Here is a 57,671-nt window from a genome sequence, read left to right as displayed (position 1 = left end):
ATAATGCGACCGCCTTTTTCGCGTACGCTGTTTAGTAAAGCAGCGGTTCCTTCACTCACTTGATAAAACTCTGAGTGCATATCGTGCTCTTCTAAGTCGTCAACGCTGACTGGACGGAATGTACCCAATCCAACATGAAGCGTTAAAAATGCAATATGCACACCTTTTGTTTTTAACTGTTCTAGCATCTCTTTTGTAAAGTGAAGACCTGCTGTTGGTGCTGCTGCGGAGCCTTGTTCGCGAGCAAAAACCGTTTGATAGCGCTCTTGATCATCCAAGCGTTCTTTAATATAAGGCGGTAGCGGCATTTCTCCTAACTGTTCAAGCACCTCATAAAAGATACCCTCATAGTGGAATTCTAACAAACGTCCGCCTTGATCACTCGTTTTTTTACATACAGCTGTCAGACGTCCGTCCCCAAACGAAATAACCGTGCCTTCTTTTACTCGTTTAGCCGGTTTTACCAGCGTCTCCCACGTATCGCCCTGTGTTTGTTTTAAAAGCAATACTTCAATATTAGCACCTGTATCTTCTTTTGTCCCAAATAATCGTGCAGGAAGAACACGCGTGTCGTTTAACACTAAACAATCTCCTTCTTGCACATAATCAAGAAGATCATGAAACATATGATGCTTCACACTTCCTATTTCTTTGTTTAACACCATGAGTCTTGACGCATCTCGCTGTTCAAGCGGTGTTTGCGCAATCAATTCTTCTGGTAAATGAAAATCAAATAAATCTACTTTCAAAATGTTCACCTGTTTCTACTTAATTATTTAAATCTGCCAATTACATAAAAAATAAGTGATAACACAATGCTTACTAAAACACATGTCACAATTGGAAAATAAAAGGTTGTATTTCCTTTTTTAATGAAAATATCACCAGGAAGCTTGCCAACGAACTGCCATAACAGTCCAATTACTACTAAAATGCTCCCTAAAACAATAAGCATTTTAGGCATCTCATTCACTGATCAGGCACCTCCAGCTGAAAATGATCATAAACCAAAGGAGTCACAATTCGTCCTCGCGGCGTTCGCTGCAAAAAGCCAATTTGCAATAGGTACGGCTCGTATACGTCTTCAATTGTGTGAGACTCTTCACCAATAGTAGCTGATATTGTGTCTAACCCTACAGGTCCGCCTCTAAATTTTTCGATAATCCCTCTTAATAATTTATGGTCAATATGATCAAGACCTAAACGGTCCACCTGCAACATTTCTAATGCTTCGGTAGCAAGGCTTTCAGTTATGGCTCCGTCTCCTTTGACCTGGGCAAAATCTCTTACTCTTCGAAGCAAGCGATTCGCAATACGCGGTGTTCCCCTAGCGCGCCTAGCCATCTCAAATGTAGCTTTCTGATCAATCTCTACATCTAATATAGCTGCTGTTCTTTCTACTATCGAAGCAAGATCTTCTTCTTGATAATATTCTAAACGGCTTAAAACGCCGAAGCGATCACGCAAAGGAGAAGATAAAAGCCCTGCTCTTGTCGTTGCACCTACTAGCGTAAACGGAGGCAAATCCAGACGGACGGAACGTGCACTCGGTCCTTTTCCAATCACAATATCCAAACAGAAATCTTCCATTGCTGGGTATAGTACTTCTTCAACCGATCGATTTAATCGATGAATTTCATCAATAAAAAGCACATCTCCAGGCTCTAAGCTGGTTAAAACTGCGGCTAAGTCGCCTGGACGCTCAATGGCTGGCCCTGAGGTCGTTCGGATTTGTACGCCCATTTCATTAGCGATAATAGTAGCAAGAGTTGTTTTACCCAGTCCTGGAGGACCATATAAGAGCACGTGATCTAACGTTTCGCTTCGCATTTTGGCAGCTTTAATAAAAATGTCAAGATGGGATTTTACTTTATGCTGACCGATATATTGCTGTAAGGTTTGCGGCCGCAAACTTTGCTCGATGATTTCTTCTTCACCAAGAACATCTCCCGTTACAATACGATCGTCCATTGTACTCCTCCCTTACTTATTGTTTCAATAATCGTTTTAGCGCTTCTTTAATATATTGATCCGTTGTCATCGTTTCCTTCATTAAAGCCGGAACAATTTTTTTGATTTCTCTTTCTGCATAACCTAATACTTTAAGTGCTTCAATCGCTTCATCAAGTGCTTCTGAACTTTGGGATTTGACTTCTTGTGCGTCCAAATCTGCAAATAAAGAAGGAACGGCATCTGGTACAATATCATGCAGCTTTCCTTTTAAGTCTAGAATCATCTGTCGAGCTGTTTTTTTACCTACTCCCGGAAACTTAACTAAAAACTTCTCGTCTTCCTCCTCTATGGCTTGGACAACCTGCGCTGGATTGCCTGAAGCTAAAATAGCTAAACCACCTTTTGGGCCGATTCCTGACACGCTAATTAACTTCATAAATAAATCCTTTTGTTCTCTCGAAGCAAACCCGTAAAGTGCAATTACGTCTTCTCTTACGTATTGGTAAGTGTAAATTGTCTTTGGTTGTTCATCAATTGAAAACACATATGGATTCGGCGTAAAAACTTGATAGCCTATTCCGGTGTTTTCAATTACTACATACTCAGGATTTATATATGTAACAGGGCCTTTGATATAATCAAACAATAAGCTCTCTCCTTAATCACGTACGCGCGGGCAGTGACCTTCAACCTTACCTACGAAGAATCCTGCCCGCATCGTTCTCTATTTTCCTTTGAAGTTGCTGTTTAAAAAGACGTTCAAGACAACGTGTGCCTCTTTTCATCTTTGTCTATCTATTTTTAAAATAGCTGTAAAAGATAGAACCGCCCACTTTTATTAGTGAATGACCTTTTAAGGTATATACAATATTAGACTGCTGAATACCATTTTAACATATCGTCAAAAGCAAATAGAAGCAATTTAGAATGTTGCATTCAATAATTATTTTACCATACTAAAAAACGGCTGCTTGATGGAAAGCGGCCGCTGCTGAAGCTGATAAATTTTATAGAAGTTAATGAGGGAAAGGTATTCATCTTTTGATTGAACGCGAATACCTTTCTTTAATTGTTCATGCTGATAGCTTTCAAGCCTTTGGATATCAATTTGAAAAAACGATTGGATAATGTGCTGTGATGAAGCTGGTTTGCCCTCAAATGCTGAAAGGATACCGTTAACAGAAAGCCCTACGTAGCCGTTCTCTTTTAAAATAGGTGAAATATCATCTATACTTGTTCTAAAAACTAACTCTTGATCCGTTTCTTTAAGCAGTCGCCAATTTTTATATTTTTTCATTAATTGTTTTTTAGTCATAGAAGGACTTTTAATCATCTCTTGACTTACGACTCCATCTACATATACACGCTCAAGAAATAATGTCATCGGCTCCCTCTCATTCGCATCTGCACGGTACGGCATTATACAAAGCACAATACTTACTAGCATTAAAAAAGCTGCTTGATGAATGACTTTCTTCACTCACCTTCACCTCACACGTTAATCATATTCTTTTTAGGATGATCTAAAAAGGTTTTGTAAAAATCTACACTAATAGTTTGACCTACTTATTTTCTTTTATCCTCTTATTTTATTAAGCAGATCCCTTTCAAAACGCTATGTGAAGAAAACATGGAGTATTTGTTACATTTACATACTGTTTGTAAAATTTCCTCTTGAACGTTTTAATTAAATTTTTGCCGGGTATGTACATAGTGGAAGTAATTGTAAGGACTTCTATTATCTATTTTCATAAAAAAGGGAGCTGAAGCAATGAAAATGAATAAACGTGTAGTCGGAACTTTTTTTTCAGAGAAAGAAGCTTTGGATGTTATCCACAATTTAAAACGTCAAGGTTATCGAGAAACAGATATTATGGTTATTTCCAACAGTAAAAGCAATACATTTCAAATAAGTCACGATACCAATGTAATTATTGAAGCTGGTTCACCTGCTGTAAGTTCATTAGCTGGTGTCATGATGGACAACTTTTTTACCATGATGACAGGCGGCATGGGGCTCAAACAAGGAAACGGCTTGAAATCAAAATTAATCCGCATGGGCATACCGGATATCTCAGCCGTCCAGTGCGAAACGGATGTAGCTGCTGGTAAAATACTAATTTTAATAGATGCCGTAAGCTCTGAACAAACGCCAGCCTACGGAACCTACACAGAACACAACGAGCATAGAGCTGTCCAACTACGTGAAGAAAAATTAGATGTCTTAAAAGAACGCGTCCAAGTCGGTGAAGTAAAACTTCACAAAAAAGTAATAGAGGAAGAAAGAACTGTACACGTTCCTGTTACGAGAGAAGAGTTTTACATTGAACGCCGCCCTGTAATTGACGGAGACTATAACGCTGGGCCACTTACAGAAGATGAAATTATTCGTGTTCCAATCATGGAAGAACGAGTAGAAGTAACCAAAAGACCAGTTATTGTTGAAGAAGTAATTATAGGAAAGAAACTTATTCAAGAAACAAAGGAATGGACTGAAACGATTAAGAAAGAAGAAGCAAGCGTAGAACCGGATGGACTTGCGAATCCTGAAGTATATGAGAATATGATGAACTATACAGATCATACTTACGCTCAAGTTTCTGCAGCTCTAGCAAGCGACGTGGAAGCAGAATACGAAAATAGTCAGATAACTAACAACGAGAAGCCAAACACACAAGCTAACAAGACAAGCTCTTCTGCACAAAGTGTAAAAAATACTAAAAGTGTCGCTACGGCACCAGCAGATACAAAAAAAAGAGAAGGTCGCCTCAAACAAAATGAAACTAACGCCCAAAAGGAAGAAGCGGAATCCAAAACAACAAGCAAATCTGCTTCTAACAAGAAAAATTAATAGTTACATGTTCGAGGAATAGCTGCCTGGCTTCAAACGGCAGCTTTTTTATATGCATTCTCATAAAAAAACAGCCGTCCTTCGCAGACAGCTGCTTCTTCATTTAACGATGTTTATGATTGACATTCTCATCAACTGATTCAAACAGACCATTAAAATTAGTTTGAATCGTATTTCGATCTTTTCCATTTCGAATATCATCATCAAGAGAACGAGCATTCATAAATACATCATGATCTACTTTTACTTGAACATTATAGTCCTTCGCCATAGGCTTTACTTTATCAAGCACGTTTTGTTTTAAACGGCCGTTATTTATGTCTTTGGCAGGATCTACAGCAACTAATAGCTGATCTCCACGGACAACGGCGCGGCTGTTTTCTACACCTTTAACACTGGCTGCTCGATCAGCCACTTTTTCTGTAAAATCTCGTGGATAATCTTCACCATAATACATATTAGCAATGCCATTTGTACGTTCATTTGTATTATTGATGTTTCCATAAGGGTTTGTAGGATTGTCAAAACGTCCATCGCTTACGTTTAACGGATAGTTAGGCGTACCATTCCCATCTAAAACTTCAGTCATTGGACCTTCCGGATTATCTATGCGATGTTCATTTGCTTTTTCATTTGTATGATAACCAACAGGCTGTGTCGTATCTGTATAGCGCTGTTCCATACCTTGGTCTTTGTTATTGCAAGCGCCAAGTCCCATCATACATGCAAAAGCTAAAGAAGTTGCTACATACCTATTCAACATAATCGCCCCCTAATTTAAGCTCTATTTACTCTGAGCTTACTATTAGGATGAAAAGACGAGCCGTTTATTATTCGATGAAGTGTTTATAAACTCTTTACATGTCATGTAGGTTTTGTAAGTGCTGGTAAATCACTCGATAAAAACGTGTACGCTGTGACCATTCTTCAACTGATTGCTGCATTAAACTTTGGCGTTTTGCCCATGATAAAGAAGAGGCGTTTATATTCCAGTTTCTCATCAGCATTGATGGAAACAGCAAGGAAGCAAGAAAAAAACGCTGCTTGCTTAATTCTTTTATTTTCGGGTGTTGAAGTAATTCTTTCATCGACCACTGTACATAAGGTAAAAAGCGCTGGACGAGCTGAATATAGTCATAAAGAGCAGGAGCTTTAGCCGATAAATCAAAATCAATCATGACAATACCCAAATGGTTCGTTTTTAAGAAGTTGTGTGAAGCAACATCACCATGAATAATGGAGTAGTTTAACCGACTGTCCCTAAAACGCTCCATTAAAACTAAAGCTCTTTCTCCCCAAGTCACAATGTCTTCATACACATGAAATTGATTAAATTCTCTAAATATGGGCGATGCTTCTTGAAAAGAGGAAAGCCGCTTTTTCCACTTTAAAATAAGATCATACTTAGGAAGCTTTGTATACACGGCCATTTTCTTTTTCTGAACATCTCTATGATAGCGGGTCAATGCTTGTAATACTGCTTCCCGATCCTGAAAACTTTCATATGTTATCTCTTTTACTTGCTTAACAAAAGGCAACATCGCCCAATACAAATGACGGTCCTTTATATAAAGTTCACCTTCTGGGTAAGTTTCGAAGTTAACTGCATACTCTTGCTGAATCTGAGATAAAAAATGATAGACATGTTCAATTTTACTTTTGTCTCTGTATGCTTTTATTACCTTTTTTCCTTTATTCGTATCCGCTATGATGACATGAGGCTTTTTCATACGATACGTCTCAACTTGAATACCCTTTTTTTTCAAATAGAGAAAGAGACGATTTAAATTAAAATCGTCTCGTGTATAATAATCAATCCTCATCTTCGTCATACTCATCATACTCTGGAATACTAAATGCATTTGGGTCAAACGCAGGATACGACGGTACGCCAATCATGCCGTATGGGGCTGGATAGAGTGCCCTTGGATCTTGAAAGCCATAAGGTACCGGCTGTTGATACTGTGGATACGGCTGCTGTGTGGCATAATCATATGGTCTTGGTTCTCCGCAGCCGCAGTCTCCTTGCTGCTGTGGGGCATATTGCTGCCCATAGTTATAAGACGCGTTTTCAAAACCATCGGAAGAACTTTCATAATGTCCACCTGCCATGGTTCCCTGCACTTGTGGATACATCGGCGCTTGGTGATAGGCTGGATAAACTGGCTGCTGGTATCCCCATGGAGGCGGACAAGGTGAACATTGTACCGGTCCATAGCAGCTGTGTGGCATCATTGGATACATCGGCATCGGGGACATATGAGCACCCATTGCATGTTCTTCAAACGATTCGTTTTCATGACCGTGATGATACATTGGAGCCTGTTGATACATTGGCATTGGATACGGCTGCGGTGCATACATTGGCGGAGGACACGGCATGTAATTAAATCCGTAGCCCGGCATCACAGGCGATATTGGCATGATTGGGTAACATGGCATTTGCGGAGGCATTTCTATACTCTCCATCTCAGGACTTTCTGGCGATTCGTGCTTTGGCAGTTCTTTTGGTGCTTCTTTTTTTGGAGCCTGCATCGCCATATTAACTGTGTAATAGTTGTTAATATCAATCTCAGGTGCAATTGGTTTTAATTTAGGAAGTTTTGGCGCAACGGGCATTTCTTTTTTCGGCTGCACAATAGGTGCTTCTTTTTTGGGCTGTGCGACCGGCGCTTCTTTCTTTGGCTGCGCAATCGGCGCCTCCTTTTTTGGTTGAGCAATCGGTGCTTCTTTCTTTGGCTGTGCAATTGGTGCTTCTTTTATAGGTTGCATAAACGGAGTTTGAGCAGGCTGATTAGCTGACTTTTGCTCATCTGAACTCTCGTCAATTTCCGTTACTGGATAAGCTTTAGTGGATTGGTCACTATAAGGGTGTTGAACCTTAGGCATTTCTTTTATACCAGGTGAAGGAGCTCCTTCTTTTTGAACAGGCACTCCGCTTGTCGGCACTTTAATTTTCATTCCAGGCATGATCATGTCTGGATTGCTTAATTGAGAATTCGCTTTTTTTAACTCATCAAAATTAACCCCATACTTTTCAGCGATTTTCCAAAGGGTATCCCCTTTTTGAACGATATGGATTTTCAACGTCATTCCCCTCCCGAGTAGAGTCTCTGCCATCTATATGTGCAAAATCAAAGTAAGTTCTGTTTGTTCATCACAAGATATGCCTTGAACCATTTTTTTATTCATTTTGCCCACAGTTTGGTTCAAGTTTTTATGATAAAGAAAAAAAGACTTATCAACACAAACAATATGTCAATAAGTCTTCTTTTAGACCTTCTCTTTTTAATTGTCTTAAAAATCTTTATGCTCGTTCTAGCATATTCGTTAGCGCTTTGATAGCACCTTCTGCTGTATGCCCATCTACCTTTATTTGATTCACTTCGATTCCTTCTTCAATGCTTTCTAAAGCCCATAGCAAGTGAGGTAAATCAATTCGGTTCATCGTCAAACAAGGACACATGTAAGGATTAAGCGAAACAATTTCTTTATCTGGATGGCTTTTAATAATCCGCTTTACTAAGTTCATCTCCGTACCGATGGCCCATTTGGATCCTGAAGGAGCTTTTTCAATTGTATCAATAATATATTTTGTAGAACCAGCATAATCTGATTTTTGCACCACTTCATATGAACACTCGGGATGAACAATAATATTCATCTCAGGCTGCTTCTCACGTAAATAATCAATATTTTTAACCGTAAAATTTTCGTGCACAGAACAGTGACCTTTCCACAGAATTACCTTGATGTTGTTAATGTTCCCTTCATATTCAAGCATTCCTTCAATAGGATTCCAAATGGCCATTTCATCTAGCCCAACACCTAAATCATGAGCTGTATTTCTGCCCAAGTGCTGATCCGGCAAAAAGAGAATGCGCTCTTTTTTAGAAAATGCCCACTCCACCATATTCTTAGCATTTGAAGATGTTACTGTTGCACCGTCGTGCTCGCCGACAAAAGATTTAATTGCAGCTGTAGAATTCACATACGTAAGTGGAATAATCGTATCTCCGAAAAGCTCCTGTAAGACAGGCCAGGCTTTTTCTGTTTGCTGAATAGTGGCCATATCAGCCATTGAACAGCCAGCTCGCATATCAGGTAAAATGACTTTTTGATTTTCATCTGTTAAAATATCAGCTGTTTCTGCCATGAAGTGAACGCCGCAAAACACAATATGCTCAGCTTCTCTATTTTCGGCTGCTATTTGAGCCAGCTGTAAGGAGTCTCCTACCGCATCTGCAAATTCATACACTTCGTCTTTTTGATAGTGGTGACCGAGCAGAAACAATTTGCTTCCAAGCTTTTTCTTAATTTCTATTACTCTTCTCTTCATTTCATTTTCTGTGAGCTCCGTATATTTAGCGGGTAGCGTTTGCTGCTGAAGCGTTTGTAATAAGCTCATAATTTTCTGTTCCCCTTTCTGTTAGTAAGTCCAAGCTGATATCGATGGATCCTGCTGAATGCGTTAAAGCTCCAAGTGAAATATAGTCCACTCCGCTGTCTCTAAAAGAATGGAGCGTGTCAAGTGTAATCCCACCGGATGCTTCTGTGATAATATGAGCGGGAACCAGTGGTATCCAATCTTTAATGACTTCTGGAGAACAGTTATCAAACATAATGACATCTGCTCCTGCCTCTATTGCTTCTAGCAATTGACTTTTGCTTTCAATTTCTACTTCCACCTTAACCATATGTCCAACCTGCTGCCTTACTTTCACAACAGCTTCTAAGATAGATCCTGCATGGGCAATATGATTATCCTTTAACATGACGCCGTCATACAACCCAAAACGATGATTATAACCTCCTCCAGCACGAACAGCGTACTTCTCTAACATTCGCATACCAGGCGTTGTTTTTCGCGTATCACATATGCGCGTATGTGAGCTGTTAAGCAGCTCTACTGCTTTATGCGTCATCGTCGCAATGCCACTCATTCTTTGAAGTAAGTTTAAAATCACCCGTTCACCGGTCAAAATAGATCGAACAGATCCTGAAACTGTAGCTATTTTATCTCCAGACTTAAGGACATCTCCGTCTTTTTTCTCGAAATCTACTTTCACATTAGGATCTATTAAATAAAATCCTTCTTTAATTAATTCCACTCCTGCGATAATACCTGTTTGCTTTGCTGTAAACACAGCTTTTCCCTGATCATACGGAGAAAAAATAGCTTCACAGGTTATATCTCCATCTCCAATGTCTTCTATAAAAAAAGACTGCAATACTTTTTGTAATTTTAATGTGTTCATTGTGCTACCTTCACCTTTCTTTCTAGGTTTCCCTGCTTATAAAGCCAATGATTGTTTTGTTGAAATAGACGATTGCTGAATAATTCGCTTATTCTCCCATTCTTGCTTTTCGTGCGGAAAGTCACTTCGATAATGACCTCCTCTACTTTCTTTTCTCGCAAGAGAGGACTTAGCAATAAGCTGACCTGCAGTTAGCATATTGCAGATGGTTGCAGCTTTCCGAGAATATATAATTTCTTGGTCAAGAGATATTCCATCCAGATAATTTGTGAATTCATGCACAATGGTAGCCAATTCGTTTTCATGACGAATTATTCCTACACAATTCATCATTTTATGCTGAATTTCTCTTGTGGCAGGTAGTATTTTAGGCATGTCTTTATAGACGTAACGAACAAGGTTATAACGAGATGTAGTTCTCGCTTTATGTAAAATATGTCGCCCCGTCCGTTTTCCAAATACAAGACACTCTAACAATGAGTTGCTTGCTAGACGATTTGCTCCATGAACGCCTGTAGAAGAAACTTCCCCTACCGCATATAATCCTTCAACACTTGTTTGTCCATAAGCATCTATTTCAATTCCACCCATTAAAAAATGTGCACCAGGAGTAACAGGTATTCGCTTTTTGTCCAGTTGAATTTTATACTTTTTACACAATGCCGTAATAGTAGGAAACTTTTGTTCAAACTGAGACACTTTTTCAATATTTAAAAATACGGCGCTTCCTTTTTTGATTTCGTTAAAAATCGTTCTTGCTACAACATCTCTTGGTGCTAAATCCTTAAAGAGATGAACGCCTTCCATTATGCGTTCATTCCGATCATTTACCAGTACTCCACCTTCACCTCGAACCGCTTCAGATACGAGACCTCTTGCTTCCTTTTGGTGCAAAAGGGTCGGATGAAACTGAACAAATTCTAAGTCGGCTAATTTTGCTCCAGCTCTGTATGCAAGCACTAACCCATCTCCAGTCGCAAGCGGCTGGTTAGATGTATGCTTATACAAAGCACCGATTCCGCCGGTGGCAATAATCGTTTGGTCAGCATCATATATAGTAATTTTGTTATTTTTATCTTGTCCAATAGCACCTCGGCAAGTTCCTTCTACAGTCACTAAATGCTGAATCATTTCGTCTTCAATCACTGTAATATATGGCAGTACTTCTTTTTTCAAAAAAGCGAACAGCGCTTGTCCTGTTGCATCCCCACCGGCATGCAAAATACGATTCATACGATGGGCTCCTTCTTTTCCAAAATGCAGCGTACCATCTGGGTTTTTATCAAACTTCATTCCTTTGTGAATCAATTCATTTACCACCGCCGCACCTTCTTCCACTAAGGTGCGTACCGCTTGCTCATTGCAATGCTTATTGCCCGCAGCCAACGTATCATAAAGATGTTCGCTCCAGTGATCGCTACTTCCGATAGCAGCTGCTACTCCCCCTTGAGCAAGAACTGAGTTATTGGAGTTAATTTTTCCTTTCGTTACCATCACGACTCTTTGATGACGACACAGTTCATAAGCTGCAGAAAACGCTGCTAATCCGCTTCCAATAATTAAAACATCCGCCTTAAACATTTTACACCTCTTTATTTACATGTGTCTTGACACCTATATTTACATATTATTTAATGAAAGACAAGAAGTTTTTTATCGGAGGGACAAAATGATTTATTTGGACTATGCAGCAACAACGCCAATGAGACAAGAAGCGATTGAGGTATATACTGAAGCGGCGAAAAACTATTACGGAAATTCCAGCAGTCTTCACACACTTGGAACACAAGCAGAAGATCTGCTTACGCTATGCAGAAAAAAATTAAGCTTGTTAATAAATTGTCGAGAGAATGATCTTTTTTTTACAAGCGGAGGGACCGAAGCTAATTACTTAGCTATTCATTCTCTTTTAAAAGGAAAAACTGATGAAAGAAAACATTTAGTTACAACGAAGCTTGAACATTCTTCTGTGCTTCATACATTGCAGCAGCTTGAAAAAGAAGGTTTTTCGTTATCTTACGTACCCATAGATCAAAATGGAGTTGTATCTGTAGATGATTTAAAACAAACTATTCGATCCGATACTGCCCTAGTAGCCATTCAGCATATCAACCATGAGCTCGGTACGATTCAACCTATTGAGGATATTGGCCATTTTTTATCAGAAAAAAAAATTCTCTTTCACTGTGATTGCGTTCAATCTTTCGGCAAGCTTCCTATTGACGTTAAAAAACTGAAAGCTGATAGCATCTCAGTCTCTAGTCATAAAATTTACGGACCAAAAGGTGTAGGAATGGTATACATGAATTCAAGTTCTTCTTGGAAGCCTATTTACCATAAAGCTACTCATGAAAAAGGATTTCGTCCTGGAACCGTTAATACCGCCGGCATTGCTGCTTTTACTACGGCAGCTGAATGCGCATATGCAGAAATGCAGACAGCTCAAAGTCATTACGAGCGTTTAAAATCGTACTTACTAGAAAAGCTAAAGCCTCTTTCTCCTTTTATTAAAGTAGAAGGCCTTACGAACTCTCATTTTCCTGGAATTATCGGCCTGACATTTTCAAACATACAGGGTCAATATGTTATGTTACAATGTAATCGTCACGGAATTGCTATATCCACAGGAAGTGCCTGCCATGTAAATCAGCAGGAACCATTAGCTTCTTTGCTTGCGATTGGCAAATCGACTGCGGATGCCCAGAATTTTGTACGTATTTCATTCAGTCAACATTCAACATTTACGCATATTGATCGACTTATATCCGTTTTTCATTTATTACAGCAAGAATTTATGACAGTGTAAAAGGAGGGGTTAAAGATGCCAGGAACTCAAAAGAAAATTCTTGGAGAAGAAAGAAGAGAACTTATTCTCGAATGGTTGAAAACAGAGAATAAACCAATGACAGGCAGTGACCTTTCTAAACGAACGAATGTTAGCCGCCAAGTCATTGTACAAGATATTTCGCTGCTTAAAGCTAAAAACGAGCCCATTATCGCAACAAGCCAAGGATATATTTATATTCAAAATCCATCTCAAGCTACCGTTCATCAGCGAATTATTGCCTGTCAGCATACGCCAGAAGATGCTGAAAAGGAACTTCTCCTACTTGTTGACCACGGCGTTCTCGTGAAAGATGTAACCGTTGAACACCCTGTGTATGGTGAATTAACGGCTTCCGTTATGATTCAAACCCGAAAAGAAGTAGAAACGTTCATTGAAAAAATTCAAGAGACAAACGCAACTTATTTATCTCAGCTAACAGATGGGATTCACCTTCATACGATTGAAGCAGATACAATTGAAAAACTGAATGCTGCCTGTTTAGCTCTTGAAGCGGAAGGATACTTAGTTTCAAATGAATAAAAAGTTGTTATAACAAAAAAATCCCGCTTTAAAGCGGGATTTCTGTTTCAAGTAGTGTATGCGGATAGCTTCCTAAAAGTACTACGCTACAGCCTAGTGCCTCAAGTTCAGCCATAGCCCCAGGTATTAATACTTCATCCATTTTTTGTTCAATATCAACGATAAAGAAATAGTTTCCAAGCCCTGTTTTCATAGGACGGGATTCAATTTTAGACAGATTCAGCTTGCGCCAAGAGAAAGCCGAAAGCACTTGATGAAGCGCTCCTGCCTGATCAGATGGAAGTGTAATCATTAACGTTGTCTTGCACCCATTTCCAGCTAAAAATGGTACCTCTTGCGCCCCATCTTTATGCAAAATAACAAATCTTGTTGTATTATGATCATAATCATGAATGTTCGGGCGGGCAATATGTAATCCATATTCATGTGCTGCTAATCCATTAGCAATGGCCCCAATATTAAGCTCAGGGTGTTCACTTACATACTTAGCTGCAAACGCTGTTGATGTCATCTCTTCAACTGAAGTTAACGTACATTCTCCGTGTAAAAATTTATGACACTGCGCAATTGCATGAGGGTGAGAATAAATCGTTTCAGTGTTTTTCCACTGTTCTGCACGAGATGGATGAACCATCAAATGCTGACGAATTGGAAGGACAATTTCTCCAACAACCGGCAGCCTACGTTCATGAATAAGATAATCAAGTGTTAAATTTACAGATCCTTCAAGTGCATTTTCTAACGGTACAATTCCATACTCAATTTCTCCGTTATCCACTGCATCAATGCATGCTGGAATTGTTTTGTACGGAATATGGTCGTGCTGTTTAAATACGCCTTGGACGGCTACATGTGTAAATGTTGCCTTTGGTCCTAAATATCCTACTTTCCCCACAATCATGCCTCTCCTTATCTATATCTGTTTACCATTATGCCCCTGAACCAAGCACGTCCACTTTATCTACAAACTCTAAGCTTTTTAGTCTTCGCAGCATTTCATTTAATTCAACATTCATGCTTGCTGTATCTAATGAAAGTGTTACGTTGGCACGCCCTTGTAAAGGAATGGTTTGGTGAATCGTTAAGACATTGCATCCGGATGATGCAACCGTACTCAATAAATGTGATAAAGTTCCTGATCGATCTTCAATATGAAAAAATAGTGAGATAATGCGCTGTTTGACAACCGTTTGAAATGGAAAGACCGTGTCGCGGTACTTATAAAAAGCACTGCGACTCAAATCTACGGCTTGTACAGCATCTGCTACCGACTCAGCTTTTCCCCGCTCAATTAACAGCTTCGCATCCAATGTTTTTTTCATCGCTTCTGGTAATACATCTTCGCGAACTAAATAAAATTGCTTATCGCTCTTATGCAAGTAAAGCCCCTCCCCTTATCCTATGAACAACAATTAGTCAATAAATTCAAATTCATATTCAAACAGCTTTACAATATCGCCATCTTTTGCTCCGCGTTCACGAAGGGCTTCATCGACGCCCATGCCGCGAAGCTGGCGCGCAAATCGACGAACTGATTCTTCACGTGAGAAGTCAGTCATCTTGAATAATTTTTCAATTTTTTCCCCGCTTAATACGTATGAACCATCGCTATCACGCGTAATAACAAATTCCACTTCTTTTTTCTCATGTTTGTAAAGTACGCGGTGCATAGATAGGTCTTCCTCTTCTTGCAGTGGAAACTCCGGCGTAGTTTCTACAAGATCAGCGACTGTAAATAACAGTTCACGGATTCCATCACGTGTTGCTGCAGAAATTGGAAAGACTTTTACTTCGTCTCCTACTTTTTCTTTGAATACAGCTAAATTCTCTTCAGCTTGCGGGATGTCCATTTTATTTGCTACTACTACTTGCGGACGTTCTGTTAAACGCATATTATACTGACGCAGCTCTTCATTAATGGTTAAGTAATCTTCATATGGATCACGGCCTTCTAAACCTGACATATCGATTACATGGACAATAACGCGGGTACGTTCAATGTGACGTAAAAATTGATGACCTAATCCTACGCCTTCATGTGCACCTTCGATTAACCCCGGTAAATCTGCCATAACAAAACTGCGATTGTCTTCTGTTTCAACTACTCCTAAATTCGGATTAATTGTTGTAAAATGATATTCAGCAATTTTTGGCTTTGCAGCAGACGTTACGGATAATAACGTTGACTTTCCAACACTTGGAAAACCAACTAATCCTACATCGGCTAATACTTTTAATTCAAGAATTACATTTCTCTCTTTACCTGGCTCTCCATTTTCTGAAAGCTCCGGTGCTGGATTTGCAGGCGTAGCAAAACGCGTATTCCCACGCCCTCCGCGTCCACCTTTGGCAATTACTGCGCGCTGGCCGTGTTCAACTAAATCAGCAATCGTTTCATTCGTATCTTCATCTAACACAACGGTACCTGGTGGAACTTTTACAATCATCGGCTCAGCGTTACGTCCGTGCTGTCCCTTTGACATTCCATGCTCACCGCGGCTTGCTTTAAAGTGACGCTTATAGCGGAAATCCATCAGCGTACGTAATCCTTCTTCTACTTCAAAGATGACATCTGCACCGTGACCACCGTCACCACCTGCAGGTCCTCCTTTTGGTACATACTTTTCGCGACGGAAGGCAACCATTCCATTTCCTCCGTCGCCACCTTTTACATATACCTTGACCTGATCTACAAACATTTCTTTTCCACTCCGTTCTATATCTTAGCTTTTGCAATTGCAAAAGCGCTGTTAACTTATTGTGAGCATAAGGCTAAATTCATCTTCAGACATATGCTGTTCAACCAATGCAACTCCTTGAGCGCACTCATAACATTGTAGCTTGTTTTGCAGCTTCTGTATATCTGTTAGTATTCCACTAAAATCAAAAAAGAAACGAATTCCCTGTTCTTCGATGCATACTGAAATACTTAAATAGTTTTCTGCATGATAATCAACATACTGTTCGAGTGCTTCTGTCAAATAGCAACACCAATTGTATACGAATTCATCGTAATGTGATAAATCCTTCAATTCTCCAAGCACTTCCACATCTAAGCGAACAGCATGGTTATTCCAATGATAGGTCATAACAAAGCCCGCAAACAGTCGCATATTGATGTTTGTTAGCTTGGATTCATGTTTGGATTCATTCACAATTTCTTCAATGATTTCATTCGCTCGATCAAGCCGATTCAACGCTAGATTGCCTTTGATTAATTGCAGCTTATTTAACCAATCATGTCGCGCGTATCTTAATACCTCTACGACATCCCATTCTTTTTCCATCTTAGCACTCCTAACTTTGACTCGAGCATAAGTATTTCACAATGCTGACAAACATCTCGTATCAATCTTCTTAGATATGTTCGATTATAACAAATTCCAATGGGTAATAGGTGAAATATTCTACAAAAAGAAAACTCTAACCTACTTGGGTTAGAGTTTTCTTTTTGTATCTTATGCTTCTTGAGCAACAGGGTATACAGATACTTTTTTACGGTCACGACCGAAACGTTCAAATTTAACGATACCGTCGATTTGAGCGAATAAAGTATCATCTCCACCACGACCTACGTTTGCACCTGGGTAAATTTTAGTACCGCGTTGACGGTATAAAATTGAACCACCAGTTACGAATTGGCCATCAGCACGTTTAGCACCAAGACGTTTCGAGATTGAATCACGACCGTTTTTAGTACTACCTACTCCTTTTTTAGAAGCGAAGAATTGAAGGTCTAATCTTACTAACATGACATCCACCTCCTGTTTAGTTGTCGTTAATTTTTATATAGTTACTGTAATCTAATTCGATCGTTTTCAGTGACACAACCATGCCTTCTAATAGCAATTGAATCTGTTCCAATGTGAACGAATCCACATCTTTTGGAATCTCACAACGGAGATACCCACCATCTCCACCTTGCTCTAAGTGCGGTTCAACCCCACTTATTGAAAAGATAGCATTAATTGTCCCAAATGAAACTGCAGATGCCCCCGCACAAACAAGATCTTTTCCGTGTTCGGAAAAGTCAGCATGTCCACTCATCGTGAACCCGTCAACTTTCTTATTTGCATCACGGGAAATCGTCACCTTAATCATTTGTTATAATTACGCGTTGATAGCGTCGATTACAACTTTTGTGTAAGGTTGACGGTGACCTTGCTTACGACGATAGTTTTTCTTTGCTTTGTATTTAAATACAGTGATCTTTTTAGCGCGACCTTGTTTTTCAACTTTAGCCGTAACTGTTGCACCTTCTACGAAAGGAACACCAACTTTCACGCTGTCGCCACCTACAAATAATACTTTGTCAAAAGTAACTGTTTCGCCTTGTTCACCAGCAAGTTTTTCAACGTAGATTGCTTGACCAGCCTCTACTTTAATTTGCTTACCACCAGTTTCAATAATTGCGTACATTCTCTGCACCTCCTCTAAAAACTAAGACTCGCCATCACAGGTGTTCAAGTGAACTTAAAACCTGTTCTGAGCGGTTGTAGCACGGGTGCTACAAACCAACATATTAAATCTTACTACAAATCAAAGGTTAGTGTCAATTGGAATTCATGTTTTCTTCTAAAATTTTATACAGAAGTAGCGACCCTTTTTTGAATCTGCTCATTTGATCCTAATTGACGCAAAACAAATGTGTTTCTATAATCATCGCTTCGCGTAAAATAGACGGTTTTTTTAACCATTTTCTCTAAAGCTTTGAGAAATCCTTGAGCTTTCATTTCATTTATAACATCGCTTCGCGTCTCAATCCAAATAGCCTCTTCTTCCGCGTCGCGATGTTCCCAAATTACACGTTCAATTTGAAAAGCAATCGTTTTGGAATCAATCATTTTACCGGTTCCTTCACATACTTCACAAGGCATAGTTAATGTTGATCCAATGCTATTGCGCACTTTCTTTCGCGTTAACTGCATTATGCCGAGCTCCGTAAAGCCGACTACATTCGTCCGCACTTCATCTTGTTCACATAGCTTTTTCATGTACCTTTCTACTTCTGTTCGATCTTCTTTATGAGGCATATTAATAAAATCGATTAAGATCATGCCACCTAAGTGACGTAATTGCATTTGTTTGGATAATTCATGCGCAGCTTCCATATTTGTTTGAAGCATTGTCTTTCGAATGTTATCTTTTCCTGAAAACTTTCCCGTGTTCACGTCCACGACCGTCATCGCTTCCGTTTCATCAATAACGATATAGCCTCCGCTTTTCAGCCACACGGTTCGCTTTAAAAGCTTCTCTATTTGCCGTTCCACATCATAAAAGGAGAAAATATTTTCATTTCCTTTATAGTACTCTATTGACGATTTAGGATAGGTAGTTTGAAGATGCTGATATATGTCGAAGTCATCTACTACGATCTCATCAATTTCTTGTTGAAGTGCAGCTTGCACTCTTGTTTCAAGAAAATCTTGTCCTTTGCTGACTAGGGCAGGAGCCTTCATTCCCTGTGTCTGTCGGTCAAGACGCTCATATTTTTTCTGTAGCTCTTTTATTTTATGTTGAATCGCAGCTTCTGTTTTTTCTTCAATCGCTGTTCGAAATAAAAAACCTTCCATTCCTTGTTTTAACCGCTCACCAAGCTGTTTCCACTGTTTGCGTTTTGGCTCGGCTATTTTTTTGGATACAGCGACATAGTTTCCGTGAGGTAAATATACAAGCTCATCAGAGGAAAACTCAATAATCCCCGTCAGCTTCGGCCCTTTTGTCCCAATACCTTCTTTTACAACTTGAACCAACACTTTTTCTCCTTCACGAATAAAAGCAGACATCGGCTGCTGATCTTTGTTAAGGTTTGCTGACTGCTGATAGGATACAAGTTCATTTCGATGAATGAATCCATTCATTGATAAACCGATATCGATAAAGGCCGCTTGCATATGCGGCAGTACTTTTACTACTTTACCCCAATATATATCACCAATAATTTGATTCTGGCTTTGTTCTTCTAAATATATTTTTTCTAGTGCTTTATCGTTTATCACGGCTACACGTTTTGAAGAAGTAGCCGCGTTAATGATACATGCCTTCACATACATTGCCTCACTTTAATCTAAATTCACAGGAAAAAGTTCGGTCAGTGCAACCGAACCTTTTTCATTCTATTCTATGTTACTAAAAATCAGTAAACTGTTACAAGTTCATCTAGTGGGCTATTCGTTCTTTTCTCTACAAAGTAAGCATATAAAAGTTCATTTTCATCAATTTGTACATGTTCGCCTGTTTGAGACGTAGCAATAATCATATGTTTACAACCCCTTTGGAATTTTTGCAGAACTTGATGGAGTGTCTCACTGGTTGATACACTTAGCGTTTTTAAAGCACCAATTGGACGTTCTTTTCCATGATACCTCTCTAGTAAAAAGCGCATGTAGACAAATTGCCTGCTCTTCCACTCCAAATATCCGGATATGATTAAAAATGAAATAACAATCCATAAGTGCAGCTGAAAAGGATACATAACGACGGCATAGATAATGCCGATAGCTAAAAAAGACGCTGATAGCCGCAGGGCAAGCTTATGAGCTTCTAAAAATGGTAAAGAACGACTGCAAATTAAAAAAAGCAGCTTTCCTCCATCCAATGGCCAAATGGGCAAGAGATTAAACAATAAAATGACCATGCATTGAAACATAAATTGCTCATACGTTTCCAAAGACAGCACATTTGTTTTCATTAATAAAAAGGCTGCTCCAAACATCCAGAGATGCTGAAGAGGTCCACTTATTGTCACGATTAATTCTTCTCGAAATGGACGGTTCCCATGTTCGTCTACTTCTGCTACCCCTCCAAAAGGTAAGAGCATAATTCTGCGAATCCGCCAAGAAAAACACTGAGCCGCTACGGCGTGGCCCAGCTCATGAATAATTACAATAATAAATAACAGAAAAAGCTGCTTTACCGTAGCCGTTAAAATACCAATTACGAAAATCCCCCAAAACAGTGGATGAATGTGAATTTTCATCAATAGCGAAAAAGCACTATTCAAATTGAATCACCTGACTAGGATCCACAAACTTATCGCCTTTTTTAATAGCAAAATAGAACGTTCCAGCATCTCCTTTTTTACTATTTTCCACAATTCCTACTTCTTTGCCTTTATTTACAAAATCATACATACTAACATTAATTTTTTTGAGCTGTCCATACCAAGTTTCAGTTCCATCAGCATGTTGAATAATAACGGTATTCCCCGTATCATCACGTTTTCCTACGTACCTTACAATACCTTCACTCATTGCTTCTACAACAGAATCCACTCCTGTTTGAACCGTCACGCCTTGCTTGCTTTGAGAAAATGTTTCTGTTACTTTCCCTGAAGCTGGAGTAGCATATTCTCCGTTTACACTCTGCTCCGTTTTGCTAGATTCTTTATTCGGTAGTAGCGTTAACGGCTTCCCAAACTTATCTTCATACCAGGAGGACACAGCTGCAAACTGAAATTCTTTATCCATTGTTTGTTGAACCACTACTCTGGCCTGTTCAAAAGTAGGAGATGCGTTCTTGAACATAATTCCTACAATTAACACTAAGCAGGCTGAAGCTAAAATTTTAAATAAAAAGCGTTCTTTTCGAAATAAAGGGTGATATTCCTTTGCTGATGGTGTGTATTCAACCGCAGAATAATCCATCGATCCATATTTTTCTTCTTCACTCATTAAGGACGTATGAAGAGGTTCTTGAGGAAGACGCTTCGTCGTATTTAATTGTTTTCGCTTACGCTCAGCAATTCGTTTCCGGATTTCATCAGCACGTCGATTCATGATTCATCATTCTCCTTGTTCTTATCGTATAATCAACTATATGACTTGTCCGTGGAGCTTATGACAGCTTGACTCTATAAAACCACACAAATAAAAAAAGCTTCCTTTATCGGAAGCTTTTTAAGAACGAACACCAAAGAATCGTTTAATACGTGCAAACATTCCCTTATCTTCTTCATCTAACGATTGAAGAGGAACCGTTTCACCTAGAATACGTCTTGCAATATTACGATATGCAATTGATGCTTTGCTTGATGGGTCCATGACAATTGGCTCACCGTTGTTAGAAGCACGGATAACATTTTCATCGTCAGCAACGATACCAATTAAATCAACAGCCAGAAGCTGAGAAATTTCTTCCACGTCCAGCATGTCTCCATTTTTCATCATATGACTGCGGATTCGGTTAATAACTAGTTTTGGAGACTCGATATCCTCTTGCTCCAATAATCCAATAATTCGGTCAGCATCACGAACAGCTGAAACTTCCGGTGTTGTCACAACGAGTGCCTTATCAGCGCCAGCTACAGCATTCTTATAGCCTTGTTCAATACCAGCTGGGCAATCAATAACCACATAGTCATAGTCTTGCTTTAACTGAAGAACTAACTCTCGCATTTGTTCTGGTTGAACAGCTGTTTTGTCACTCGTTTGAGCAGCAGGAAGTAAGTACAAACATTCAAAACGCTTGTCCTTAATCAAGGCTTTTTGCGGTTGGCATCGACCTTCTACCACGTCTACAAGATCATAAATAATACGATTTTCAAGCCCCATTACAACATCCAAGTTGCGTAAGCCGATATCAGTGTCTACTAGACACACGCGCTTTCCAGCTAATGCTAGAGCAGTACCTAAATTGGCTGATGTCGTTGTTTTTCCAACTCCACCTTTACCAGACGTAACAACAATAGCCTCTCCCACTGTCAAATTCTCCTTTCTACCCTGGTCAAATTCGGTCTTAGATGCGGTAAAGTTTGCACGCGATCTATCACCATTTGATCATTATCATCTAAGTATGCACATTCCATTATATTCTCTTCCTTCTCGTTGCGCTCTTCTTCTGATCGGGTAATAATATCAGCAATGCGCAGCTGTGAAGGTTTCATTAACGATGCAGCAATAACGGCGTTTTTATTGCCGCGGTATCCTGCATGAGCAATCCCTTTTAAAGCACCTAATACAAATAGATTTCCTCCAGCTACAACTGTTCCTCCGGGATTTACGTCCCCGACTAGAAGCAAATCGCCTTCTACATGGAGAACCTGTCCTGAACGAACCACCTTTGTAACAGATACTAATTCACTTTCTTCTCTTACTCGGACTGCATCTTGCTTTAAAATAACGTTACTATCAATTTGTTTAACTACTAAATACTGATTTTCTTCTATGAGCGCCTTCAATTCGGTTTCCTGCTCTGTAGTTAAATAACGATTTCCGATTTTGACATACACTGTGACGATCTGATCGGCATCGCCATGCTTATTTGTCAAAAGCTTCGTCTTAAGTTCCGTCAAAAGCTCTGCAAATGAACATGTATCATTGAGATGCAACGTTAATCCATCTTTTGTTCCTTTAATTGTCACATTTTGTTGCTTTTGTTTATTCAAGACGCTCACCTCAACGAATATATAATTTCGACAGAGACTTACTCAATTCCTTTTTTTCGTTTCTTCAATCAGCATTTTTATCCTATCATGAACGGGAAACGCAGCATATTTTCAGATCAGCGTTCATCGATAAATTTAGCGAAATATTGAAAACATCTTTGAAGCGGAAATGCAAAAATAAGTGCAAATATGGCATTTAAAATGATGGTTGCGTAAAATCGCTCTTGCAAGAAGCGACCAATGGTCATATCGGATATATTAATAATGCTATTAATTCCATATACGTAAAACTCAATAATGGCTACGGCTAATAGCGACATGCAGATTACGATAAGCGTGTTTTGCTGAAAAATCTTCATTAGTTTTGATACGATATAGCATACTGCCGGCAGTCCAAGCGCGTATACTCCTAAGACATCCGTAAAGGCAATATCATACATGAATCCAAGGATTACCCCATATAGCATCGCTTGCTTTGGGTGATAATACACTGACATAAAAGCCAGGACTACTACCACAAAGTGAGGTGATAGAATCCAGTCTCGCCATGGTGATGCCATGGCGACAAAATTAACAAAGATACTTTCAAGCATAAAAACGACAAGCACGAGAATAGGAAGGACAAACCGCTTCATCAGTTAGCCTCCTCCGCCCCTAAATCAGCTTCAGCAGCGGGCGCACTTCTTTTAGCTACAACTACGTTATCTAAGTCATACAAATCAGCAGCAGGCTTGATATAGGCTTTTTTCGTTAACCCATATTCATCAGGCTCAATTTTTGTGATAACGCCAATTGGAAGATTGCTAGGGAAAATGCCGTCTTCTTGGCCTAGACCAGACGTTACTACCTTTTGCTTTTCTTTAATATCAGCATCAAATGGAATACGACGCATAACAAGCGCCTGTTCTTTATCATCATAGCCTTCAATTAAACCAAACACTTCTTTTTTAGCCTGAATTTTAGCAGAGACACGGTTTGTACGATCTGATGAACTAATTAACTGCACAGTAGATGTAAACTTAGATGCATGCTTCACTTTACCAATCAGTCCTTCAGGAGTCATAACAGCCATATTTTCCTGCACATTATGAACCGTCCCTTTATCAATGGCAATTACCTCATGCCAACGGTCCGGATTACGAGCAATAACTGTTGCTTCGATTGGGTTATATTGACTTAAATTCGTTTTTTTGTCGAGCTGTGTTCTTAATTTTTTATTTTCTTGCTGCAAAGCGTTGGCTTTCGTTTCTAGTTGCATGCGTTCGTCTAAACGAGCTTTTAATACCTCGTTTTCTTCGTATGTACGCTTTAAGTCACCTACATTCTGAAAGAAACCCGCTACAAATTGTGCGGGTTCATTAAAGGTAGCCTGAACAAGACCAACCGTATCTTTGACAAACTGTTCAGGCCACGTTACATTTTTACGACCATTTAACGAAAAACCAATCAATGCCACTAATACAATAATACTGACCAATAAAATAACTAAACGTTTATTTAAGAAAAATTGTGGCACGATCTACACCTCTTAATATTTAGCGATATGAATCGCTTGTACGATTTTTAAATAAATCAATGTGTTCTAACGCTTTACCAGTTCCAATTGCAACACAGTCAAGCGGATCTTCCGCGATGACAACCGGCATATTTGTTTCTTCACTAATAACTTTATCTAAATTACGTAGCAATGCGCCACCGCCTGTTAGCACAATACCGCGATCCATAATATCTGCCGCAAGTTCAGGTGGTGTTTTTTCTAATGTGCTTTTTACTGAATCTACAATAGAAGCCACTGTATCTTTTAGCGCTTCTGCAATTTCTTCTGCTGAAATTTCGATTGTTTTCGGTAGACCTGTTAGTAAGTCACGTCCGCGAATTTCCATGTTTTCAATACCTTCTGGAATTCCGGCAGAACCGACTTCCACTTTTAATGCTTCTGACGTACGCTCACCAATCATTAAATTGTAATTCTTGCGAATATATTGAATAATCGCTTCATCCATCTCGTCACCAGCGATACGGATTGACTGACATGTTACGATTCCGCCTAAAGAAATAATCGCAACCTCTGTTGTTCCTCCGCCAATATCTACTACCATGCTTCCCGTTGGCTCCCAAACCGGTAGATTGGCGCCAATTGCTGCCGCAAACGGCTCTTCAATTGTATACGCATCACGTGCGCCAGCCTGACGAGTCGCATCAATAACGGCACGTTTCTCAACAGCTGTAATGCCAGAAGGTACACAAACCATTACATATGGCTTACCAGCAAACAAACTTTTTGTTTTTTGAGCTTGATTGATGTAATATTTCATCATCGTCGCAGTTGTTTCGTAATCTGCAATAACTCCATCTTTCATTGGACGAAGGGCTACTACGTTCCCTGGTGTACGACCAATCATATTTTTTGCATCGTTACCTACTGCAACGATTTGTTTTGTATCAGTTTGCAAAGCCACAACAGACGGCTCACGCACAACAATTCCTTTTCCTTTTACATAAACGAGCGTATTTGCAGTACCCAAATCTATTCCAAGGTCTCTAGTACCGATTCCAAACATGTGTCTCTTCCTTTCTCTTACCAAAATGCAAAGGTAAAAATTCCATAATTCAATTTCTTCATTTCATAAGTAACATTTTTTATTTTCTATACTTTTTTCATAGATGTCAACGCCAAATATTGTATGATAAAAAGTCATACTTTGTCTATTAATAACGAATGATTGTAAAGAACTTGTCATTTAAAATCATGACTACTATTATAACCCAACGCTTTTAAAAAGCATAGCCTTACATGTATCCTTTTTCTTTTAAACTAATATATTTTCGGTCTCCGATAATTAAATGATCTAACAATTCAATTCCTATGATAAATCCGCACTCTTTTAAGCGCTTCGTTACCTCTATATCTTCTCTGCTTGGAGTAGGGTCGCCCGATGGATGATTATGAATACAAATAAGGGATGCAGCTGAACGGCGAAAGGCTTCTTTAAATACTTCTCTTGGATGGACAATAGATGAATTGAGACTTCCGATAAAAATGGTTTGCTTGTGGAGAACTTGATTTTTCGTGTTGAGGTATAAACAGACGAAATGCTCTTGAGAAAGCACGCGCATTTCTTCCATCACATAATTTGCTCCGTCCTCAGGGCCATGAATGGTATATCGTTGAGTAGATTTCCTCTGTACAATCCTCTTTCCTATTTCAATAGCCGCTATAATTTGAATCGCTTTTGCAGGTCCGATACCTTTGATATTCATCATTTCATCAAGCGATGCATGCTGCAAAAGTTGAAGACCTTCAAAATGTGTTAATATGCGGTTAGACAGCTGAAGAACAGATTCATCTTTGGTTCCAGTGCGCAGCAAAATAGCAATAAGCTCGTGGTTAGAAAGACTAGAAGCACCCAATGATACAAGGCGCTCACGAGGTCTTTCATCTTGAGGAAAGTCTTTAATTAACAATGATTGATTCAATTTCGTCACTCCTTTTTAGTAGACGAAACCGTATTGTTTTAGCTCACGTATTGTGCGGGAAAGCGGCAAGCCCACCACGGAGAAATAGTCTCCTTCAATTTTTTTAACTAGCGCAGCACCGAGACCTTGAATTCCATAAGAACCTGCCTTATCCATAGGCTCTCCTGACTCTACGTACTGTACGATTTCATCTTGTTCAAGCGGCCAAAATTCCACATCTGTTTGTTCATAAAATGCATGAACTTTTGCCTGTGCTACCAATGCTACTCCAGTTAATACTTGATGTTTCTGACCTGACAGCATAGTAAGTGTTTCAATCGCTTCTTGTTTTGTTTTTGGCTTTCCTAAAATACGATTGCCATATACAACAACTGTATCGGCACCTAGGACCATATCCTCTTTATGATGCGAAGCGACGTCCACTGCTTTTTGCCTAGCTAAATCCATTACTACCTCGGACGGAGTGTACGATGGATTGATGATTTCTTCAATTGTACTAACGTGAACGGTAAAGGGAATGTGAAGCTGTTGAAGTAATTCTTTTCGACGAGGAGAGCCTGAGGCCAAAATTAATGTTTGTTTCATACATCTCACCTTTGCATTTTGATTTAAAAAAGAAGGACACACCGTTATTTTAGCAATTCCATCTCCAAATGACAATAAACAAGTGAGGCAGTATTACACTACCTCACCTGTTAAGACGTTACAAGGCTTTCATACTGCTGAAGAGCTTTCAACACGTATCGCTGAGCAAGCCAAGCATCTTTACTGCTTTCATTGTTTTCATATGAAGAAAGAGAAGCCGCAGCTTTTTGAAGGCTGCTCACCATGCTTTTAATGTCGTCATTTGACGCTTCTTTCTGAACTTTTGTCAGTTCTTTTTTCAAAGACTTGATATCGGCTACTCGCTGTCCTTTGATCGCTTTAGCAGATTGATCTAAGAGGTTAGCCACAAACGGCTGAGCTGTTGTAATAACCGTTTGGTCTTTTTTCCCTAATTGGCTAGTAGGCTTAATTTCATAAGACTTTACATATACATCTTTACCTTGTTGTTTGTAGGTGTTACTAAGTGCCTTCGCTTTTTCTTCTCCAGTAGCAGCGCCAACTACAAGAGAGTAGGTTTTAGGTGAAAAGATCTCGCCTGCTTCGTTCTCTTCTTTCCATTTATCCATCGCTTTATTTGCAGCAGCTTTTGATGAAAAAGCTCCTGCTTGTACAATGTAAAAGGAAAAAGGCTCTAAAGTAGAAGCTGCAGCTGACGTACTCTTGGATACCTGTTCGCTTTGCTTTTCGGTTTTACCAACACTTTCATTGGTAGAAGCTGTTTGAGCAGCTTTCTCTTCTTTCGTTTGCTCGCCCGTTTGTACTTTACTTACGGGCTGTTCGCTTCCTGTCATCATTTTCACACCCACCATACCGATGCCGCTGCCTATCCCGACTGCTAGCAGTACAATTACAGCCGTTCGTTTGATTACACCGCTGTTTACCGTTTTAATCGAAACATTTTTAGGACGTAATCGGGGCTTTTTCTTTTTTTCATTTCTTACATCTTCAATAAACACCACTTTATTTTCTTCTACATGAGAATCTTTGGATGCCGGTTCAGGAAGAATCCACGTAAATTCGTCTTTTTCTGGCGTTTTCCCTTCCTTCTCATCCTTAGATTGACCGTTGATTTTAATTGAAATTTTTCGTTCCTGCTTGTCCACTCCACCACCGCCTTTAATTAACGTAGTCTTAGTACCGGTTGCAAGCTGAGGTAAACCGACATAAAACATACACTTTTTTCCATGCTATCATAGAAGAAAAAAAAATAACAAGACATTTGTCGTCTTGTTACAAAAGGTTTTCGCTATTTAGTTACAGAAATTTTAAATTTGTCGAAGACTTAGCGCTCAATAAAAATAGTTGCTAACATACCAATCTATCAATTCGTTTCCATGAAAATAAGCAACGATTGTCCCTATAAAAATAAAAGGAACGAAAGGAATTGGTACACCTACTTTTGCCTTTCTCATTAATAAAGCTCCTATACTAACGGTTCCGCCTATTAATATAGCTAAAAAAAGCGATAACAAGACGAGCTTTACTCCAAGTACAATTCCAATTAGACCACACAATTTAATATCTCCTTCTCCAAGCCCTCCTCTGCTGAGAAATGCAATTAGAAAAAGAAGGAAAAAAGCTATTCCTCCTCCCATTAAGGAGTCACTCCACGAAGTTAATGGAATAAAAAGACGCTCAAGAAGAAAGATAGGCAAAAAGAAAAGCAGCACCTTATTTGGTACAATCATATAGGCTATATCAGAGACGACTATAATTGTTAAGAAAGAAACAAATGTTAATATGACAATCAGTTCTAACGTCATATTTAATCTAAAAAAAGCATATACAAATAAACTTCCTGTCGAAAATTCTATGAATGGGTAGATGAAGGAGATTTTTTTGCGACACATACTGCATTTTCCTGCATTTTTAATGTAGGAGATAACGGGAATTAATTGTGATGGAGAAAGAACGTATAAACAATGTGGACAATGAGATTTTGGAGATAGAATAGATTTTTGCTGAGGAATTCTAAAACCTGCTACGTTATAAAATGAGCCTAGAGTAATGCCTGAGATAAATAAATAGAGATAAATCAAACTCATGCTATTTCTTCCATCGCAAGCGTGCAGCCTGCTAACTGCAGATTTTCTTTTGAGTGAAATGATGTATCTTTTTCTCTGAAATAACTGCCAATAAACGGAATAAGAAAAGCTGCTAGAAGTCCTATTACGATAATTAGTACGATTAATTGCATTAGAGAAATCCCTTTATTACCCGTTGATAATTTATCCATTCAAACATCTCTCCTTTATTAATTAGTATCAAATAGTTACTTTCTTAATAAACTGAATTAAAATACCCATAAAAGTCATATTCTGTATGCCTCCTCCCTCCAAACACACTTTTTATAGGTAATAAGGATTATAACACTAAAAAAATAAAAACAACATTATAAAAAACGTCTGCAAAAGCAGACGTCTTTTAATAGTAAGGAGCCATAAATAAGTAGACAATTACACCTGTAAGACTTACATAAAGCCAGATTGGCATTGTCCATCGCACAATTTTTTTATGCTTTTCAACTTGCATCGTCCAACCCCAAACAAGTGCAAACAGTGCCAGCGGAACAATAATCGCCGCTAAGAAACTATGTGTGATTAAAATAAAGAAGTAAATGGGGCGAACAATTCCTTCTCCACCGAACGTAGCAGTTTCTGTGGAAATGTAATGGAACGTTAGATATGAAACTAAAAAGAGCAGTGTGGATGTGAATGCTGCTAAAATAAAACCTTTATGAGCATTAATATTTTTTCTGAAAATTGAAATCAACGCTGCAACTAAAAAAATAAACGTAAAACTATTCAAAATAGCATTTAACCGTGGAAAGATAGTCAAATCAAAACTTACTTTTCCTTGATAGCCAATATTCGAAAAGAATAGCAGTAAAATAATAACATTTGCTATCACTGAAAAGGTAAGAATAATACCGGTAAAGTTTTTATTACTTTTCGATACAATTTTTTCATTATTCTTACTCATGTTAACAATCTCCTTATTTAGTGATGTACATGTTTATTATATATCACTTACCTAGGGGGTGAAAGTGACAATACTTTGAACTTAGTGCCTGCTTATTATCCGTATCTCTTCCTTACGTTATGTTAAAAGCAGCAAGGTTTCACTTGCTGCTTTTGCTCACTTCAGAAGAAAAGCCCGTACTTCCGATATAAAATACAGAGACCCTGTAATTACTACCATGTCTTGTTCGCCTGTCGCCTTTTTCTGTACATAAGCAATTGCTTTTTTCCAATCCTCGTTCATGTGCTTATCATGATGGGTACTCATTTTATAAAGCTCTTGAGCCGCGCGAGCACGAGGAAAATCAAACGATGTGAATGTGATACTAGCGGCGATTGTTTCAAGCTCTTGGACCATTCGATCAGCGCTTTTATCGTTTAAGCAACTGAAGACTAAATGAATGTTTCGACCTTCATAATGAAGACGTAAAGTAGATAACAAGCTATCAATGCCCTCTGCATTATGAGCGCCATCAATAATCGTTAAAGGATGCTCTTTCATCATCTCAAAGCGACCGTTCCACTTTGTACGGTGAATCCCTTTTTTAATTTGCTCATTAGAGATAGACAGCTTTTTCTTTTCCTTTAAATAACAAACGGCCATTATAGCCAAAGCTGCATTTTTAACTTGATGATAGCCCAGCATGTTTAACCGTAAGTGTTCGAATATGTCATACGGCGTTTTTAACGTAAAGCTTTCTCCATTTGCTAAAGGCTCATAGTTTTTAATTTCAAATTCTTTTCCTAAAATAAATAACGAAGCCTGCTTCGACTTTGCTTCTTCTGCAATGACTTCAAGCGCCTTTACTTGCTCTGCACCAGTGATAATCGGGACTTCTGTTTTAATAATACCCGCTTTTTCTGCTGCAATTTCTTCCACTGTATCACCTAGTATCGCCATATGATCAAATCCAATGTTTGTGATAATACTCACCATAGGATTCACCACGTTTGTTGAATCATATCGTCCTCCAAGACCTGTTTCAAAGACAACATAGTCAACTGAAGTATGATAGCCGAAATAAAGAAAAGCCATAGTTGTAATCACTTCAAATTCCGTTGCTGATCCTAAGCTTGTATGTTCTAGCCGCTCCACCACTGGCTTTACTTCTTGAACAAGAGCGATCATTGCTTCATTTGAAATAGGCTGTCCATTCACGCTAATCCGCTCATTAAACGTTTCGATATAAGGTGAAGTAAACGTTCCAACTTTATATCCTGCTTCTTCTAACATATTTCGCAAATAAGAAACGGTAGAACCTTTGCCATTCGTCCCAGCAACATGAATAGCATCAATATTTTGCTGCGGATAGTCAAGCTGTTCTAACATCCATTCCATTCGTTCTAATCCCGGCTTGATTCCAAAGCGAAGTCTGTTGTGAATCCAATCAAGCGCTTCTTCATATGTCGTTATCATCTTTTATTCACCTTTCTTTTTCATCGCTATTATTATGTAAAGAAAAAGCGTCGCTATACAAGCCACGCTTTTTCTGTTAATTCAGTAACCCATTAATTATCCGCGTAATTCAGCAATACGAGACTGAACTGCTTCACGTTTTTCAACGTAATCTTGCTCTTTTGCACGCTCTTCTTCTACTACTTTAGCAGGCGCTTTTGCAATAAAGCCTTGGTTGTTTAATTTCTTTTGTACACGTTCTACCTCTTTGTTTAACTTGTCATATTCTTTTTCTAAACGCGCGATTTCTTCTTCAATATTAATTAAGCCTTCAAGAGGTAAAATTATTTCTGCGCCTGTTACAACAGCAGTCATCGCTTTTTCATCTAATGAAACATCTGTTGAAATTACAAGCTCACTTGGATTACAGAAACGCTCTACATACGCACGGTTTTTCTCAAGCTGACCTTGAATATTTTCATCTTTAGCTTTGATAAATAATTTTACTTGTTTGCTCATCGGCGTGTTCACTTCAGCACGAATGTTACGAACAGCGCGAATAATATCTACAAGTAAACGCATATCGTTGGCAGCTTCTTTATCAGAAAGCTCACTGCGTACTTCCGGCCATTTAGCTACCGTAATCGATTCGCCTTCATGCGGCAAGCTTTGCCAAATTTCCTCGGTAATAAACGGCATGAACGGATGTAAAAGTCGCATTGTGTTATCAAGTACATAAGCTAAAATTGAACGAGTTGTCTTTTTAGCTGCTTCATCTTCTCCGTAAAGAGGAAGTTTAGCCATTTCGATGTACCAATCGCAGAAATCATCCCAAATAAAGTTGTAGAGAATGCGTCCAACTTCACCGAATTCATACTTATCAGCTAATTTTGTTACATGCTCAATCGTCTCATTTAAACGCGTTAAAATCCATTTGTCAGCCACAGATTTTTCACCTGATAAATCAAGCTCTTCAAATGTGATGCCCTCCATGTTCATTAATGCAAAACGAGAAGCATTCCAAATTTTATTTGCAAAGTTCCACGTCGCTTCTACTTTTTCAAAGCTGAAGCGTAAATCTTGTCCCGGTGAGCTTCCTGTAGATAAAAAGTAGCGAAGAGAATCCGCACCGTATTTCTCAATTACTTCCATTGGATCTACACCGTTACCAAGCGATTTGCTCATTTTACGACCTTCAGCATCTCGTACAAGACCGTGAATTAGTACATCGTCAAACGGACGTTTACCCGTAAATTCAAGACCTTGGAAAATCATACGAGATACCCAGAAGAAAATAATGTCGTAGCCCGTTACAAGCACGTTTGTTGGATAGTAGCGTTTGAAATCAGCTGCATCCACATCCGGCCAGCCCATCGTTGAGAACGGCCATAGTGCTGAACTGAACCATGTGTCTAATACATCTGAATCTTGTTCCCAATTTTCAATATCTGCTGGAGCTTCACGATCTACGTATACTTCTCCAGTTTCTTTATGATACCAAGCTGGAATGCGGTGTCCCCACCAAAGCTGACGTGAGATACACCAGTCGCGAATGTTCTCCATCCAATGTAAATATGTCTTTTCAAAACGGTCAGGTACAAAGTTTACTTTTTCTTCTTGTTTTTGAAGATCTACTGCTTTATCCGCTAACGGCTGCATTTTTACAAACCATTGAGTTGATAAATAAGGTTCGACAACAGCACCGCTTCGTTCACTGTGACCTACTGAATGCAGGTGGTCTTCAATGTTAAACAATACACCGTCTTCTTGAAGATCTTTAACAATTTGCTTACGACAAGCAAAACGATCCATACCTTCGTACTTACCTGCTTTGTCATTCATTGTACCGTCTTGGTTCATGACTAAAATACGCTCTAAATTATGACGGTTTCCAATTTCAAAATCGTTCGGGTCATGAGCAGGCGTAATTTTCACCGCACCAGAACCGAATTCCATATCTACATAATCATCGCCGACGATTGGGATTTCACGACCTACAATCGGAAGGACAACCTTTTTGCCGATTAAGTGCTTATAGCGGTCATCTTCAGGATGAACAGCTACGGCTGTATCTCCTAGCATTGTTTCAGGACGAGTTGTTGCAATTTCGATATGTCCAGAACCATCTGCCAACGGATAGCGCATATGGTAAAACGCACCTTGTACATCTTTGTAAATAACCTCGATGTCTGAAAGAGCTGTTTTTGTAGCTGGATCCCAGTTAATAATATATTCTCCGCGATAGATTAACCCTTTTTTGTAAAGCGTTACGAATACTTCACGTACTGCTTTAGAAAGACCTTCATCAAGCGTGAAGCGCTCGCGTGAATAGTCTAAGCCAAGTCCTAACTTCGACCACTGCTGGCGAATAAAGCTTGCATATTCTTCTTTCCATTTCCACGTTTCAGCTACAAAGTTTTCGCGGCCTAGATCGTAGCGGCTTTTCCCTTCGCTGCGAAGCTTTTCTTCTACTTTTGCCTGCGTTGCAATCCCTGCATGGTCCATACCAGGAAGCCATAGAACATCATAGCCTTGCATGCGCTTCATACGCGTTAAAATGTCTTGTAACGTTGTATCCCAAGCGTGACCTAAATGCAGCTTGCCCGTTACGTTTGGGGGTGGAATTACAATTGTGTATGGCTCTTTTTCAGGATCGTTTGTTGCTTCAAAAAACTTCCCGTCTAACCAATACTGATAACGATTTTCTTCAACGGCTTTTGGATCATACTTCGTTGGAAGAGTCACTTCTTTTTCAGACATAATGTATACCTCCATAATATAAAGTTTCAGTCTTTAGAAACGGTGTAAATCTTTTATAAACATAAAAAAACTCCTTTCCTAATAAAAGGACGAAAGGAGTTGATTTCGCGGTACCACCTTTTTTTATAGACGTATCCCGTTTGATAAGTCTATACACTTCATTTCATAACGGTTGATTAACCGGCTTTTTCTACTGAGCAATGCAGCTGTTCAAAAAAGCTACTCATAGGCGACATTCCGAGTGCACATTCTTAAGAAATCTCACAGCAACTGATTTCTCTCTCTGAAAGACGAACATCCCGTACTCTTCCTATTCACTGTATTTATGTATGAATTTCTCTTAATTATACTATATGAAAAAATGTTGAATCGTCAATAATCTTCTCCACTTTTTTACGATTATATTCATAATTTTTTTGTTCTGCTTTTTATTTTTTCATCCACTCGCTAAATTTGGAAATAAAATGAAGAGTCCGCTCAAAAAAATGGCACCATTTTTTTCTTTTTTCATATACTTACTTTAACCTGGGAATGTGGATTGAAAGGGGCATGTACAAATGAAGAGACGAATAAATGTAAATTCGTATCAGCTGCAGCGGTGGCTCAAAACAGTAGGAGCGGCTTGTGGACAGTTTATTGTTCCTTTAACAATTTTTCAAGGTATACGTACACTATTTTTCCCTACAACCTTTGATGTACTGTTGTTGGCACTTCTTGCTATCCTAGCGGTTGCTTTATATTCCGACTGGATTTAAAAACCCAAGCGCTATTCGTTCGCTTGGGCTTGTGCAGCTGCTTCCGCTGCCATTTTTTTTTGCTGATCTACTTCAAATATTTTAATATTCAGCTGTTCAATATTTTTCGTCAGCCAGTATGCTCGAATAAATGACTGCATATGTTCAAGCTCCGTTTTGCTCTCTTTATGATGCCTATATTGAACGATACACTGATACAAAGGTTCTGGAAACGCTAAATAGCTGTGCAAAAGCAGCCTTTCCTCTTCTCTGAGAGCAAAATGTTTTTCATACGTGCTAAACCACTCATAGCTGTCATAGGTAGTTACTGGGTATGTGCGAAGAGTACGGAAATAAAATGAGACCAAATCATAAATAGGTGAAGCATCTTTTGCATGTTCAAAATTAATAAAAAAACCGTTGCCTCGTTCGTCATAGATAAAATGTTTAGCCGATAGCTTTCCATGAGAAGTAACCAACCGGATCTTTTCTTTTTCCTCCATTTCATCGTTCCACTGATCGAGCTTTCCGAATCCAAATTCAAGCGCTCTAGTCATCTCATAATAAAATGTACAGTAATGCAATTCAAACGGGGACATATAGACTTTCTTCTCGCATTCTACTACGTATTGCTTCAGCTCTTCCTGACGTTTTTCCCACGTTTCTTTCATCGATGTGTAATGATTTTCTATATCTTCTTTTTTTACTTCTACTTCCTGCGCCGAAGCTCCGTGAAGCTTAGCAAGCTCTTGAAACAATTTATGATATCGAATATCACGCTCTTCGGTTGGGTTATTTGGGAGCCATGGCATTAAGTAATACGAACCGCTTTCATCCGAAACAATGGGCTGAGAACGTTTCGTTTGATAAATAGGGACAAAGCCCATCCATCCTTTTTGATACACGTTCTGCAGCTTTTGAATGAAGTTCTGATTTCGCTCTTGATGATTCGGCATTTCTTTAAGCGCAAATACGCCGGTTTTCGTATAGACTTTTTTTACTTTTCCGTAGTCTTCGATAAAGTCCACATCTAAGTCATATTCTTTTAACAATAGTCTGTAGTCTGCTACTGTCCGCTGCATCTATATTCTCCTTTCTCATAAAAAATAAAGAAAACAGTTAAGACATTATATGCGTCAAAACTGTCTTCTTTCCGATTTTAACGAACGGGAATATTTAAGATACTCCCTTCTTCCAACTCATATTCATCTTCTAAATTATTCACTCGTAAAATATTTTGTACATTCGTATTGTAGCGGTCGGCTATCTTATCAAGCGAGTCTCCGTCTTGAACAATGCAAAGCTTCCACGTTGAAAAAGCTTCTTCTTCCCTAGAAAAGAGTTTTGTTAAATAAAGGGCGTTTTCATTCCGGCCGCTTTCATTTTCTTCTTTACGAAATTCAACAATAATTTTTTCCTCTTCTTGCTCAGCTTCTTCTTCTTGAACTTCATCATACGTACTCAATTCACTAGCTTGCGATTCTTCTAAGCTTTCTTGCTCTTGACGAAGCTGAAACAGCTCAATTACGTTATCTTCTCTTTCTTCCTCTATTTGCGCTTCTTTTTTCACTTCCACTTCAAATGGTTCATATACTTCATCTTCATATTCAACAACCGGCTCAGCACGAGCTTCTTTCTTAAATACAGATGAAAAATAATTAGGCGGCTCCTCTGAATGATTTTCTTCAATAGCCTCTGCCTCTAGAAGTGCGGGAGCTTCACGATAGCTTAAGTCAAACTCCTCTTCCTCTTCTTCTCGTTCTTCTTCTCGTTCTTCTTCTCGTTCTTCTTGAGCAAATTTTTCAGTATATACTTCCTCAGTATCGTCTACTTCTTCATAGGATACAATATGCTGTTCTTCCGCAAACTCTTCCTCTTCTTCTCGTTCCTCATGCTGTTCTCCGTACAATCCTGTGATGGACAAGTCAGCCATTAGCTGCAGCTGATTTGTATCAGGCAATTCATAATCAAATAAATCGATAGATACATATACATCTTCAATACTTTGAATACGATTTTTAGGAATGGTAATATCAACAGGAAATTGATGTGATAATTCGGCAGTTCCGTCTTCGCGGACAGAGATAGATTGCACTTGATTCTCATTTGTATATTCGCGTAACGAGTGCTCTCCCTCGTACGTTTCGTATTCACCTGTTAATTGTAATGCTCCTCGAATAGACACATATTGGTCATATTCTTGAATAGATACTTGCGGCTCTAAGGAGATAGACAAAAGTTGTGAGACTTCCTGTCCTTTTTGAAACCATACTGATTCTTCTACGGAAAAACGCAGACATGATAAATTATCCTGCGACAAATTGTTCTCCCCCTTCCAACACCCGCCAGGTAATAGCGTGGTCATTAAAGATGTATGAACAAATAAATTAAAATATGTCTTTAAAACTAAAAAAGCTTACGGAATCCTCCGTAAGCTTTTTTATAAAAGTTAATCTTATTTAGCTGTTTATCCCCGCAATTTTGAAAAAGCTTTTTCAGCTGCAGCAATTGTATGTTCAATGTCTGCATCTGTATGAGAAGTTGACAAAAACATTCCTTCAAATTGAGAAGGAGGTAAAAACACGCCTTCATTAGCCATTTCACGATAGTAAGCGGCAAAATAATCTAAGTTGGATGTTTTCGCTGTTTCGTAATTTATTACTTGTTCATTTGTAAAGAAGAAGCCGATCATTGAACCAGCTCGGTTTACCGTAAGCGGCACATCATATTTTTCAGCTGCTGCCATCAATCCTTCTTCTAATCGATCTGCTTTACGAATGAACTCGTCATAAGATTGAGGCGTCAGCTGCGTTAACGTCTCGTATCCAGCTGTCATCGCAAGCGGATTACCTGATAATGTACCTGCTTGATAAATTGGACCGCTTGGTGCAACTCGATCCATAATTTCAGCTTTACCACCGTAAGCACCTACCGGTAAACCACCACCAATTACTTTTCCTAAGCAAGTTAAGTCAGGTGTAATGTTGTAATAGCCTTGTGCACAATTGTAAGCTACGCGGAACCCTGTCATTACTTCATCAAAAATAAGGAGTGAGCCATATTCTGTTGTGATATCACGAAGTCCTTGTAAGAAACCTGGCTGAGGCGGTACCACGCCCATATTTCCTGCTACCGGTTCAACGATTACTCCCGCAATGTCATCTCCGAATTCTTTAAAAGCATATTGTACGCTTTCTAAATCGTTGTACGGCACTGCAATCGTGTTTTTAGCGATTCCTTCAGGCACTCCCGGACTGTCAGGTAAGCCCAGCGTTGCTACGCCTGAGCCAGCTTTAATGAGAAGAGAGTCACCGTGTCCATGATAGCAGCCTTCAAATTTTAAAATTTTGTTTCGGCCCGTATAACCACGTGCTAGACGCAGGGCGCTCATCGTTGCTTCCGTACCTGAACTCACCATACGAACGATTTCAATTGAAGGCACGCGCTCAATCACAACCTTAGCAAGCTCATTTTCAATTAACGTTGGTGCACCAAAGCTTGTACCGGATTCCGTTACTTTTTTTACTGCTTCCACTACTTGATCATTGGAATGTCCGTGAATTAAAGGTCCCCATGATAAGACGTAGTCAATATATTTATTGCCGTCAATATCATAAATCGTAGCGCCTTTTCCTCGTTCCATAAAGATAGGATCCATATCTACTGATTTAAATGCACGAACAGGACTGTTTACTCCACCCGGCATTAATTGCTGTGCTTCCAAAAAAGCTGCTTTTGACTTTTCATAACTTCTCATGTGTGAGCCTCCTTAATTACTTATCTGATAACCAGCGTGCTGCGTCTTTAGCATGATACGTTACAATTAAATCCGCTCCTGCACGCTTCATACTAATTAATTTTTCAAGAACAATCTCTTTTTCATTTACCCAGCCGTTTTGAGCTGCCGCTTTAATCATCGAATATTCACCGCTCACATTATAAGCCACTACCGGTAAATTAAACGTGTTTTTCACATCGCGCATAATATCTAAATAAGATAGAGCTGGTTTTACAATTAAGAAATCTGCTCCTTCTTCTACATCAGATTCTGCTTCTCGAAGTGCTTCTAAGCGATTGGCTGGGTCCATTTGATATGTTTTACGGTCTCCAAATTGAGGAGAAGAATGCGCTGCATCGCGGAATGGTCCGTAAAAAGCAGATGCATATTTAACAGCATAAGACATCACAGGCACATCTTCAAATCCGGCTTCGTCTAGACCGTGGCGAATAGCTGCCACAAAACCGTCCATCATGTTTGAAGGCGCAATAATATCCGCTCCTGCTTTAGCTTGACTAACCGCTGTACGAGCTAATAAGTCAAGGCTAGGATCGTTTAAAATTTTTCCGTCTTCAATCACACCACAGTGGCCATGATCTGTGTATTGACACAAACACGTATCTGCAATAACAACAAAGTCTGGAAAATTTTCTTTAATTTGACGAATACCCTTTTGGACAATTCCATGGTCATGGTACGCCTGTGAGCCAACCGCATCTTTTTCAGCGGGAACACCAAATACCATAGCTGATTTGATTCCTAAATCGACTAACTCTTGGATTTCATCATTCAAGTAGTCTAAAGAAATTTGATCCACACCCGGCATTGATTTTACAGCATTTCTTTTTTGTTCACCTTCTACAATAAAAATAGGATATATAAAGTCTTCAGGATGTAAATGTGTTTCACGTACAAGCGCACGCATATTTACAGAATTACGAAGACGACGATGACGTGTAAATTGTAAATCTTTCATGTTAAAATCCTCCTTTATTATTCAAAACAACTAACCAACATATCTATCATACCATTTATTGTGTACGTGTTAGGAACAAGATGCTTAATCCCATATTCGTTCGCTGTTTGACTTGTAATAGGACCAATACAAACAACTTTGGTTTTATTTATAAGTTCAAGCCAATTTGGAAGGCCTTTAACGGACTCCACAAAAAATCTTACCGTAGAAGAACTGGTAAAAGTAATGGCATCAATTCCTGTTTCTAAATGTTGCTTAACCAACCGTTCAGAATCTTGATTTCGAATGGTCCGATATACGATTAAATCAGTTATATCATACTCTTTTAACCCATCTTTTAAAACAGAGCGAGCTAATTGTCCCCGTACAAGGAGAACTCGCTCGTGATTTGAAACATTTGCTTTTAACGACTCAAGAAGTGATTCTGCAACGTATTCTTTCGGAACAAGCTGCACATTAACATCGTATTTTTCTAGCATTTTTGCGGTTTTTTCTCCAACCGCAGCCACTTTTAATCGTTTTAAAGCACTTAAACTAATATTTAACTCTTTTAGCCATTCGACGAAAAAAGAAATGCCGTTTTGACTTGTAAAAACAACCCAATCAAACGAATCAATCGACAGCAGGACGTCTTCCACTTCTTGTTCATTGCTAGAACGTGCGAACGTGAGGACTGGTAAGCTTAAAGGTATACCTCCGAGCTTTTTAATCTGTACTGCAAATGAATGAGCCTGCTTCGCTTCTCTTGTAATCAAAACTTTTTTCAAAAAAAGAGGAGCCTCATGACTCATTACTTGTCCAGCTCCTCTTTTACACGATCAATTAAAAGCTTAGCTCCTTGAGAGGTTAAGCGCTCAGCTGCTTCTGAACCGATAGCAATGGGATCTTTTCCCGTAATTTGCTCTTTGTAAATCGTTTTGCCATCAGGAGAAGCGACTAGCGATGTTAGCTCAATGTTTCCACCGTCCAATATACGTCCATATCCCGCAATCGGCACTTGGCACCCGCCTTCCATCTCTTTTAAAAATACGCGTTCAGCTCTAACAGCAAGAGCCGTTTCATCATGATTTAGAGTTTGAAGAAGCGATAATAATTCATGGTCATTTTCTCGGCACTCAATAGCTAAAGCCCCTTGTCCTACAGCAGGAACGCTTATTTCCGGCTCTAAGTACTGAGTAACCGTGTCTTTCGACCAGCCCATACGAGATAACCCTGCAGCTGCCAAGATAATCGCATCGTAATCTTCATTTTTTAATTTCTCTAAACGCGTGTCGATATTTCCTCGAATCCATTTAATTTCAATATCCGAACGCATAGATAGAAGCTGTGCGCCTCGGCGCAAGCTACTTGTCCCAATCACAGCGCCGCTTGGTAGCTCCTCAAATCGCTCACCATTTTTTGAAATAAGCGCATCACGATGATCTTCTCGTAAAGGAATACACCCAATCGTTAATCCTTCTGGTAAAACAGCCGGCATATCTTTCATACTATGAACGGCCATATCAATTTCTTCATCTAACATCGCTTGTTCAATTTCTTTTACAAATAGACCTTTACCGCCTACTTTAGACAGCGTTACATTTAAAATTTGATCACCTTTTGTAACCATTTCTTTAATTTCAAATTCAAAAGGAAGACCTTGTTTTTTTAACTGTTCAATGACCCACTTGGTTTGTGTTAACGCAAGTTTGCTTCGACGAGAGCCGACAATAATTTTTCGCATGTTGTCCTCCTAATTACGAACCCCAAAAGTGAAAATTCGATAAACTGCCAAATAAAAAGAAGTTAATAAGTAAAACTAAGAACAACCCGATATTCCACATCGCGATTGCCTTTCCTTGAATACCTCTACGCAGTCTAGCATACAAATACGCGCTGTATGCAACAAACATTAAAAACGAACCTAACACTTTTGTATCGTACCAATGAAAATCTACATATCTAATATAAGCCCATATGATTCCTAAAATTAACGAAAGCAATAACAGAGGTACACCAATTAAAATTAATACATAGGACATGTAATCTAGCTTTGTTAAATCTTCAATTCTTAGCAAGCGCTTGCCCCATTTCTTCTTTTTCAATAAATTATATTGAACAAGATATAGAGCGGAAAATACAAAAGAGACTGAAAAAGCCCCGTAAGATAAAATAGCCATGGTAATATGAATGATTAATAATTCTGACACAAGACGCTCCGATTGGACAGCAGTGTATGTTTCAAGTGGAGCAAACGTATGAATAGCCATAATTAAAAACCCAATCACATTTGTAAAAAACACCATAAAATCCACGCGGAATAGGCGATTAATCACAAGTGAAAGAGTAATTAACACCCACGCGTAAAAATACAGCCCTTCGGAAACGGTAAGAATAGGAAACCTTCCTGTCTCAAACATTCGTAAAATTAAAAAGGCTGTTTGCAAAATCCACACAATAGAAAGTAACCAGAAGGCTATTGAGTTGGCCTTCCGGTTATTTTGTACAAAATCAATAAAATATAATAAAACGCTAGCCGCGTATAAAATCACAATCAATTCATAGATTCTGGTTAATTCCATATCAACCATTATTCAATCCTCACTTAAGACTGATAAGCTACTGAATGAGACGTAATCGCTGTATGAAGCTGCTCTTCTTTTTCTTTTTGCAAAGCAACTTCTTGTTCAATGTTAAAAATCTTCATGAACAGCTCTAAAGACTCTTCAGCATGTTTCTCTCCAGCCAATTCTTTCGCGTGTAAAATTGGATCGCGAAGAAGTTGATTAATTATACTTTTTGTATGTTTATTTAAAACTTTGCGCTCACGCTCAGATAAATTCGGAAGCTTGCGATCAATGCTTTTCATCGTTTCAGCTTGAATGGTAAGTGCTTTTTGACGAAGTGCAGAAATAACAGGCACAACGCCTAATGTACCAAGCCAAGACTTAAAAGTAACAATTTCAGCTTCAAGCATAATTTCAATTTCATCCGCAGCTTTTTGACGCTCTTGCAAGTTGGATTCTACAATCCCGTTTAAATCATCGATATCGTATAAAAAGACTGTCTCTAGCTCGTCTAATTCTGGGTCTAAATCACGCGGAACGGCGATGTCCACCATAAACAATGGGCGACCTTTACGCGTACGCTCAGCTTCACTCATCATTTCTTTCGTTACTACATAGTCATTAGCTCCTGTTGAACTAATTAAGATATCAGCTTCGCTTAAAGCCTGTTGAAGATCAGCAAATGGTTTGGCTTCTCCAGAAAAACGGTTTGCTAACTCCTGTGCCTTTTCAAATGTTCGATTCACTACGGTTACTTTTTTAGCTCCGCTGCCATATAAATTTTGCACGGCAAGCTGACCCATTTTTCCAGCACCAAGAATCAATACGTGTTTGGATGATAAGTCTCCAAAAATCTTTTTAGCAAGCTCTACAGCTGCATAGCTGACAGAAACTGCATTCGCACCAATTTCTGTTTCATGATGAGCTTTTTTAGCTAATGTCACAGCTTGTTTAAACAGCTGATTAAAAACCGTTCCAATTGTTTCTTCTTCTTGAGCAAGCAAAAAGCTTGAACGCACTTGTCCAAGAATTTGTGTTTCACCGATCACCATTGAATCCAATCCGCATGCTACTCGGTATAAATGTTCGATGGCTCCATCATTTTCATAGATGGTTAAATAAGGCGAAAACTCTTCTTTATCTATTCCGAACCATTCAGCTAAAAATGCTTTTACATAATAACGGCCCGTGTGTAATTGATCAACAACAGCATAAATTTCCGTACGATTGCATGTTGAAACAATGATGTTCTCCAAAATACTTTTTTGGCCGCTTAACGTTTTCATGGCAGACGCTAGTTCTTGCTCATTAAAACTAAGCTTTTCTCTTATTTCAACAGGGGCTGTTCGAAAGTTTAAGCCGACTGCTATAATATGCATTTGTACATACCCCCTATAATTGAAATGTGCTTATTTATCCGAATTTGACGGGCAGTAACCCCTAAATTCCCAGAGAGCTACAGTGAGATAACTGCCCGTAAAATCCGGCGTTTTTCCTTCTACGATTAGTAAAAATCGGCGAACATCACACAGGTGTAAGCTTCGCCTTATCTCTAACTATTATAACATGTTCTATAAGTCATTCGAAAAAAAAATGTGAACAGTCTTTGAAAACATGTGTTAAGATATTAACTGTTATTCCGTAATAAATTGTATCAAAAAAGCAGCGTTTTATCACGTTTTCTGTTTTGAAACACCTGGAGGTTACTATGAAAAAGCAATCAATGTTTTTTGGTGTCTTACTAGTTGGATTTGGAATCTTTTTTTTACTGAATGAACTACATATGAGCATTGCAGCAAAAATATACACGTGGCCTGTACTGTTAGTTTTAATAGGAGCAGCACTGTTCACTGAGTCTGCTTTATCTCAAGATCATTCAAACTTGCTTGCAAGCTACATATTAATCACTTTAGGTATTCATTTCTATGTAAGTGAACAAATTCCCTTTTGGCCTACAAATATTAGCATGGTCGTTTTTATGGTGGCCATTAGCTTTTTACTCAGTGCTAGAAAAGCCAAATCAGGCTTTTTTCAAGGCGGCATCCTTTTAATTATTGCCATTTTAATGATGTTTTCAGACCGTCTTAAACTATTTTTGCCAAAAGTTGAAGATGGCGTAAATTATTTAACAACCTTCTGGCCTATTTTATTGTTACTAGTTGGGCTATATTTATTATTTTTCAAACGAAAGTAATCTATGTAAACAAGTAAAAAAAAATGGAACGTTTGACTCACTTCCTATTAAAGTGGTGATAAACGTTCCATTTTTTATGCTTCTATTACTACTTTGTTTAGTGAGTCATACGATACTGCAAAGATTTCCACGCTTTATCTTTTCCTTCACCCGTTTCAGATGAGAAATGAATTAATTCATCATTTGGATCTAAATCCAGCGTTTCTCTTACTACTTTTAAATGCTTTTGCCATTTCCCTTTAGGAATTTTATCAGCTTTCGTCGCAATGACCATAACGGGAATGTCGTAGTGCTTCAAAAACTCGTACATCATAACGTCATCCTTTGAAGGTGCATGGCGCAAATCAACGATCATTAACACAGCTTTAAGCTGCTCACGATTTGTTAAATACGTTTCAATCATTTTCCCCCATGCTTCACGCTCTTTTTTAGATACTTTTGCAAATCCGTAGCCAGGTACGTCTACAAAGTGAAGGATTTCATTAATTAAAAAGAAGTTAAGCGTTTGAGTTTTTCCAGGCTTAGACGACGTGCGCGCTAAGCTTTTGCGATTGAGCATCTTATTAATAAAAGATGATTTTCCTACATTCGAACGGCCTGCTAACGCAAATTCTGGCAGGTTTTCTTTAGGATATTGTTCAGGGCGTACGGCACTGATAACAATATCAGCTTGAGTTACTTTCATTTTACCTCTCCTACTAGCGCATGTTCCAATACTTGGTCCACATGTGACACAAGAACGATGTCTAATTCCTCTTGTACACTGTCGGGAATATCTTCAATATCACGTTCATTATCATGAGGGATTAATATTTTGGTTAATCCGGCACGATGTGCACTAAGCGACTTTTCTTTTAAACCACCGATTGGTAATACGCGACCTCTTAGTGTAATTTCTCCTGTCATTCCAACTTCTCTACGCACTGGTTTACCCGTCAGTGCTGATACTAGAGCAGTGGCAATGGTAATCCCAGCAGAAGGTCCATCCTTTGGTACAGCTCCTTCTGGAACATGGATATGGATATCATGTTTTTCATAAAACTTTTCATCAATTCCTAGTTTCTCTGCATTTGAACGCACGTAGCTAAATGCTGCCTGAGCTGATTCTTTCATCACGTCTCCAAGCTTTCCGGTTAGCACTAGTCTTCCTTTACCAGGGGATAAGCTTACTTCAATTGCTAGCGTGTCTCCCCCCACAGTTGTGTAGGCAAGACCTGTAGCAACACCGACTTGATCTTCCGTCTCAGCCTGTCCGTAGCGGAACCTAGGCTTACCAAGGAATTCTTCAAGTGTTTTTGCTGTCACTACCACGCGTTTTTTCTCACCAGAGACTACGATACGAGCTGCCTTTCGGCAAATTGAAGCAATTTCGCGTTCAAGGTTACGAACGCCGGCTTCTCTCGTATATAAACGAATGATTGCCGTTAGCGCATCGTCGCGAATTTGCAAATTGCCCTTTTGCAATCCATGATTCTCTAACTGGCGCAGCAATAGGTGACGCTTCGCGATTTCAAGCTTTTCCAGCTCTGTATAACCAGCAATTTGAATAATTTCCATTCGATCGCGAAGCGGTCCCGGAATGGTAGCTAAGTTATTAGCCGTAGCCACGAACATCACTTTTGATAGATCATACGTTTCTTCTATATAGTGATCACTGAAATTATGGTTTTGTTCAGGGTCCAATACTTCTAACAAAGCAGAAGACGGGTCTCCTCGGAAATCATTTGACATTTTATCGATTTCATCAAGTAAAAATACCGGATTAATTGTTCCTGCTTTTTTCATCCCTTGAATAATACGGCCAGGCATAGCTCCCACGTACGTGCGACGATGGCCGCGAATTTCCGACTCATCTCTCACGCCTCCTAGAGATACTCGTACAAAATGACGGTCTAAAGACGTAGCAATTGAGCGAGCTAAGGATGTTTTTCCTACGCCAGGAGGTCCTGCTAAGCATAAAATAGGACCTTTAAGCGATTTTGTCAACTGCTGTACAGCTAAATATTCTAATACGCGTTCCTTCACTTTTTCAAGGCCATAGTGCTCATCATTCAGCACCTTTTCAGCATTATGAATATTGAGCGTATCTTCCGTTTCATTTGTCCAAGGTAGGGCAATCAACCATTCGATATAATTTCGAATGACTGAGCTTTCAGCGGAGGTAGCAGGAATTTTTTCATAGCGATCTAATTCTTTAAACGCAACTTGTTTGACATGGTCAGTCATCCCACTTGCTTCAATTTTTTCACGAAGTGTTGCTACTTCTCCCGTCTTTCCTTCTTTGTCTCCAAGCTCTTTTTGAATCGCCTTCATTTGCTCACGAAGATAATACTCTTTCTGAGTGCGTTCCATTGATTTCTTTACACGCTGTCCAATTTTTTTCTCCAGCTGCAACACTTCTTGCTCGTCTTGGATATGAGAAATGATCGTATTTAATCTTTCTTTCACATCGGTTATTTCTAAAATTTCTTGTTTAAGCTGAATTTTTATTGGCAAATGAGAGGCTACAATATCCGCTAATCTTCCTGGTTCTTCAATATCGCTTACGGTTGAAAGAGTTTCAACGGACACCTTTTTGGAAAGTTTTATGTATTGTTCGAAATAGTCTAAGAGCGTACGCATCAGCGCTTTATCTTCTACATCAACCTGATGTTCTTCGTTTTGCTTTTCCACGTGAACAACAAAGTATTCTTCACTGTCTTCAAATTCTGTAACGGTTACGCGATTTAGTCCTTCAACCAATACGCGCATCGTTCCATTCGGGAGCTTTAGCATTTGTTTAATTTTTGCTAAAGTGCCGGTTCTATATAAATCCTCTTTCGTTGGTTCATCGATACCCATATCTTTTTGTGATACTAAACAAACTAAGTGATCATCCATCATTGCTTTTTCTAATGCTTGCACAGATTTGTCTCGTCCAACATCTAAATGAAGCACCATTGTCGGATAAACGATTAAACCTCGTAAAGGCAGTAGCGGCATTGTCAATTTTTCTTTTTCTGCCATGCAATGAACACCTCCAATGCTCGTCAATTAAAGTATGTAAAGTGTGAATTCTTTTAACAATTTTATCTCATTTGTATACACATGTCTAACAATAGTAATTATTAATTGTATCATGAGAAAGAATTAAAAGGCAAAGCATATCTTTTTAAGCTCTTTTCATAAAAAAGCGCCTTTTTCGTTGGCTGTGTATAAAGATTTTATACGCGAAAAAGGCGATGAATATTCATCTGGCCATTAATTTTTAAATATCATGGTAGAATTAGCTAGATTCTCTCTTTGAAATAGCAGAATCTACCGACAGATGTGTAACATGCTCATGTACAGATAATAGCGCTTGTTCAAATACTTCTATTAAATGATGTACAGGAATAATATCAATACCCTTTATCTTTTCTACCATTGCATTCATGTTTTCCATTGGCACAATCACCGTCTGAACTCCTGCTTGTTTTGCTGCCTTAATTTTTGGAATTACTCCGCCAATTGGTTTCACATTGCCGTGCAGACCAATTTCTCCAGTCATTGCCACGGTATGTTTGATTGGTACTTCATAAATCGCTGAGTAGATACCTGTTGCCATGGCAATACCAGCGGAAGGGCCATCAATTGGCACGCCTCCTGGAAAATTCACATGAATATCATACTCATCCGCTGGAACATCCATTGAGCGAAGAACGGTTATGACATTTTCAATTGAGCTTTTCGCCATACTTTTACGGCGAATAGACTTCCCTTGGCTTCCTATACTTTCCTCTTCCACGATACCCGTAATAATAATGTTTCCTTTCTCTTTTGCAGGAATCGCTTTGACTTCAATTTCTAAAAGAGCTCCAGAATTAGGCCCGTAAACCGCTAATCCATTAATAAGCCCCACTTTTTCCTCATCTGCAATTTTCGGATCATGTCTTGGAGATAGTTGACTAGAATGCACAATCCATTCGATATCTTCATTTTTAATGTCCGTTCGTTCTTCTGATATGGCTAATCCAGCCGCAATTTGCATCATATTAACCGTTTCACGTCCGTTGCGTGCATATGTAGAAAACAGAGACAAACCTTCTTCTGAAATATCCATTCGTACTTTATTTGCTGCTTTTTTTGCAACTGTAATAATTTCATCACGATCAAGCTCACGGAAAAATACCTCTACGCATCTGGAACGAATGGCAGGCGGAATTTCACTAGGTGTTCTAGTCGTCGCACCAATCAAACGAAAGTCTGCTGGCAAACCGTTTTGAAAAATATCGTGAATATGTGTTGGGATTTGTGTGTTTTCTTCGCTGTAATAAGCACTCTCCATAAATACTTTTCGATCTTCTAGAACTTTTAACAGCTTATTCATCTGAATAGGATGTAATTCTCCAATTTCATCAATAAATAAAATTCCCCCGTGTGCATCCGTAACCGCTCCTTGTTTTGGCTGCGGAATTCCAGCTTGGCCCATAGCACCTGCTCCTTGGTAAATGGGATCATGAACAGACCCAATCAAAGGATCTGCAATGCCTCGCTCATCAAAACGCGCCGTGGTTGCATCTAATTCTACAAATACAGCTGATTGTTTAAAAGGTGATTTTTTATTCTTCTTTGCTTCTTCTAACACTAAACGTGCTGCAGCTGTTTTTCCTACTCCAGGCGGTCCATATACAATAACGTGCTGTGGATTAGGGCCACAAAGAGCAGCCTTTAGTGATCTAATTCCATCTTCTTGTCCGACAATATCGGAGAAGCTAGACGGCCTTACACGTTCGGCTAGCGGCTCAGTTAAAGAGATGGCTCTCATCTTCTGTAATTGCTCCATTTCTTTCTTTGAATCCCGGTCAATTGAGACTTTTTGCGTACGCTGATTACGTAATAAATTCCAAAAATATAAGCCAATAATGATACCAAAAAAAAGTTGGACCATTAAGGCAATATTCGTCCAGTTCATAGATAAACCTCCTGCGCAGTTTAGTAAGATAATTATCAGTTATTATCTCCCTGCAGCAGTAGGAATAAACAAGATTCTAGTAAAAAGTAAAATTTAGTTGTCCTTCATCAACTGAAAAAAGCCGGGTACTCAATTTGAGTACCCGGCTTTTTTTATGCTGATGTTTTGCTGCCTTCTTGAATTGTAGATCCGTCTTCTAATACGAACTTAGGCGCCGCTTGATCACGAACTGTTTCACCTGTGATAATACATTTTGTAATATCCTCACGTGAAGGAAGATCAAACATTACATCTAACATAATACCTTCAATGATTGAACGTAGACCACGAGCACCTGTTTTGCGCTCAATTGCTTTTTTAGCAATCTCTACTAAAGCCTCGTCTTCAAAATCAAGTTCAACGTTATCGAGTTCAAGCATTTTTTGATATTGTTTCACTAGTGCATTTTTCGGCTTTGTTAAAATCTCAACTAGCGCTTCTTCATCAAGAGGAACTAAGCTAGCAGTAACCGGTAAACGACCAATAAACTCTGGAATTAAACCAAATTTTAATAAATCTTCAGGTAATACTTTTGCTAGTAACTCTTTTTCTGTAAAGTCTTGTTGTTTTGTTTCTGAACCGAAACCAATTACTTTTTTACCTAGACGACGCTTAATAATAGGTTCGATTCCGTCAAATGCACCACCACAAATAAATAAGATATTTGTTGTATCAATTTGAATAAATTCTTGATGAGGGTGTTTACGTCCACCTTGAGGAGGAACGCTCGCTACAGTACCTTCTAAGATTTTAAGAAGAGCCTGCTGCACACCTTCACCTGATACATCACGTGTGATAGATGGATTTTCAGACTTACGCGCTACTTTATCAATTTCATCGATGTAGATAATACCTTTTTCAGCTTTCTCCACATCGTAATCAGCTGATTGAATTAATTTTAGTAAGATGTTTTCCACATCTTCTCCTACATAACCCGCTTCTGTTAGAGATGTTGCATCTGCAATCGCAAACGGTACGTTTAAAATACGAGCCAATGTTTGAGCTAGTAAAGTTTTACCGCTTCCTGTAGGTCCAATTAATGCAATATTACTTTTTGATAACTCAACGTCATCGATTTTACTGTTTGAATTGATTCGTTTGTAATGGTTGTATACCGCAACGGATAATGATTTTTTCGCATCCTCTTGACCAATTACATACTCATCTAAAATGTCACGAATTTCTTTTGGTTTTGGTACATCTTTAAATTCTACTTCTTCTTCTGTACCTAACTCTTCTTCTACGATTTCCGTGCAAAGTTCAATACATTCATCGCATATGTAAACACCTGGACCCGCAACTAACTTGCGTACTTGTTCTTGTGTTTTACCACAAAATGAGCATTTTAACTGCCCTTTTTCATCGTTAAATTTAAACATAATTTTCACCCCTTGTAGTATTTACTAAAGTGCTCGAAGCTGATTTCTATCCGTGCTATAGCCCAACAACATGAACAACTCATCTATTTGTAGGTAAATGCCCTTCTTTATCACGTAGTAAAAACGCTATGAAAAGATTTGTATTGCATTTTACCATACATTTTCTTGAATAGATACTAAAACGTTTTATGTATATGTTATTGATGAGCATAACAGAATGGAGATCTGCTATTATATAGTGTCCTCTTATTGGGCCTATTTCATAACCACGGATTTCAAACAATGGGTTAAAGCTGCTTCTACGGTGTTGGTTATGATATAAAAAAACTATTGAAGTTTATAAAACAAGGCACGATCAAGTCGCGCCTTGTTTCTTACTTACTATTATGCAACAGCTTTGCTGTTTTCTACAAGAAATTCAACTGCTTTACGTACTTTCATGTCTTCTTTAATGCTATCAAGACTGCCAAGCACTTTCTTAATTTCTTCGACAGGCATGTTGTACATTCCTGCCATGTTTTCTAATTCTTTTTCTACTTCTTCTTCGCTTACTTCAAGATTTTCAGCTTTTGAAATAGCTTCTAGCGTTAAGTTGATTTTCACACGCTTTTCAGCATCCGGACGCATTTGGTCGCGAAGAGCTTTTTCATCTTGACCTGAGAATTGGAAGTAAAGTTCAAGGTTAAGACCTTGCATTTGTAAACGTTGTTCAAACTCTTGCATCATACGATCCATTTCAGTGTTGAACATTGCTTCTGGAATTTCTACTTCAGCATTTTCAGCAGCTTTTTCTACTAAAGTGTCACGAAGAGCTGATTCTGCTTGGTTCTCTTTATCGCTTTGTAATTTTTCTTTTGTTTTTGCTTTTAACGCTTCTAAAGTTTCTACTTCTTCATCTACGTCTTTTGCAAACTCATCGTCTAAAGCTGGAAGCTCTTTAGATTTAATTTCGTGTAATTTCACTTTGAATGTAGCAGCTTTACCAGCTAGCTCCTCAGCGTGATACTCTTCAGGGAAAGTTACTTCCACTTCTTTTTCAGCGCCTACTTCAAGACCAACTAATTGCTCTTCAAAGCCAGGGATGAATGTGTTAGAACCGATTTCTAAAGAATAGTTTTCGCCTTTTCCGCCTTCGAATGCTTCGCCATCAACGAAACCTTCAAAGTCGATTACAGCTGTATCGCCTTCAGCTACAGTTCCTTCTTCTTTAACAACTAGCTCAGCGTGACGCTCTTGAAGTGTTTTTAATTCAGCTTCAACGTCTTCATCTGTTACAGTTGTATCTACTTTTTCTACTTCTAAGTTTTTGTATTCGCCTAATTTAACTTCAGGCTTAACAGTTACTTTAGCAGTAAAAACTAAAGGTTGTCCTTTTTCGATTGTTTCAACATCAATTTCTGGACGATCAACTGGCTCGATACCAGCTTCAACAATTGCGTTGCTGTAAGCTTCAGGTAATAAGATGTCTAGTGCATCTTGGTATAAAGATTCTACGCCAAAACGTTTTTCGAAAAGTGGACGAGGCATTTTACCTTTACGGAACCCTGGTACGTTTACTTGTTTTACAACTTTTGTGAATGCTTTATCTAAGGCTTTATCAAACTCAGCAGCTTCAACTTCTACTGTTAAAACGCCTTGATTTCCTTCTTGTTTTTCCCATTTTGCAGACATGAATGTTTCCCTCCAAAATCATTTTAAGTAGTGATTTCTAAATTAGATAATGCAGATAGCCTATCAGGTCAAACCTCAATCATTATCTATTTAACTCCCTATTACTTTAAAGTAAGTAGGAATGTAATGTAAAGATGAAATTCTACTATACGTATTTAAGTGCATTTTACAACCATTATATTATAACATACAACAATGACGTTTCAACTAAACACCACATTTTATATAAAAGAAATTTCTTCAATTTCTTTTAGGTCTTTAATCGCCTTTCTTAATTCAGCTAAAGAGAAACTTCCGTCTTTCCCTGCTTTAGCTGTATCTGACTCTTCTCCTTGCATCATCAAACTAACAGCATACACTGCCTCTGTCCAAAGTTTTACATTATCACCAGGAAGAAACGGAAATGTAATAAATAAATGACGCTGCCATATCTCAATAGCAACCTGCAGCAACGTAGGGTTTTCATGCTCAAGCTTTTCCGTCAGCTGCTTTTCTACTTGCTCTGCAAACAGATATGGTGTTGTTCTTTGAAGCTGAAGCGCATTTACTTTTTTCGTCTCTCCAAACTTAGTAATCATAAAATCAATATCTACTTCTTCTTCCATGACTGTTTTTAAAGCAACTGTTTTTACGATAGGATGAACAGATTCAGATAAAAATAGTTGCTCCAGAAAGAAGCGCTGCTTTTCGATTCTCTTTGTTTTTAATGAATGAACCCATTCAAGCTGATCTTGAATATTATCCAGAGCTGTGAATGATTTAAACTGCTCTAGCTGTTCTTCTTCTGTTTGTTCTTCTACAACTTGTTCTTGATTCATTCTATTCTTACAGAACTCCAATAGCTGGTAAAGCTGTTCAGCATGTTCAGAAGGGAGTTTGTGCTCTTGAATAACTGCTTGTAGAGTGACATATCCTTCACGATAGTGTCCAAGCTGAATTAACACCATGAGATACATTTGCAAATTATGATAATAATCGCCAATATCTTCTTTCAGCATTTGTTCACATAATTCCTTAGCTAAGCCTGCGTCACCAAGCTCCACGTGACAAATAACAAGGCCAAGCAAAATATCATGGTTCTTATTATCAAGTTCGTAGGCCTGCTCAAATAAAGGAAGTGCTTCTTGAAATTGCTTATGTTGCATATAACCTGTAGCTTTTTCAACCAACCGTTCTTTTAATAGAGGAAAAGCTACAATTTTGTTTTGTTGTTCATTCGACATGTTTTCTCCCCACTTCGCGGTCCATTTGCTTTACAGTTTAGCAATTCGATTAACGGAACGCAAAAAAATCGAGCAAAATCATAATTTCGCTCGATTTTTTGTTAATATCTTACCGTTTTCGCTTCATAAGCAGAAATGTCGTCTTCGAAAGAAAGCGTATAGCCAATTTCATCATATCCGTTAACAAGCATATATTTCCAATGACCATTAATATCAAACGTCCGTTCAAAACCTGCTTCATCGGTAATTTTTTGCTGATGAAGATTAATAGTACAGGCGTAAGAAGCACTTTGAGACTCTTTCATTAAATAGGAAACATCTTCTTTTGGTAAAACAATAGGCAAAATACCATTTTTTAGACAGTTTTGTTTAAAAATATCCGCAAATGAAGGTGCGATAATAGCACGGAACCCATAGTCTAAAAGCGCCCATGGAGCATGTTCACGTGACGAACCACATCCGAAGTTCTCGTCAGCTACAAGAATTGTTGCTCCTTGGTTTTGAGGCTGATTTAATTCAAACGTTTCATTTAACGTTTCATCTTCATTGTATCGCCAGTCAAAAAATAAAAATTGGCCAAAGCCAGTACGCTCAATTCTTTTTAGAAATTGCTTTGGGATAATTTGATCAGTATCTACGTTTGCTCGGTCGAGACCTGCTACTTTCCCTGTATGGATTGTAAAAGCATTCATCTGTGTTCTCCTCCTTATCGCACCGCTTGTTCTTGTAGTTTGCGTACATCAACAAAATGCCCATGTACCGCTGCCGCTGCTGCCATTACCGGGCTTACTAAATGCGTTCTGGCACCTTTTCCTTGACGCCCTTCAAAGTTGCGGTTAGAAGTGGACGCACAATGTTCGCCTTGAGGAACTAAGTCAGAGTTCATGCCTAGGCACATGCTGCAGCCTGAGTCTCTCCATTCAAAACCTGCTTCAATAAAAATAGCTGATAACCCTTCTTCTTCAGCCACTCGCTTTACTTTTTGAGAACCTGGTACAATCATCGCTCGTACATCTGGTGACACTTTCTTTCCTTTAATAAAGGCTGCCACGTCACGAAGATCAGACAAACGAGCATTCGTACATGAACCAATAAAAACATGCTGAACTGGAATATCTTCTATTGCCATGCCAGGCTGTAAGCCCATATACTCAAGTGCCCGTGATAAAGACTTTTTCTCAGCTTCAGTTTTGCACTGTTCTAATGTAGGAACTTGCTTGCTAATATAAGAACTCATCGCCGGGTTTGTTCCCCATGTTACAACAGGTTCAATTGTATCTGCATCAATTTCCAGTGTTTCATCGTATGTTGCACCTTCATCTGTTGCTAAAGCTGCCCAAGCTTCCACTGCTTTTTCAAACTGTTCTTCTTTAGGGGCGTACTGACGCCCTTTAATATAAGAGAACGTGACATCATCTGGACTGATTAAACCAGCTTTTGCACCGGCTTCAATAGACATATTACAAATAGTCATGCGTTCTTCCATTGAAAGATCTCGAATACATTCGCCCGTAAATTCAACGATTGAACCCGTTCCAAAATTTACGCCGAATTTTTGAATAATTGCTAACACAATGTCCTTAGCGTAAACGCCAGGCTGCTTTTTACCATTTACTTTTACTTGAAGCGTTTTTGGTTTTGCTTGCCATAGCGTTTGTGTTGCTAAGACATGTTCTACCTCACTAGTTCCTATACCAAAAGCAAGCGCTCCAAATGCACCGTGAGTAGATGTATGGCTATCTCCGCAAACAATGGTTTTTCCAGGCTGAGTTAATCCTAGTTCCGGCCCAATGATATGCACAATTCCTTGCTCTTCACTTGTTAAATCTAAAAGCTTTACACCAAACTCTTGACAGTTTTCAGATAGTTTGTCTACTTGTTTCTTTGCAATCGGATCTTTAATATTAAAACGGTCAATCGTTGGAATGTTATGATCCATTGTAGCAAACGTTAAGTCTGGACGCTTCACTTTACGATTTGCCACGCGAAGACCTTCAAATGCTTGAGGGGACGTTACTTCATGAATAAGATGAAGATCGATGTATAATAAGTCCGGCTTCCCCTCTTCTCGACGTACAACATGTTGTTCCCAAAGCTTATCAATAATTGTTTTTGGCTTCATACTGCTCCTCCTTTCTAGTTATGAAAAACGTTTCTCACAAAACGTGAGAAACGCATGATTAACTGTAAGCTGTCATAATGCTTGAAATAGCAGAATCATTGGCAATTACCGCCGTTATTGCATCCACCATTTTATCGGTACCTAAATAATGATTACCATCTGCTAAGTCTGCTGTTCGATGACCTGCATGTAATACACTTTCAACCGCTTGTTCAATCACTGCTGCTTCTTTTTCTAATCCAAATGAATGTCTAAGCAACATTGCTGCAGATAAAATAGCAGCAATTGGATTAGCTTTATTTTGCCCCGCAATGTCTGGTGCAGAACCGTGAACCGGTTCATATAAAGATGGTCCATCAACCGTTAAGCTTGCAGATGGCAACATCCCTAACGATCCTGTCAGCATAGAAGCTTCATCACTTAAAATATCACCAAACATATTTTCAGTTACCACTACATCAAAATACTTCGGATTACGAATTAACTGCATTGCAGCTGAATCTACCAGCATATGTTCAAGCTCTACCTCTGGGTAGTCTTTTGCTACTTCTTCAGCTACTTCACGCCACACTCGGCTAGACTCGAGCACATTCGCTTTATCAACAGACGTTACTTTTTTACGTCGATTTACAGCTGTTTCAAACGCTTGGCGGATAATTCTTTCTATCTCTGTACGCTTATAAAATAATGTGTCGACAACCGTTTCTTCATTTCCTTCTGTTCGGCGTTCGCTAGGCTTACCAAAATATAACCCCCCTGTTAGCTCACGAACGATAATGAAGTCAACACCTTCAATGTATTCTTTTTTCAAAGGAGAGGCATCTGCTAAGCTATCATAAAACGTCACCGGACGAAGGTTAGCATATAAATCCAGTTCTTTTCGAATAGCTAGCAAGCCTTTTTCCGGTCGCAAATGCGACGGATTACGATCCCATTTTGGCCCTCCAACGGATCCAAGCAATACAGCATCCGCCTGCTTACAAGTCTCAATTGTACTTTCTGGAAGAGGTGTGCCGGCCTCATCAATTGCAGCTCCGCCAATTAATCCATACGTAAACTCGAATTGATGATCAAAGCGCTCTCCAATTGCTTTTAAAACGGCAACAGCGCCTTTGGTTACTTCTGTTCCTACGCCGTCACCCGGTAATACAGCGACTTTTTTTGTCATGGTGGTCTCTCCCTTCAGTTCACATTACTTCTTGCTTTGTATGATGCTGCTGAATAGCGATTAAACGATTAATGGCGTTCAGATATGCTTTCGCTGAAGATTCTAATACGTCGAATGCTACTCCGCGTCCGCTTGCTTCAGTTCCTTCGCTTTCAACCTTCACAAACACTTCAGCCAGTGCATCCGGTCCACCGTTAATAGACTGAATACGATAGTCTAATAGTTTTACATCTTGCTCAACACAGCGCTGCAGCGTATTGTAGATAGCTTCCACGCTTCCAGACCCCGTAGCTGCTTCTTGAATCTCTTCACCGTTTTCTTTGCGAAGCGTAATCGTAGCCGTAGGAATATTGTTCGTACCATACTGAACCTGAAGACTTTCAAGCTTATATTCACTATCTTTGCTAACTTGCTTTTGAATGACTAATGCCAATAGATCGTCATCCGTAATGTCTTTTTTCTTATCTGCTAAGTCTTTAAACTTCTCAAAAAGAACGTTTGCTTCTGTATCTTCCAATGTGAATCCAAGCTCTACTAAACGTGTACGGAAAGCATGACGGCCTGAGTGTTTGCCAAGCACAATTGGATTTTGTTTAACACCCACAAGTTCTGGGGAAATAATTTCATATGTTAACGGATTTTTTAAGACACCGTCTTGGTGAATACCTGATTCATGAGCAAAAGCATTTTTTCCGACAATTGCTTTATTTGGTGCAATATTCATCCCAGTAAGCTTACTGATAATGTCACTCGTGCGCTTGATTTCAGGTAAGATAAGGCCTGTGCTTGCTTGATAGAAATCTTGACGGACATGAAGAGCAAGTGCTACTTCTTC

At 38.9% G+C, this 57,671-nt stretch carries 57 protein-coding genes and 2 other annotated features (2 of these 59 running past the window's edge); of the genes, 5 read left to right on the top strand and 52 right to left on the bottom strand.

Annotated features, from left to right (window positions below):
• From queA to ACLHDF_RS14315, 5 genes are all read right to left on the bottom strand, one after another.
• Positions 1-749, bottom strand: partial view of a tRNA preQ1(34) S-adenosylmethionine ribosyltransferase-isomerase QueA gene (queA, locus tag ACLHDF_RS14335; RefSeq protein ID WP_413919409.1) — the 5' portion only. It extends 280 nt beyond the left edge of the window; 749 of the gene's 1,029 nt are visible here — the first part of the coding sequence; the start codon lies at positions 747-749; its stop codon lies beyond the left edge, outside the window.
• Positions 750-772: 23 nt separating this feature from the next.
• Positions 773-973 carry a DUF2905 domain-containing protein gene (locus tag ACLHDF_RS14330; protein WP_413919408.1) on the bottom strand — a complete coding sequence of 67 codons (201 nt, stop codon included), beginning with the start codon at positions 971-973 and terminating at the stop codon, positions 773-775.
• The gene (ruvB, locus tag ACLHDF_RS14325; protein WP_413919407.1) at positions 970-1,971 is read right to left on the bottom strand and encodes a Holliday junction branch migration DNA helicase RuvB; all 1,002 of its coding nucleotides are present in this window, start codon (positions 1,969-1,971) and stop codon (positions 970-972) included. Before ruvB ends, ACLHDF_RS14330 begins: the two co-directional genes overlap by 4 nt.
• 16 nt (positions 1,972-1,987) lie before the next feature.
• On the bottom strand, positions 1,988-2,599 hold the full coding sequence (gene ruvA / locus ACLHDF_RS14320; RefSeq protein ID WP_413919406.1) for a Holliday junction branch migration protein RuvA: 612 nt from the start codon (positions 2,597-2,599) through the stop codon (positions 1,988-1,990).
• 297 nt (positions 2,600-2,896) lie between these two features.
• Positions 2,897-3,433: a BofC C-terminal domain-containing protein gene (locus ACLHDF_RS14315; RefSeq protein WP_413919405.1), complete on the bottom strand. Its 537-nt coding sequence runs from the start codon at positions 3,431-3,433 to the stop codon at positions 2,897-2,899.
• A gap of 291 nt (positions 3,434-3,724) precedes the next feature.
• Here ACLHDF_RS14315 and ACLHDF_RS14310 point away from each other — a divergent pair, with 291 nt between their 5' ends.
• Positions 3,725-4,804 carry a YsnF/AvaK domain-containing protein gene (locus ACLHDF_RS14310; RefSeq protein WP_413919404.1) on the top strand — a complete coding sequence of 360 codons (1,080 nt, stop codon included), beginning with the start codon at positions 3,725-3,727 and terminating at the stop codon, positions 4,802-4,804.
• A gap of 103 nt (positions 4,805-4,907) precedes the next feature.
• Here the strand turns inward: ACLHDF_RS14310 and ACLHDF_RS14305 are convergent, their stop codons facing one another.
• The 6 genes from ACLHDF_RS14305 to nadB form a co-directional block, all read right to left on the bottom strand.
• The gene (locus tag ACLHDF_RS14305; RefSeq protein ID WP_413919403.1) at positions 4,908-5,567 is read right to left on the bottom strand and encodes a YhcN/YlaJ family sporulation lipoprotein; all 660 of its coding nucleotides are present in this window, start codon (positions 5,565-5,567) and stop codon (positions 4,908-4,910) included.
• A 94-nt stretch (positions 5,568-5,661) separates the two neighbouring features.
• On the bottom strand, positions 5,662-6,636 hold the full coding sequence (locus ACLHDF_RS14300; RefSeq protein ID WP_413919402.1) for a phosphotransferase: 975 nt from the start codon (positions 6,634-6,636) through the stop codon (positions 5,662-5,664).
• Positions 6,617-7,897: a SafA/ExsA family spore coat assembly protein gene (gene safA / locus ACLHDF_RS14295; RefSeq protein WP_413919401.1), complete on the bottom strand. Its 1,281-nt coding sequence runs from the start codon at positions 7,895-7,897 to the stop codon at positions 6,617-6,619. Before safA ends, ACLHDF_RS14300 begins: the two co-directional genes overlap by 20 nt.
• A gap of 214 nt (positions 7,898-8,111) precedes the next feature.
• Positions 8,112-9,212 (bottom strand): quinolinate synthase NadA, encoded by a 1,101-nt coding sequence (gene nadA, locus ACLHDF_RS14290; protein WP_413919400.1) that lies wholly within the window; start codon positions 9,210-9,212, stop codon positions 8,112-8,114.
• Positions 9,169-10,062, bottom strand: coding sequence for a carboxylating nicotinate-nucleotide diphosphorylase (gene nadC / locus ACLHDF_RS14285; RefSeq protein WP_413919399.1), 894 nt, complete (start codon positions 10,060-10,062; stop codon positions 9,169-9,171). Before nadC ends, nadA begins: the two co-directional genes overlap by 44 nt.
• A 36-nt stretch (positions 10,063-10,098) precedes the next feature.
• Entirely contained in the window at positions 10,099-11,643 is a 1,545-nt protein-coding gene (gene nadB / locus ACLHDF_RS14280) for an L-aspartate oxidase (RefSeq protein ID WP_413919398.1), read from the bottom strand.
• A gap of 88 nt (positions 11,644-11,731) precedes the next feature.
• Here nadB and ACLHDF_RS14275 point away from each other — a divergent pair, with 88 nt between their 5' ends.
• Entirely contained in the window at positions 11,732-12,868 is a 1,137-nt protein-coding gene (locus ACLHDF_RS14275; protein ID WP_413919397.1) for an IscS subfamily cysteine desulfurase, read from the top strand.
• Between the two features lie 15 nt (positions 12,869-12,883).
• A complete protein-coding gene (locus ACLHDF_RS14270; protein ID WP_413919396.1) occupies positions 12,884-13,429 on the top strand; it encodes a transcription repressor NadR in 546 nt (181 codons plus the stop codon).
• 28 nt (positions 13,430-13,457) lie between these two features.
• Here ACLHDF_RS14270 and pheA read toward each other — a convergent pair whose 3' ends face one another.
• From pheA to ACLHDF_RS14155, 23 genes are all read right to left on the bottom strand, one after another.
• Positions 13,458-14,330, bottom strand: coding sequence for a prephenate dehydratase (gene pheA / locus ACLHDF_RS14265; protein ID WP_413919395.1), 873 nt, complete (start codon positions 14,328-14,330; stop codon positions 13,458-13,460).
• A 28-nt stretch (positions 14,331-14,358) separates the two neighbouring features.
• Complete coding sequence (locus ACLHDF_RS14260) at positions 14,359-14,808, bottom strand: ACT domain-containing protein (protein ID WP_013059332.1); 450 nt, start codon at positions 14,806-14,808, stop codon at positions 14,359-14,361.
• 33 nt (positions 14,809-14,841) lie between these two features.
• Positions 14,842-16,128: a GTPase ObgE gene (gene obgE / locus ACLHDF_RS14255; RefSeq protein WP_413919394.1), complete on the bottom strand. Its 1,287-nt coding sequence runs from the start codon at positions 16,126-16,128 to the stop codon at positions 14,842-14,844.
• 51 nt (positions 16,129-16,179) lie between these two features.
• Entirely contained in the window at positions 16,180-16,716 is a 537-nt protein-coding gene (locus ACLHDF_RS14250) for a Spo0B C-terminal domain-containing protein (RefSeq protein ID WP_413919393.1), read from the bottom strand.
• Positions 16,717-16,887: 171 nt separating this feature from the next.
• A complete protein-coding gene (gene rpmA, locus ACLHDF_RS14245) occupies positions 16,888-17,181 on the bottom strand; it encodes a 50S ribosomal protein L27 (protein ID WP_251391539.1) in 294 nt (97 codons plus the stop codon).
• Between the two features lie 16 nt (positions 17,182-17,197).
• Positions 17,198-17,530 carry a ribosomal-processing cysteine protease Prp gene (locus tag ACLHDF_RS14240; protein ID WP_013059336.1) on the bottom strand — a complete coding sequence of 111 codons (333 nt, stop codon included), beginning with the start codon at positions 17,528-17,530 and terminating at the stop codon, positions 17,198-17,200.
• A 9-nt stretch (positions 17,531-17,539) separates the two neighbouring features.
• The gene (gene rplU / locus ACLHDF_RS14235) at positions 17,540-17,848 is read right to left on the bottom strand and encodes a 50S ribosomal protein L21 (protein ID WP_013059337.1); all 309 of its coding nucleotides are present in this window, start codon (positions 17,846-17,848) and stop codon (positions 17,540-17,542) included.
• Between the two features lie 14 nt (positions 17,849-17,862).
• Positions 17,863-17,934, bottom strand: a sequence feature (ribosomal protein L21 leader region).
• A gap of 78 nt (positions 17,935-18,012) precedes the next feature.
• On the bottom strand, positions 18,013-19,482 hold the full coding sequence (locus ACLHDF_RS14230; protein ID WP_413919392.1) for an Rne/Rng family ribonuclease: 1,470 nt from the start codon (positions 19,480-19,482) through the stop codon (positions 18,013-18,015).
• Positions 19,483-19,565: 83 nt separating this feature from the next.
• Positions 19,566-20,432 carry a M50 family metallopeptidase gene (locus tag ACLHDF_RS14225; protein WP_413919391.1) on the bottom strand — a complete coding sequence of 289 codons (867 nt, stop codon included), beginning with the start codon at positions 20,430-20,432 and terminating at the stop codon, positions 19,566-19,568.
• Positions 20,425-21,207, bottom strand: a complete 783-nt coding sequence (locus tag ACLHDF_RS14220) for a peptidoglycan DD-metalloendopeptidase family protein (protein ID WP_413919390.1) — start codon at positions 21,205-21,207, stop codon at positions 20,425-20,427. Before ACLHDF_RS14220 ends, ACLHDF_RS14225 begins: the two co-directional genes overlap by 8 nt.
• 120 nt (positions 21,208-21,327) lie before the next feature.
• Positions 21,328-22,128 (bottom strand): septum site-determining protein MinD, encoded by an 801-nt coding sequence (gene minD, locus ACLHDF_RS14215; RefSeq protein WP_013059341.1) that lies wholly within the window; start codon positions 22,126-22,128, stop codon positions 21,328-21,330.
• Between the two features lie 2 nt (positions 22,129-22,130).
• Positions 22,131-22,814, bottom strand: coding sequence for a septum site-determining protein MinC (gene minC / locus ACLHDF_RS14210; protein WP_413919389.1), 684 nt, complete (start codon positions 22,812-22,814; stop codon positions 22,131-22,133).
• A gap of 116 nt (positions 22,815-22,930) precedes the next feature.
• The gene (gene mreD, locus ACLHDF_RS14205) at positions 22,931-23,449 is read right to left on the bottom strand and encodes a rod shape-determining protein MreD (protein WP_413919388.1); all 519 of its coding nucleotides are present in this window, start codon (positions 23,447-23,449) and stop codon (positions 22,931-22,933) included.
• Positions 23,449-24,330 carry a rod shape-determining protein MreC gene (mreC, locus tag ACLHDF_RS14200; protein WP_413919387.1) on the bottom strand — a complete coding sequence of 294 codons (882 nt, stop codon included), beginning with the start codon at positions 24,328-24,330 and terminating at the stop codon, positions 23,449-23,451. The genes mreD and mreC overlap by 1 nt, the downstream gene beginning before the upstream one ends.
• Before the next feature lie 19 nt (positions 24,331-24,349).
• Complete coding sequence (locus ACLHDF_RS14195; RefSeq protein ID WP_013059345.1) at positions 24,350-25,375, bottom strand: rod shape-determining protein; 1,026 nt, start codon at positions 25,373-25,375, stop codon at positions 24,350-24,352.
• A gap of 229 nt (positions 25,376-25,604) precedes the next feature.
• Complete coding sequence (gene radC, locus ACLHDF_RS14190) at positions 25,605-26,291, bottom strand: RadC family protein (protein ID WP_413919386.1); 687 nt, start codon at positions 26,289-26,291, stop codon at positions 25,605-25,607.
• Positions 26,292-26,306: 15 nt separating this feature from the next.
• Positions 26,307-26,876, bottom strand: a complete 570-nt coding sequence (locus ACLHDF_RS14185; protein WP_413919385.1) for a Maf family protein — start codon at positions 26,874-26,876, stop codon at positions 26,307-26,309.
• A 110-nt stretch (positions 26,877-26,986) separates the two neighbouring features.
• Complete coding sequence (locus ACLHDF_RS14180; RefSeq protein WP_413919384.1) at positions 26,987-28,069, bottom strand: SPOR domain-containing protein; 1,083 nt, start codon at positions 28,067-28,069, stop codon at positions 26,987-26,989.
• Positions 28,070-28,186: 117 nt separating this feature from the next.
• The gene (locus ACLHDF_RS14175) at positions 28,187-28,942 is read right to left on the bottom strand and encodes a prepilin peptidase (protein WP_413919383.1); all 756 of its coding nucleotides are present in this window, start codon (positions 28,940-28,942) and stop codon (positions 28,187-28,189) included.
• On the bottom strand, positions 28,939-29,133 hold the full coding sequence (locus ACLHDF_RS14170) for a hypothetical protein (RefSeq protein ID WP_413919382.1): 195 nt from the start codon (positions 29,131-29,133) through the stop codon (positions 28,939-28,941). The genes ACLHDF_RS14175 and ACLHDF_RS14170 overlap by 4 nt, the downstream gene beginning before the upstream one ends.
• Before the next feature lie 188 nt (positions 29,134-29,321).
• A complete protein-coding gene (locus ACLHDF_RS14165) occupies positions 29,322-29,879 on the bottom strand; it encodes a DUF420 domain-containing protein (protein WP_413919381.1) in 558 nt (185 codons plus the stop codon).
• A 156-nt stretch (positions 29,880-30,035) separates the two neighbouring features.
• The gene (locus tag ACLHDF_RS14160; RefSeq protein WP_413919380.1) at positions 30,036-31,334 is read right to left on the bottom strand and encodes a bifunctional folylpolyglutamate synthase/dihydrofolate synthase; all 1,299 of its coding nucleotides are present in this window, start codon (positions 31,332-31,334) and stop codon (positions 30,036-30,038) included.
• 96 nt (positions 31,335-31,430) lie between these two features.
• Positions 31,431-34,073: a valine--tRNA ligase gene (locus ACLHDF_RS14155; RefSeq protein ID WP_413919379.1), complete on the bottom strand. Its 2,643-nt coding sequence runs from the start codon at positions 34,071-34,073 to the stop codon at positions 31,431-31,433.
• Positions 34,074-34,155: 82 nt separating this feature from the next.
• Positions 34,156-34,400: a binding site (T-box leader), on the bottom strand.
• 230 nt (positions 34,401-34,630) lie between these two features.
• On the opposite strand from ACLHDF_RS14155, the gene ACLHDF_RS14150 reads away from it, so the two are divergent.
• On the top strand, positions 34,631-34,828 hold the full coding sequence (locus tag ACLHDF_RS14150) for a hypothetical protein (RefSeq protein WP_413919378.1): 198 nt from the start codon (positions 34,631-34,633) through the stop codon (positions 34,826-34,828).
• 11 nt (positions 34,829-34,839) lie between these two features.
• Here the strand turns inward: ACLHDF_RS14150 and ysxE are convergent, their stop codons facing one another.
• From ysxE to hemA, 8 genes are all read right to left on the bottom strand, one after another.
• Positions 34,840-35,889, bottom strand: coding sequence for a spore coat protein YsxE (ysxE, locus tag ACLHDF_RS14145; RefSeq protein WP_413919377.1), 1,050 nt, complete (start codon positions 35,887-35,889; stop codon positions 34,840-34,842).
• Positions 35,890-35,966: 77 nt separating this feature from the next.
• Positions 35,967-37,127, bottom strand: a complete 1,161-nt coding sequence (gene spoVID / locus ACLHDF_RS14140) for a stage VI sporulation protein D (protein WP_413919376.1) — start codon at positions 37,125-37,127, stop codon at positions 35,967-35,969.
• 147 nt (positions 37,128-37,274) lie between these two features.
• The gene (gene hemL / locus ACLHDF_RS14135) at positions 37,275-38,564 is read right to left on the bottom strand and encodes a glutamate-1-semialdehyde 2,1-aminomutase (RefSeq protein WP_413919375.1); all 1,290 of its coding nucleotides are present in this window, start codon (positions 38,562-38,564) and stop codon (positions 37,275-37,277) included.
• Positions 38,565-38,580: 16 nt separating this feature from the next.
• A complete protein-coding gene (gene hemB, locus ACLHDF_RS14130) occupies positions 38,581-39,561 on the bottom strand; it encodes a porphobilinogen synthase (protein WP_014458109.1) in 981 nt (326 codons plus the stop codon).
• A gap of 17 nt (positions 39,562-39,578) precedes the next feature.
• Complete coding sequence (locus ACLHDF_RS14125) at positions 39,579-40,352, bottom strand: uroporphyrinogen-III synthase (protein ID WP_413919374.1); 774 nt, start codon at positions 40,350-40,352, stop codon at positions 39,579-39,581.
• A complete protein-coding gene (gene hemC, locus ACLHDF_RS14120; protein WP_413919373.1) occupies positions 40,352-41,284 on the bottom strand; it encodes a hydroxymethylbilane synthase in 933 nt (310 codons plus the stop codon). The genes ACLHDF_RS14125 and hemC overlap by 1 nt, the downstream gene beginning before the upstream one ends.
• Positions 41,285-41,297: 13 nt before the next feature.
• Positions 41,298-42,131 carry an inner membrane protein YpjD gene (locus ACLHDF_RS14115; protein ID WP_413919372.1) on the bottom strand — a complete coding sequence of 278 codons (834 nt, stop codon included), beginning with the start codon at positions 42,129-42,131 and terminating at the stop codon, positions 41,298-41,300.
• A gap of 14 nt (positions 42,132-42,145) precedes the next feature.
• Positions 42,146-43,486, bottom strand: a complete 1,341-nt coding sequence (gene hemA / locus ACLHDF_RS14110) for a glutamyl-tRNA reductase (RefSeq protein WP_413919371.1) — start codon at positions 43,484-43,486, stop codon at positions 42,146-42,148.
• Between the two features lie 329 nt (positions 43,487-43,815).
• Here hemA and ACLHDF_RS14105 point away from each other — a divergent pair, with 329 nt between their 5' ends.
• Positions 43,816-44,301, top strand: a complete 486-nt coding sequence (locus ACLHDF_RS14105; RefSeq protein ID WP_413919370.1) for a LiaF transmembrane domain-containing protein — start codon at positions 43,816-43,818, stop codon at positions 44,299-44,301.
• Between the two features lie 97 nt (positions 44,302-44,398).
• On the opposite strand, the gene yihA is transcribed toward ACLHDF_RS14105, so the two are convergent.
• The 10 genes from yihA to ACLHDF_RS14055 form a co-directional block, all read right to left on the bottom strand.
• Positions 44,399-44,986, bottom strand: a complete 588-nt coding sequence (yihA, locus tag ACLHDF_RS14100; protein WP_413919369.1) for a ribosome biogenesis GTP-binding protein YihA/YsxC — start codon at positions 44,984-44,986, stop codon at positions 44,399-44,401.
• Positions 44,983-47,307 (bottom strand): endopeptidase La, encoded by a 2,325-nt coding sequence (lon, locus tag ACLHDF_RS14095; RefSeq protein WP_413919368.1) that lies wholly within the window; start codon positions 47,305-47,307, stop codon positions 44,983-44,985. The genes yihA and lon overlap by 4 nt, the downstream gene beginning before the upstream one ends.
• A 259-nt stretch (positions 47,308-47,566) precedes the next feature.
• On the bottom strand, positions 47,567-49,234 hold the full coding sequence (lonB, locus tag ACLHDF_RS14090) for an ATP-dependent protease LonB (RefSeq protein WP_413919367.1): 1,668 nt from the start codon (positions 49,232-49,234) through the stop codon (positions 47,567-47,569).
• 152 nt (positions 49,235-49,386) lie between these two features.
• The gene (gene clpX, locus ACLHDF_RS14085; protein WP_413919366.1) at positions 49,387-50,652 is read right to left on the bottom strand and encodes an ATP-dependent protease ATP-binding subunit ClpX; all 1,266 of its coding nucleotides are present in this window, start codon (positions 50,650-50,652) and stop codon (positions 49,387-49,389) included.
• Between the two features lie 384 nt (positions 50,653-51,036).
• Positions 51,037-52,323 (bottom strand): trigger factor, encoded by a 1,287-nt coding sequence (gene tig, locus ACLHDF_RS14080; protein ID WP_413919365.1) that lies wholly within the window; start codon positions 52,321-52,323, stop codon positions 51,037-51,039.
• Positions 52,324-52,544: 221 nt separating this feature from the next.
• Entirely contained in the window at positions 52,545-53,546 is a 1,002-nt protein-coding gene (locus tag ACLHDF_RS14075) for a tetratricopeptide repeat protein (protein ID WP_413919364.1), read from the bottom strand.
• 101 nt (positions 53,547-53,647) lie between these two features.
• On the bottom strand, positions 53,648-54,238 hold the full coding sequence (gene leuD, locus ACLHDF_RS14070; RefSeq protein WP_413919363.1) for a 3-isopropylmalate dehydratase small subunit: 591 nt from the start codon (positions 54,236-54,238) through the stop codon (positions 53,648-53,650).
• Between the two features lie 14 nt (positions 54,239-54,252).
• Positions 54,253-55,668, bottom strand: coding sequence for a 3-isopropylmalate dehydratase large subunit (gene leuC / locus ACLHDF_RS14065; RefSeq protein WP_413919362.1), 1,416 nt, complete (start codon positions 55,666-55,668; stop codon positions 54,253-54,255).
• Positions 55,669-55,726: 58 nt separating this feature from the next.
• Positions 55,727-56,836 carry a 3-isopropylmalate dehydrogenase gene (gene leuB, locus ACLHDF_RS14060; RefSeq protein WP_413919361.1) on the bottom strand — a complete coding sequence of 370 codons (1,110 nt, stop codon included), beginning with the start codon at positions 56,834-56,836 and terminating at the stop codon, positions 55,727-55,729.
• Positions 56,837-56,855: 19 nt separating this feature from the next.
• A protein-coding gene (locus ACLHDF_RS14055) for a 2-isopropylmalate synthase (RefSeq protein ID WP_413919360.1) crosses the window boundary here: on the bottom strand, positions 56,856-57,671 show its 3' portion. 720 nt of this gene lie beyond the right edge of the window; 816 of the gene's 1,536 nt are visible here — the last part of the coding sequence; the start codon falls outside the window, past its right edge — the gene reads right to left on this strand; its stop codon occupies positions 56,856-56,858.

Origin of the sequence: Priestia megaterium (assembly GCF_046599315.1) — a bacterium.
Lineage (GTDB): Bacteria > Bacillota > Bacilli > Bacillales > Bacillaceae_H > Priestia > Priestia megaterium_F.
The sequence above is the reverse complement of the archived record's forward strand: the minus strand, read 5'-3'. Positions and strand labels throughout refer to the sequence as shown.

Coding starts and splice junctions, on each gene's coding strand:
- ruvB (WP_413919407.1), bottom strand. CDS start 1,971: ATGGACGATCGTATTGTAACGGGAGATGTTCTTGGTGAAGAAGAAATC.
- ACLHDF_RS14310 (WP_413919404.1), top strand. CDS start 3,725: ATGAAAATGAATAAACGTGTAGTCGGAACTTTTTTTTCAGAGAAAGAA.
- ACLHDF_RS14305 (WP_413919403.1), bottom strand. CDS start 5,567: ATGTTGAATAGGTATGTAGCAACTTCTTTAGCTTTTGCATGTATGATG.
- ACLHDF_RS14300 (WP_413919402.1), bottom strand. CDS start 6,636: ATGACGAAGATGAGGATTGATTATTATACACGAGACGATTTTAATTTA.
- safA (WP_413919401.1), bottom strand. CDS start 7,897: ATGACGTTGAAAATCCATATCGTTCAAAAAGGGGATACCCTTTGGAAA.
- nadA (WP_413919400.1), bottom strand. CDS start 9,212: ATGAGCTTATTACAAACGCTTCAGCAGCAAACGCTACCCGCTAAATAT.
- nadC (WP_413919399.1), bottom strand. CDS start 10,062: ATGAACACATTAAAATTACAAAAAGTATTGCAGTCTTTTTTTATAGAA.
- nadB (WP_413919398.1), bottom strand. CDS start 11,643: ATGTTTAAGGCGGATGTTTTAATTATTGGAAGCGGATTAGCAGCGTTT.
- ACLHDF_RS14275 (WP_413919397.1), top strand. CDS start 11,732: ATGATTTATTTGGACTATGCAGCAACAACGCCAATGAGACAAGAAGCG.
- ACLHDF_RS14270 (WP_413919396.1), top strand. CDS start 12,884: ATGCCAGGAACTCAAAAGAAAATTCTTGGAGAAGAAAGAAGAGAACTT.
- pheA (WP_413919395.1), bottom strand. CDS start 14,330: ATGATTGTGGGGAAAGTAGGATATTTAGGACCAAAGGCAACATTTACA.
- obgE (WP_413919394.1), bottom strand. CDS start 16,128: ATGTTTGTAGATCAGGTCAAGGTATATGTAAAAGGTGGCGACGGAGGA.
- ACLHDF_RS14250 (WP_413919393.1), bottom strand. CDS start 16,716: ATGGAAAAAGAATGGGATGTCGTAGAGGTATTAAGATACGCGCGACAT.
- rpmA (WP_251391539.1), bottom strand. CDS start 17,181: ATGTTAGTAAGATTAGACCTTCAATTCTTCGCTTCTAAAAAAGGAGTA.
- ACLHDF_RS14240 (WP_013059336.1), bottom strand. CDS start 17,530: ATGATTAAGGTGACGATTTCCCGTGATGCAAATAAGAAAGTTGACGGG.
- rplU (WP_013059337.1), bottom strand. CDS start 17,848: ATGTACGCAATTATTGAAACTGGTGGTAAGCAAATTAAAGTAGAGGCT.
- ACLHDF_RS14230 (WP_413919392.1), bottom strand. CDS start 19,482: ATGTATGTGAAGGCATGTATCATTAACGCGGCTACTTCTTCAAAACGT.
- ACLHDF_RS14220 (WP_413919390.1), bottom strand. CDS start 21,207: ATGAATCGACGTGCTGATGAAATCCGGAAACGAATTGCTGAGCGTAAG.
- mreD (WP_413919388.1), bottom strand. CDS start 23,449: ATGAAGCGGTTTGTCCTTCCTATTCTCGTGCTTGTCGTTTTTATGCTT.
- ACLHDF_RS14195 (WP_013059345.1), bottom strand. CDS start 25,375: ATGTTTGGAATCGGTACTAGAGACCTTGGAATAGATTTGGGTACTGCA.
- ACLHDF_RS14185 (WP_413919385.1), bottom strand. CDS start 26,876: ATGAAACAAACATTAATTTTGGCCTCAGGCTCTCCTCGTCGAAAAGAA.
- ACLHDF_RS14180 (WP_413919384.1), bottom strand. CDS start 28,069: ATGTTTTATGTCGGTTTACCTCAGCTTGCAACCGGTACTAAGACTACG.
- ACLHDF_RS14175 (WP_413919383.1), bottom strand. CDS start 28,942: ATGAGTTTGATTTATCTCTATTTATTTATCTCAGGCATTACTCTAGGC.
- ACLHDF_RS14170 (WP_413919382.1), bottom strand. CDS start 29,133: ATGGATAAATTATCAACGGGTAATAAAGGGATTTCTCTAATGCAATTA.
- ACLHDF_RS14165 (WP_413919381.1), bottom strand. CDS start 29,879: ATGAGTAAGAATAATGAAAAAATTGTATCGAAAAGTAATAAAAACTTT.
- ACLHDF_RS14160 (WP_413919380.1), bottom strand. CDS start 31,334: ATGATAACGACATATGAAGAAGCGCTTGATTGGATTCACAACAGACTT.
- ACLHDF_RS14155 (WP_413919379.1), bottom strand. CDS start 34,073: ATGTCTGAAAAAGAAGTGACTCTTCCAACGAAGTATGATCCAAAAGCC.
- ACLHDF_RS14150 (WP_413919378.1), top strand. CDS start 34,631: ATGAAGAGACGAATAAATGTAAATTCGTATCAGCTGCAGCGGTGGCTC.
- ysxE (WP_413919377.1), bottom strand. CDS start 35,889: ATGCAGCGGACAGTAGCAGACTACAGACTATTGTTAAAAGAATATGAC.
- hemL (WP_413919375.1), bottom strand. CDS start 38,564: ATGAGAAGTTATGAAAAGTCAAAAGCAGCTTTTTTGGAAGCACAGCAA.
- hemB (WP_014458109.1), bottom strand. CDS start 39,561: ATGAAAGATTTACAATTTACACGTCATCGTCGTCTTCGTAATTCTGTA.
- ACLHDF_RS14125 (WP_413919374.1), bottom strand. CDS start 40,352: ATGAGTCATGAGGCTCCTCTTTTTTTGAAAAAAGTTTTGATTACAAGA.
- hemC (WP_413919373.1), bottom strand. CDS start 41,284: ATGCGAAAAATTATTGTCGGCTCTCGTCGAAGCAAACTTGCGTTAACA.
- ACLHDF_RS14115 (WP_413919372.1), bottom strand. CDS start 42,131: ATGGTTGATATGGAATTAACCAGAATCTATGAATTGATTGTGATTTTA.
- hemA (WP_413919371.1), bottom strand. CDS start 43,486: ATGCATATTATAGCAGTCGGCTTAAACTTTCGAACAGCCCCTGTTGAA.
- ACLHDF_RS14105 (WP_413919370.1), top strand. CDS start 43,816: ATGAAAAAGCAATCAATGTTTTTTGGTGTCTTACTAGTTGGATTTGGA.
- yihA (WP_413919369.1), bottom strand. CDS start 44,986: ATGAAAGTAACTCAAGCTGATATTGTTATCAGTGCCGTACGCCCTGAA.
- lon (WP_413919368.1), bottom strand. CDS start 47,307: ATGGCAGAAAAAGAAAAATTGACAATGCCGCTACTGCCTTTACGAGGT.
- lonB (WP_413919367.1), bottom strand. CDS start 49,234: ATGAACTGGACGAATATTGCCTTAATGGTCCAACTTTTTTTTGGTATC.
- clpX (WP_413919366.1), bottom strand. CDS start 50,652: ATGTTTAAATTTAACGATGAAAAAGGGCAGTTAAAATGCTCATTTTGT.
- tig (WP_413919365.1), bottom strand. CDS start 52,323: ATGTCTGCAAAATGGGAAAAACAAGAAGGAAATCAAGGCGTTTTAACA.
- ACLHDF_RS14075 (WP_413919364.1), bottom strand. CDS start 53,546: ATGTCGAATGAACAACAAAACAAAATTGTAGCTTTTCCTCTATTAAAA.
- leuD (WP_413919363.1), bottom strand. CDS start 54,238: ATGAATGCTTTTACAATCCATACAGGGAAAGTAGCAGGTCTCGACCGA.
- leuC (WP_413919362.1), bottom strand. CDS start 55,668: ATGAAGCCAAAAACAATTATTGATAAGCTTTGGGAACAACATGTTGTA.
- leuB (WP_413919361.1), bottom strand. CDS start 56,836: ATGACAAAAAAAGTCGCTGTATTACCGGGTGACGGCGTAGGAACAGAA.